The 56,091-nt window shown below is 75.1% G+C and carries 49 protein-coding genes, 2 pseudogenes and 1 riboswitch (1 of these 52 running past the window's edge); of the genes and pseudogenes, 23 read left to right on the forward strand and 28 right to left on the reverse strand.

Annotated elements, in window-relative coordinates; translation table 11 throughout:
• The first annotated feature begins 433 nt into the window (after positions 1-433).
• Together ACIGG8_RS05380 and ACIGG8_RS05385 are read left to right on the forward strand one after the other, a co-directional pair.
• Positions 434-2,098 carry an ATP-binding cassette domain-containing protein gene (locus ACIGG8_RS05380; protein ID WP_396545938.1) on the forward strand — a complete coding sequence of 555 codons (1,665 nt, stop codon included), beginning with the start codon at positions 434-436 and terminating at the stop codon, positions 2,096-2,098.
• 250 nt (positions 2,099-2,348) lie between these two features.
• On the forward strand, positions 2,349-4,088 hold the full coding sequence (locus tag ACIGG8_RS05385; protein WP_396545939.1) for an ATP-binding cassette domain-containing protein: 1,740 nt from the start codon (positions 2,349-2,351) through the stop codon (positions 4,086-4,088).
• A 52-nt stretch (positions 4,089-4,140) separates the two neighbouring features.
• Here the strand turns inward: ACIGG8_RS05385 and ACIGG8_RS05390 are convergent, their stop codons facing one another.
• From ACIGG8_RS05390 to ACIGG8_RS05400, 3 genes are all read right to left on the reverse strand, one after another.
• Entirely contained in the window at positions 4,141-4,830 is a 690-nt protein-coding gene (locus tag ACIGG8_RS05390; protein WP_396545940.1) for an SDR family oxidoreductase, read from the reverse strand.
• Positions 4,831-4,952: 122 nt separating this feature from the next.
• Positions 4,953-5,600, reverse strand: a complete 648-nt coding sequence (locus ACIGG8_RS05395; RefSeq protein WP_396545941.1) for a cytochrome b/b6 domain-containing protein — start codon at positions 5,598-5,600, stop codon at positions 4,953-4,955.
• Entirely contained in the window at positions 5,584-6,330 is a 747-nt protein-coding gene (locus tag ACIGG8_RS05400) for a molybdopterin-dependent oxidoreductase (RefSeq protein ID WP_396545942.1), read from the reverse strand. Before ACIGG8_RS05400 ends, ACIGG8_RS05395 begins: the two co-directional genes overlap by 17 nt.
• On the opposite strand from ACIGG8_RS05400, the gene ACIGG8_RS05405 reads away from it, so the two are divergent.
• Positions 6,302-6,538 carry a hypothetical protein gene (locus ACIGG8_RS05405; RefSeq protein WP_396545943.1) on the forward strand — a complete coding sequence of 79 codons (237 nt, stop codon included), beginning with the start codon at positions 6,302-6,304 and terminating at the stop codon, positions 6,536-6,538. The two genes, ACIGG8_RS05400 and ACIGG8_RS05405, sit on opposite strands and share 29 nt — an antisense overlap.
• A 78-nt stretch (positions 6,539-6,616) precedes the next feature.
• On the opposite strand, the gene ACIGG8_RS05410 is transcribed toward ACIGG8_RS05405, so the two are convergent.
• Positions 6,617-7,306 (reverse strand): hypothetical protein, encoded by a 690-nt coding sequence (locus ACIGG8_RS05410; RefSeq protein ID WP_396545944.1) that lies wholly within the window; start codon positions 7,304-7,306, stop codon positions 6,617-6,619.
• 122 nt (positions 7,307-7,428) lie between these two features.
• On the reverse strand, positions 7,429-8,625 hold the full coding sequence (locus ACIGG8_RS05415) for a TIGR03364 family FAD-dependent oxidoreductase (protein ID WP_396545945.1): 1,197 nt from the start codon (positions 8,623-8,625) through the stop codon (positions 7,429-7,431).
• 162 nt (positions 8,626-8,787) lie between these two features.
• On the opposite strand from ACIGG8_RS05415, the gene ACIGG8_RS05420 reads away from it, so the two are divergent.
• Positions 8,788-9,549 carry a GntR family transcriptional regulator gene (locus ACIGG8_RS05420; RefSeq protein ID WP_396545946.1) on the forward strand — a complete coding sequence of 254 codons (762 nt, stop codon included), beginning with the start codon at positions 8,788-8,790 and terminating at the stop codon, positions 9,547-9,549.
• Positions 9,550-9,553: 4 nt separating this feature from the next.
• Positions 9,554-10,243 (forward strand): phosphonatase-like hydrolase, encoded by a 690-nt coding sequence (locus ACIGG8_RS05425; RefSeq protein ID WP_396545947.1) that lies wholly within the window; start codon positions 9,554-9,556, stop codon positions 10,241-10,243.
• A 188-nt stretch (positions 10,244-10,431) separates the two neighbouring features.
• Here ACIGG8_RS05425 and ACIGG8_RS05430 read toward each other — a convergent pair whose 3' ends face one another.
• The gene (locus ACIGG8_RS05430; RefSeq protein WP_396545948.1) at positions 10,432-11,157 is read right to left on the reverse strand and encodes a DUF4232 domain-containing protein; all 726 of its coding nucleotides are present in this window, start codon (positions 11,155-11,157) and stop codon (positions 10,432-10,434) included.
• Positions 11,158-11,552: 395 nt separating this feature from the next.
• Positions 11,553-11,731, forward strand: a riboswitch (M-box (ykoK) riboswitch).
• A gap of 311 nt (positions 11,732-12,042) precedes the next feature.
• Here ACIGG8_RS05430 and ACIGG8_RS05435 point away from each other — a divergent pair.
• From ACIGG8_RS05435 to ACIGG8_RS05445, 3 genes are all read left to right on the forward strand, one after another.
• Positions 12,043-13,410 carry a magnesium transporter MgtE N-terminal domain-containing protein gene (locus tag ACIGG8_RS05435; RefSeq protein ID WP_396545949.1) on the forward strand — a complete coding sequence of 456 codons (1,368 nt, stop codon included), beginning with the start codon at positions 12,043-12,045 and terminating at the stop codon, positions 13,408-13,410.
• On the forward strand, positions 13,407-14,765 hold the full coding sequence (locus ACIGG8_RS05440) for an NRAMP family divalent metal transporter (protein WP_396545950.1): 1,359 nt from the start codon (positions 13,407-13,409) through the stop codon (positions 14,763-14,765). The genes ACIGG8_RS05435 and ACIGG8_RS05440 overlap by 4 nt, the downstream gene beginning before the upstream one ends.
• 552 nt (positions 14,766-15,317) lie before the next feature.
• Positions 15,318-15,917: a hypothetical protein gene (locus ACIGG8_RS05445; protein WP_350522855.1), complete on the forward strand. Its 600-nt coding sequence runs from the start codon at positions 15,318-15,320 to the stop codon at positions 15,915-15,917.
• A gap of 83 nt (positions 15,918-16,000) precedes the next feature.
• Here ACIGG8_RS05445 and ACIGG8_RS05450 read toward each other — a convergent pair whose 3' ends face one another.
• Positions 16,001-16,558, reverse strand: coding sequence for a TetR/AcrR family transcriptional regulator (locus ACIGG8_RS05450; protein WP_396545951.1), 558 nt, complete (start codon positions 16,556-16,558; stop codon positions 16,001-16,003).
• Between the two features lie 95 nt (positions 16,559-16,653).
• On the opposite strand from ACIGG8_RS05450, the gene ACIGG8_RS05455 reads away from it, so the two are divergent.
• Positions 16,654-17,250, forward strand: a complete 597-nt coding sequence (locus ACIGG8_RS05455; protein WP_396545952.1) for a DUF2867 domain-containing protein — start codon at positions 16,654-16,656, stop codon at positions 17,248-17,250.
• A 65-nt stretch (positions 17,251-17,315) separates the two neighbouring features.
• On the opposite strand, the gene ACIGG8_RS05460 is transcribed toward ACIGG8_RS05455, so the two are convergent.
• Positions 17,316-18,395, reverse strand: a complete 1,080-nt coding sequence (locus ACIGG8_RS05460; RefSeq protein ID WP_396545953.1) for an inosamine-phosphate amidinotransferase 1 — start codon at positions 18,393-18,395, stop codon at positions 17,316-17,318.
• A 353-nt stretch (positions 18,396-18,748) separates the two neighbouring features.
• Positions 18,749-20,614, reverse strand: a complete 1,866-nt coding sequence (locus ACIGG8_RS05465) for a hypothetical protein (RefSeq protein ID WP_396545954.1) — start codon at positions 20,612-20,614, stop codon at positions 18,749-18,751.
• Between the two features lie 239 nt (positions 20,615-20,853).
• Between ACIGG8_RS05465 and ACIGG8_RS05470 the strand changes: the two genes are divergently transcribed.
• The 3 genes from ACIGG8_RS05470 to ACIGG8_RS05480 are packed head-to-tail and all read left to right on the forward strand — an operon-like array spanning position 20,854 to position 23,648.
• Entirely contained in the window at positions 20,854-21,861 is a 1,008-nt protein-coding gene (locus ACIGG8_RS05470; RefSeq protein ID WP_396545955.1) for an HpcH/HpaI aldolase/citrate lyase family protein, read from the forward strand.
• 2 nt (positions 21,862-21,863) lie between these two features.
• Positions 21,864-23,099, forward strand: coding sequence for an aminotransferase class I/II-fold pyridoxal phosphate-dependent enzyme (locus tag ACIGG8_RS05475; protein ID WP_396545956.1), 1,236 nt, complete (start codon positions 21,864-21,866; stop codon positions 23,097-23,099).
• Between the two features lie 18 nt (positions 23,100-23,117).
• Positions 23,118-23,648 carry a MaoC family dehydratase gene (locus ACIGG8_RS05480; RefSeq protein WP_350522862.1) on the forward strand — a complete coding sequence of 177 codons (531 nt, stop codon included), beginning with the start codon at positions 23,118-23,120 and terminating at the stop codon, positions 23,646-23,648.
• A gap of 104 nt (positions 23,649-23,752) precedes the next feature.
• Here ACIGG8_RS05480 and ACIGG8_RS05485 read toward each other — a convergent pair whose 3' ends face one another.
• The 5 genes and pseudogenes from ACIGG8_RS05485 to ACIGG8_RS05505 form a co-directional block, all read right to left on the reverse strand.
• Positions 23,753-24,703 carry a zinc-binding alcohol dehydrogenase family protein gene (locus ACIGG8_RS05485; protein ID WP_396545996.1) on the reverse strand — a complete coding sequence of 317 codons (951 nt, stop codon included), beginning with the start codon at positions 24,701-24,703 and terminating at the stop codon, positions 23,753-23,755.
• Between the two features lie 38 nt (positions 24,704-24,741).
• Positions 24,742-26,070, reverse strand: a complete 1,329-nt coding sequence (locus ACIGG8_RS05490) for a peptide ligase PGM1-related protein (protein WP_396545957.1) — start codon at positions 26,068-26,070, stop codon at positions 24,742-24,744.
• A 223-nt stretch (positions 26,071-26,293) separates the two neighbouring features.
• Positions 26,294-27,259: pseudogene (locus ACIGG8_RS05495) on the reverse strand (chitinase); the annotation flags it as partial.
• 198 nt (positions 27,260-27,457) lie between these two features.
• A pseudogene (locus tag ACIGG8_RS05500) lies at positions 27,458-28,075 on the reverse strand (carbohydrate binding domain-containing protein); the annotation flags it as partial.
• Positions 28,076-28,387: 312 nt separating this feature from the next.
• Positions 28,388-29,077 carry a GPP34 family phosphoprotein gene (locus ACIGG8_RS05505; RefSeq protein ID WP_396545958.1) on the reverse strand — a complete coding sequence of 230 codons (690 nt, stop codon included), beginning with the start codon at positions 29,075-29,077 and terminating at the stop codon, positions 28,388-28,390.
• A 454-nt stretch (positions 29,078-29,531) separates the two neighbouring features.
• Between ACIGG8_RS05505 and ACIGG8_RS05510 the strand changes: the two genes are divergently transcribed.
• Complete coding sequence (locus ACIGG8_RS05510; RefSeq protein WP_396545959.1) at positions 29,532-31,370, forward strand: glycoside hydrolase family 15 protein; 1,839 nt, start codon at positions 29,532-29,534, stop codon at positions 31,368-31,370.
• Positions 31,371-31,578: 208 nt separating this feature from the next.
• Positions 31,579-32,223 (forward strand): hypothetical protein, encoded by a 645-nt coding sequence (locus ACIGG8_RS05515; protein WP_396545960.1) that lies wholly within the window; start codon positions 31,579-31,581, stop codon positions 32,221-32,223.
• Positions 32,224-32,267: 44 nt separating this feature from the next.
• Here the strand turns inward: ACIGG8_RS05515 and ACIGG8_RS05520 are convergent, their stop codons facing one another.
• Both ACIGG8_RS05520 and ACIGG8_RS05525 read right to left on the reverse strand, forming a co-directional pair.
• A complete protein-coding gene (locus ACIGG8_RS05520) occupies positions 32,268-33,614 on the reverse strand; it encodes a DUF2254 domain-containing protein (protein ID WP_396545961.1) in 1,347 nt (448 codons plus the stop codon).
• Positions 33,615-33,796: 182 nt separating this feature from the next.
• A complete protein-coding gene (locus ACIGG8_RS05525; protein ID WP_350522869.1) occupies positions 33,797-34,582 on the reverse strand; it encodes a class I SAM-dependent methyltransferase in 786 nt (261 codons plus the stop codon).
• A gap of 227 nt (positions 34,583-34,809) precedes the next feature.
• Here ACIGG8_RS05525 and ACIGG8_RS05530 point away from each other — a divergent pair, with 227 nt between their 5' ends.
• Positions 34,810-36,612, forward strand: a complete 1,803-nt coding sequence (locus ACIGG8_RS05530) for an RNA ligase family protein (RefSeq protein WP_396545962.1) — start codon at positions 34,810-34,812, stop codon at positions 36,610-36,612.
• A 6-nt stretch (positions 36,613-36,618) separates the two neighbouring features.
• Positions 36,619-39,573: an RNA repair domain-containing protein gene (locus ACIGG8_RS05535; protein WP_396545963.1), complete on the forward strand. Its 2,955-nt coding sequence runs from the start codon at positions 36,619-36,621 to the stop codon at positions 39,571-39,573.
• A 65-nt stretch (positions 39,574-39,638) separates the two neighbouring features.
• Here the strand turns inward: ACIGG8_RS05535 and ACIGG8_RS05540 are convergent, their stop codons facing one another.
• Positions 39,639-39,815, reverse strand: coding sequence for a hypothetical protein (locus tag ACIGG8_RS05540; RefSeq protein WP_396545964.1), 177 nt, complete (start codon positions 39,813-39,815; stop codon positions 39,639-39,641).
• On the opposite strand from ACIGG8_RS05540, the gene ACIGG8_RS05545 reads away from it, so the two are divergent.
• Complete coding sequence (locus ACIGG8_RS05545; RefSeq protein ID WP_396545965.1) at positions 39,814-41,031, forward strand: MFS transporter; 1,218 nt, start codon at positions 39,814-39,816, stop codon at positions 41,029-41,031. The two genes, ACIGG8_RS05540 and ACIGG8_RS05545, sit on opposite strands and share 2 nt — an antisense overlap.
• Before the next feature lie 174 nt (positions 41,032-41,205).
• Positions 41,206-43,272 carry a HEAT repeat domain-containing protein gene (locus ACIGG8_RS05550; protein ID WP_396545966.1) on the forward strand — a complete coding sequence of 689 codons (2,067 nt, stop codon included), beginning with the start codon at positions 41,206-41,208 and terminating at the stop codon, positions 43,270-43,272.
• Here ACIGG8_RS05550 and ACIGG8_RS05555 read toward each other — a convergent pair.
• Both ACIGG8_RS05555 and ACIGG8_RS05560 read right to left on the reverse strand, forming a co-directional pair.
• Complete coding sequence (locus ACIGG8_RS05555) at positions 43,220-43,558, reverse strand: hypothetical protein (protein ID WP_396545967.1); 339 nt, start codon at positions 43,556-43,558, stop codon at positions 43,220-43,222. The two genes, ACIGG8_RS05550 and ACIGG8_RS05555, sit on opposite strands and share 53 nt — an antisense overlap.
• Positions 43,559-43,617: 59 nt before the next feature.
• On the reverse strand, positions 43,618-43,860 hold the full coding sequence (locus tag ACIGG8_RS05560; protein WP_396545968.1) for a hypothetical protein: 243 nt from the start codon (positions 43,858-43,860) through the stop codon (positions 43,618-43,620).
• Positions 43,861-44,068: 208 nt separating this feature from the next.
• Here ACIGG8_RS05560 and ACIGG8_RS05565 point away from each other — a divergent pair, with 208 nt between their 5' ends.
• Positions 44,069-45,481, forward strand: coding sequence for a pyridoxal phosphate-dependent decarboxylase family protein (locus ACIGG8_RS05565; RefSeq protein WP_396545969.1), 1,413 nt, complete (start codon positions 44,069-44,071; stop codon positions 45,479-45,481).
• A gap of 81 nt (positions 45,482-45,562) precedes the next feature.
• Here ACIGG8_RS05565 and ACIGG8_RS05570 read toward each other — a convergent pair whose 3' ends face one another.
• The gene (locus ACIGG8_RS05570; RefSeq protein ID WP_396545970.1) at positions 45,563-46,066 is read right to left on the reverse strand and encodes a DinB family protein; all 504 of its coding nucleotides are present in this window, start codon (positions 46,064-46,066) and stop codon (positions 45,563-45,565) included.
• A gap of 90 nt (positions 46,067-46,156) precedes the next feature.
• Entirely contained in the window at positions 46,157-46,603 is a 447-nt protein-coding gene (locus ACIGG8_RS05575; protein WP_350522877.1) for a hypothetical protein, read from the reverse strand.
• Between the two features lie 229 nt (positions 46,604-46,832).
• On the opposite strand from ACIGG8_RS05575, the gene ACIGG8_RS05580 reads away from it, so the two are divergent.
• The gene (locus tag ACIGG8_RS05580) at positions 46,833-47,261 is read left to right on the forward strand and encodes a PPOX class F420-dependent oxidoreductase (RefSeq protein ID WP_350522878.1); all 429 of its coding nucleotides are present in this window, start codon (positions 46,833-46,835) and stop codon (positions 47,259-47,261) included.
• 58 nt (positions 47,262-47,319) lie between these two features.
• Here ACIGG8_RS05580 and ACIGG8_RS05585 read toward each other — a convergent pair whose 3' ends face one another.
• The 4 genes from ACIGG8_RS05585 to ACIGG8_RS05600 form a co-directional block, all read right to left on the reverse strand.
• Positions 47,320-48,123, reverse strand: a complete 804-nt coding sequence (locus tag ACIGG8_RS05585; RefSeq protein WP_396545971.1) for a putative protein N(5)-glutamine methyltransferase — start codon at positions 48,121-48,123, stop codon at positions 47,320-47,322.
• Positions 48,124-48,587: 464 nt separating this feature from the next.
• Entirely contained in the window at positions 48,588-49,391 is an 804-nt protein-coding gene (locus ACIGG8_RS05590) for a TetR family transcriptional regulator (RefSeq protein WP_396545972.1), read from the reverse strand.
• 89 nt (positions 49,392-49,480) lie between these two features.
• Positions 49,481-50,386, reverse strand: coding sequence for a BTAD domain-containing putative transcriptional regulator (locus tag ACIGG8_RS05595; RefSeq protein WP_396545973.1), 906 nt, complete (start codon positions 50,384-50,386; stop codon positions 49,481-49,483).
• A gap of 301 nt (positions 50,387-50,687) precedes the next feature.
• Positions 50,688-51,413, reverse strand: a complete 726-nt coding sequence (locus tag ACIGG8_RS05600) for a ScbR family autoregulator-binding transcription factor (RefSeq protein WP_396545974.1) — start codon at positions 51,411-51,413, stop codon at positions 50,688-50,690.
• Between the two features lie 280 nt (positions 51,414-51,693).
• Here ACIGG8_RS05600 and ACIGG8_RS05605 point away from each other — a divergent pair, with 280 nt between their 5' ends.
• Positions 51,694-51,951, forward strand: coding sequence for a hypothetical protein (locus tag ACIGG8_RS05605; RefSeq protein WP_396545975.1), 258 nt, complete (start codon positions 51,694-51,696; stop codon positions 51,949-51,951).
• A 165-nt stretch (positions 51,952-52,116) separates the two neighbouring features.
• Here the strand turns inward: ACIGG8_RS05605 and ACIGG8_RS05610 are convergent, their stop codons facing one another.
• Together ACIGG8_RS05610 and ACIGG8_RS05615 are read right to left on the reverse strand one after the other, a co-directional pair.
• Positions 52,117-53,556, reverse strand: coding sequence for a cell filamentation protein Fic (locus ACIGG8_RS05610; RefSeq protein ID WP_396545976.1), 1,440 nt, complete (start codon positions 53,554-53,556; stop codon positions 52,117-52,119).
• Between the two features lie 60 nt (positions 53,557-53,616).
• Positions 53,617-54,429: a hypothetical protein gene (locus tag ACIGG8_RS05615; RefSeq protein WP_396545977.1), complete on the reverse strand. Its 813-nt coding sequence runs from the start codon at positions 54,427-54,429 to the stop codon at positions 53,617-53,619.
• Positions 54,430-54,631: 202 nt separating this feature from the next.
• Between ACIGG8_RS05615 and ACIGG8_RS05620 the strand changes: the two genes are divergently transcribed.
• Together ACIGG8_RS05620 and ACIGG8_RS05625 are read left to right on the forward strand one after the other, a co-directional pair.
• Complete coding sequence (locus ACIGG8_RS05620; protein WP_396545978.1) at positions 54,632-55,078, forward strand: ArsR/SmtB family transcription factor; 447 nt, start codon at positions 54,632-54,634, stop codon at positions 55,076-55,078.
• Positions 55,075-55,575 (forward strand): SRPBCC family protein, encoded by a 501-nt coding sequence (locus tag ACIGG8_RS05625; RefSeq protein ID WP_396545979.1) that lies wholly within the window; start codon positions 55,075-55,077, stop codon positions 55,573-55,575. Before ACIGG8_RS05620 ends, ACIGG8_RS05625 begins: the two co-directional genes overlap by 4 nt.
• Before the next feature lie 116 nt (positions 55,576-55,691).
• Here ACIGG8_RS05625 and ACIGG8_RS05630 read toward each other — a convergent pair whose 3' ends face one another.
• Positions 55,692-56,091 carry the 3' portion of a RidA family protein gene (locus ACIGG8_RS05630; protein WP_396545980.1) on the reverse strand. Its footprint extends 5 nt past the window's final position, so only the last 400 of its 405 coding nucleotides appear in the window; its start codon lies off the right edge, out of view; it ends in the stop codon at positions 55,692-55,694.

Here is a 56,091-nt window from a genome sequence, read left to right on the forward strand (position 1 = left end):
GCCCCTGGTCGACCCCCGCGCCCGGGGGTTGCCCGGGGGGGGGCGGGGGGGGGGGGCGGGGGCCGGGGGGGGGGGGGGCCCGCCCCCCCGCGCACGCCACCGGGCCCCGGTCACGCGACCGGGGCCCGGTTCCCGTTACGGCCCCTTCCCGCCCTTCCCGGCCCTCCCCGGCCCGGTCCCGGTTCCCGGGCCGGGCGAGGCACCCGTCCGGAGGTCACCCGTGCCGACCGAACCCACCCCGCCCGCGGCGCTCCGCACGGATCCCGCCCGTACGGATCCTGACCACACGGATCCTGACCACACGAATCCGGTCCGTACGGCACCCGCGCCGGCCGGCCCGGCACCGCGCGGCGGCCCTCCCCGGGCCGATCCCCCCGGCCCGGACCCCGCGCGGCCCGGAAGCGGGAAGGGGCGGACCACGGGCCTGCGCCAGGTGCTCGCCCTCACCCACCGCCGGTCGGCCGTCATGGCCCTCGCCGTCGCCACCAGCACGGGCGCGACCCTGGCCCTCCCCGCCGTCCTCGCCCATGCCGTCGACGCGGCGCTGGCCGGCGCGGGCGCCCGGGGCGTCCTGCCGCTGGCCGGGACGCTCGTCCTGCTCGCGGGCTCCGAGGCCGTCGGCCAGTACGCCGGCCCCGCGATCTCCACCGACGCCACCGCACGCCTGCGCGAGCACGCGGTGCGCCGGGTGCTCGCCGGCAGCCCGCTCGGGGCGCACCGGCTCCCGGTCGGCGACGTCGCGGCGCGGCTGACCGCCAGCGCCCCGCAGGCCGCCCTCGCCGCCCCGGCCGTGGTCTACTCCGTGGCCCAACTCGCCATGGCCGTAGCGGCCCTGGTGGCCCTGGCGGTGCTCGCGCCGACCGCCGCGCTCGCCTTCCTCGGCACCGCCCCGCTCGGGTACGCGGCGATCCGCCGCCAGCTGCGCCGGACCACCCGGCTCGGCGAGGGGTACCAGCAGGCGCAGGCCGACATCGCGGTCCGGCTGCTCGACGCCGTCTCCGGCAGCCGCAGCATCGCCGCCGCGCACGCGGTGGACCGCGAGATCGCGCGCGTCCTGCGCCCCGTCCCCGCGCTGTCCCGGCACGGGCGGGAGCTCTGGGACAGCCAGCGCCGGATCGCCTGGTGCTCCGCCCTGCTCGCCCCGGCGACCCAACTCGCCGTGCTGGCGGCCGCCGGAACCGCGGTGGGCGCCCACGCGCTGTCCGTCGGCGGGCTGCTGGCCGCGCTCGGCTACACCGGCATCGGGCTCGGCGGGTTCGGCGCCGCCCAGAGCCTGCTCGACGTCTCCCGGGCCCGCGCCGGGACCGCCCGGCTCACCGAGCTGCTGGACGCCCCGGTCCGCGCCCCGGGCACCCGTCCGCTGCCGGCCGCCGCGGGCGGCGGCGGACGCCTGGAGCTGCGCGGGGTGGTCGTCCACGGGCCCGGCGGCCCCGTCCTCGACCGGCTCGACCTGACCGTCCCCGGCGGGAGTTGGATCGCCGCGGTCGGTGCCGACGACGCCGCCACCGCCGCGCTCGCCGCCGTCGCCGCCGGCCTGCTCGACCCGGACGACGGGACCGTCCTGCTGGACGGCGTCCCGCTGCCCGCCGTCCACCCCGACGAGCTGCGCACGGCCGTCGCCTGCGCCTTCGCCGATCCCGCCCTGCCCGGCCGGACGGTCGCGGACGCCATCGGCCTGGGCCTGCCGCCCGGCCCGGCGGAACGCCTGCACCGGGCCGCCCGGGCGGCCGCGGCCGACGTGTTCGTCCGCCGCCTCCCGGAGGGCTACCGCACCTCGCTGAGCCGGGCCCCGTTCTCCGGCGGGGAGCGCCAACGACTGGGAATCGCACGGGCGTTGGCCCGCGACGCCCGGCTGCTCGTGCTGGACGACGCGACCTCCTCCCTGGACGCGGCCACCGAGAACCGGGTGCTGCAGGCCCTGCGGGACGAGGCCGGCGACCGCACCCGGCTGGTGGTCACCCGGCGGGCCGCGGTGGCCGCCCACGCCGACGCGGTGGTCTGGCTCCGCGCGGGCCGGGTCCACGCGCAGTCCACGCACGAAGCGCTCTCCGGCGTGCCCGCCTACCGGGCCCTGTTCGGCGGCGGCCCGCAGGACTGACGCGGTCCGGCCTCCCGGGCCTCCGCGCGCCCGCCGCCCTTCGCCGGCCCGTCACCTGCTGCCCCGTCACCCGCTGCCACCCCCGCCACGTCACCCACGGCCCGTCGCCCGGGAAGGTGCCCCGATGCCCCCGTCCACCGCTCGCCGCCCGGAACGACCGCACCCGCCGGAACGGCCCCACCCGCGGGATCGACCGCACCGACCGGCCCTGCACCTGCTGCGTTCCGCACTGGCCCGGAGCCGGCCGGCGGTGCTCCGGCTCCTCGCCTGGTCACTGCTCTCGGCGGCGCCGGCGCTGGTGTCGGGCAAGGCGCTGGCGCTGGCGGTCGACCGCGGCTTCATCGCCGGCCGGCCGGCCCAGGCGGCGGGCTGGCTCGCCCTGTTCGCCGTGGTCTCGCTGGCCGGCGCGTGGGCGTCACGGCAGGCGTACCCGTGGCTGGCCGAGGTCGTCGAGCCGATGCGCGACCGGCTGCTGGGCGGGGTGGTGTCCGGCATGCTCCACGACGCCGCGGCCGCGCCCGGGCGACCGGACGGTTCGGGGGCGGTCGCGGTCGCCCGGCTCACCCGCCAGGTCGAGGTGGTCCGGGACACCGTCGCGGGACAACTGCTGGTGGTGTCCCACTTCGCGCTGACGGCGGTCGCCGTGGTGGCCGGCAGCGCCGCCCTCGCCCCGGCCGCCGCCGCGCTGATCGCGGGCCCGCTGCTGCTGTCGCTGCTCGCCTTCGCGGCCCTCGCCCCGGCCACCGCCCGGCGCCAGCGGGAGGCCTTCGCGGCGGAGGAGGAGCTGGCGCGGTCCTGCGCCGACGTCCTGCGGGCACTGCGCGACCTGGTCGCGTGCGGCGCCCGCGACGGGGCCGAGCGCGAGGTGCTGGCCACCGTCGCGGCGAACGAGGCGGCCAGCCTGGCCCTGGCCCGGCTCGCGGGCGCGCGCCGGCTGATCGTGTCCCTGGGCGCGCACCTGCCGCTGCTGCTGGTCGTCCTGGCGGCGCCGGGCCTGGTCGGCCGGGGGCTGACCCCGGGCGCGGTGGTCGGCGTGCTGGCGTACCTGACGGGCACGCTGGAACCGGCCCTGCGGCTGCTGGTGCAGGGCGCCGGCACCTCCTGGCTCCGGCTGGCGGTGGCCGCCGACCGCCTCGCCGGGGCGAGCCGTCCGGAGCCCTCCGCGAACGGAACGCCCGGCGACGGAACGCCCGGCGACGGTACGCCCGGAGACGCAGCGGCGGCACCCACCGGCCCCCTCCCCGTGGACGGTTCGGTCGTGCTCTCCGGCGTCTGCTTCGCCTACGGCGCCGACGCGGACCCGGTCCTCGACCGGCTCGACCTCGCCCTGCGCGACGGCGAACACCTCGCCGTCGTCGGCCCGTCGGGCATCGGCAAGTCCACGCTCGCCGACGTCCTGGCGGGCGTCGTGACCCCGGACGACGGCCGGGTGCTGCTCGGCGGGGTCGCGCCCGCCCGGCTGACCGGCCCGGACCTCGCCCGGGCCCGGGTCCTGCTCCCCCAGGATCCGTACGTCTTCACCGGGACGGTCGCGGAGAACCTCCGGTGGCTGTCACCGCACGCCGCGACGGCGGCCGTGCTCGACGCGGTCGACGCCGTCGGCGCGCGGTCCCTGGTGGAACGGCTGGGCGGACCGGACGGGCACCTCGCCCCGGCCGCGCTGTCGCCCGGCGAACGCCAGCTGATCGCGCTGGCCCGTGCGCACCTCTGCGAGGCGCGCCTCGTCATCCTCGACGAGGCGACCCGTCACCTCGACGCGACCGCGGAACGGCGGGTCGAGCAGGCCTTCCGCTCCCGGCCCGGCACGGTCGTGACCATCACCCACCGGACCGGCCCGGCCGCCCGCGCGGACCGGGTTCTGTTCCTGGACGGGTCGCGGCCCCGGCTGGGCGCGCACCGCAGCCTGCTGGCCGAGGTGCCTGCCTACCGCCGGCTGACCGGCGAACCGGAACCCGACGGGCTCACGGCGCCGCCCTCCCGCGGGAGCTGACGGAGCGGGCCGGGGTCAGCCGGGGCCCGCCGGCCCCGGCCGCGCCCGCCGTTCAGCAGCCCGGCCGGATCGTCAGCTCGCTCAGCGTGCCGTCCGCGGGGAAGTCCAGCACCCCGACCAGGGCCGCGGCCACGGACTCCGCGGCGAGGCAGATGTCCGGGTCGTACGGCAGGCCGAGCGCGCCGTGCAGCCGGGCCTGCATGGGGGTGTCGACCTCCCCCGGGAAGACCGTGGTGACCCGCACGCCGTTGCGGTACTCCTCCGCCCGCAGCGACTCGGCCAGCGCCCGCAACGCGAACTTCGAGGCCGCGTAGCCTCCCAGACCGGGCGGCGCGTGCAGCCCTGCGCCGGAGTTCACGAACACCACCCGGCCCGCAGCCGCCCGCAGCGCGGGCAGCACCACGCGCGTCAGCTCGGCCGGGGCCACGCAGTTGACCGCCAGCATGCCCTGCCACACCGCCGGGTCGAGGTCCGCGACCGTGCCGGGCTCCAGCGTCCCGGCGACGTGCATCAGCGAGTCCAGCCGTTCCGGCAGCTCCTGCTTCCCGAGCGCGGCCGCCAGCGTCGTCGGCTCCGCGAGGTCCGCCGCCAGGGTGCGGCTCCCCGGGAACCGCGACCGCAGCTCCTCCGCCCGGGCCTCGTCCCTGGCCAGCAGCCAGAGGTCCTCGCCCCGCTCCGTGAGCACCCCGGCGACCGCCGCGCCGATTCCCGAGCCCGCACCGGTGATGAGATGAACGCCCATGCCGGCCCCCTTACCCACCGTGACCGCGTCGGAACGGCGATTTCCCGCCGTCCTGGCAGCCGGGTCCGGAAGGCCGGAGCCGTCACCCGGTCACTCCGTCATCCCGTCACCCCGTCGATTCGTCACGGGTGTTCGGAGGAAGCGGCGGGCTCCCGCTGCGGGCGCTCCGACGGCCGGTACTCCCACTGCGGGTGCTCCCGCGCCGCCCACGCGCGCTCCACCAGGCCGGTCCGCATCCCCAGCCGTGACTCCCGGTCCGCCACCGCCATCCGCACGTGCCCGGCGACCACGGTGGCGATGGCCAGGGCGAACCAGTCGTGGACGAAGGTCGCCCCGGTCCGCCAGGCCGGCGGCGACAGGTGCGTGAGCCACATCAGCAGACCGGTGCCCAGGATCACCAGCATCGATCCGAGCGTCCACTGCGCGTACAGCTTCTGTCCGGCGTTGAACTTGCCCGCCGGGCGGTGCGGTTCGCGCCTGCGCACGGCGCGCAGCCAGGCCCGGTCCGCCGGGGTGAAGCGGCTCAGCCGGGTCGCGTCCGCGCGCAGCGCCCGGGAGGTGAGCCCGAGCAGCAGCGGGACCGGCAGCGCCAGGCCGCACCAGACGTGCACGGTCACCACCAGGTGGCGGCGGCCCACCAGTTCGGCCAGCGGCGCCAGGTAGAGGCAGGCCGCGCTCGCCAGGCAGACCAGCATCAGGGCGGCGGTCGTGCGGTGCACCCAGCGCTCGGCGCGGGTGAAACGGAGGACCAGCTCAGCTCGTCGGCGCATCGTCCCGCCCGTTCGACCGGCCGACCCAGGCGTCGACGTCGTAGCCGTTGCCCTCCCAGTAGCCCGGGCGCACCGCGTCGGTGACGGTGATGCCCGAGAGCCACTTGGCGGACTTGTAGAAGTACATCGGTGCGACGTAGAGCCGCACCGGGCCGCCGTGGGCGTGCGTGATCGGGGCGTCCTGCAGCTTGAGCGCGACCAGCACGTCGTCCCGGCGGGCCTGTTCCAGGGTGAGGCTCTCGGTGTACGTGCCGTCGAAGCAGCTGAACGACACCGCCCTCGCGCCGGGCCGCACCCCGGCCGCGTCCAGCAGGTGCGCGAGCGACACCCCCTCGAAGGGCGTGTCCGGGACGCGCCAGCCGGTCACGCACTGGACGTCGCGGACGAGCCGCTGCTGCGGCATCGCCTGCAGATCGGCGAGCCGGTGGCTCGTCGGGCGCTCCACCAGGCCGTCCACCGTCAGCGTGTAGGTCTCCGCGGTGCGGGTCGGCACCGAGGAGGCCACAGAGTAGTACCGGAAGACGCCGCCGCCCGGCAGCAGCCCGGTCACCCCGGTCGGGTCCGAGGCGGTGACGGCGTCCTGGGCGCGCTGGAGGTACGGGCCGGCCGCCACACCGGCCGCGCCCAGCCCCAGCAGGCCCAGCACGACCCGGCGGCCCACGGGTGTGCCCTCGGGGCGCTCGGTTCTCTTCACGGCCCGATTGGACCAGGTCGAAGCGGGTGGGCTCAACCCGCCCGACGCCTCCGGCTGCGCCGGGCCCGCGGACCTCTCCGGTGCCCAGGGCAGCGCGCTGCGCGAACTCCAGCGGCAGGCCGCCGTCCTGAGGGCGCAGGGGCCGCTGCCCTCCGGCTGGGCGGCCGCGGCGGTCCGGCGCGCCTGCGCCTCGATCGCGGCCGCCGCGGCCACGGCGGGTGCACGGCCGACCGGTTGGCCCTGACCCCGGACCACGCCGGGGCTCCACCGGTGCCCCGGCCCGAACCTGAACTCCCCCGGTAGACCCGGCCCGCTGCGGGGATCAGCCCGCCGCGGGCCGCTCGGCCACCGGGGCGGCACCGGAGCCGGAGCCCGCCAGGGTGACGGGCAGACCGGACTCGATGCGGCTGAGCAGCCGGCCGCCGTGGACGCCGGGCGCGTCGAAGCCGCGCAGGTCGTCGGGGTCGTCGTCGGCGCCGGCCAGGACCTCGGGCACCAGCACCGTTTCGGCGGGGCGGGGCGGTTCGGCGGCGGAGTCGGCGAGGTAGGCCGGTGCGAGGACGGGGCCGTGCAGGGTGCCCGCGACGAGGTCGGGGGCGAACTCGGCGGACAGCACCGTGACCCGGGCGTGCAGGTCCCCGTGGAGCATCACCAGCTTGTCGGTCATGTGGCCGACGAAGGCCTCGACGTGGACATCGCCGCGGACGAGGAGTTTGGCGTCGCCCTCCAGGTAGACGGCGGCCGCCCGGAGGTCGCCGAGGACGATCAGCGCGGGGCAGCCGTCGTCGGTGTTGAGCACGGCGCCGGTGACGTCGAGGTCACCGTCGACGATGTAGCCGGTGCCGTCCGGCTCGGCGGCGTCGAGGTCGAGGTGGCCCTCGATCGCCAGCGCACCGGCGTGGACGTCGTACTGCTCCTCGTAGAGGTTCTCGTAGGAGGAGCGGGGCAGGCCGCGGCGCTCGAAGAGGGCGACGGCCTGGTCCCAACTGTGCGGTGCGGTCGTGAGGTTCATGGGACGAACTGTGCCATGCGGCACTGTCAGCGGAGGGCGCCGAGGAACGGCTCCGCCCGGTGGCGGGTGCCACCGGGCGGGTCGATCGGACGGCGCGACCAGCCGGCGTGACCGGCCGGCGATCAGGCCGTCGGGGCGAGGGTGCCGTCGAAGGTGGCGGCCGCGAGGCCGAAGGACAGCGTCATGCCGATGCCCGAGGTGACGGAGATGGCGCGCACCCCCGGGGCCAGGTCGCGCACCAGCAGGGGCCCGCGGGGGCTGCTGGCGTAGACGCCCTGCCAGCGTTCGAGGACCCGCAGGCGCTCCACGCCCAGCACCCGGGCGACCGCGTCGGTCAGCAGCTCGTGGGTGCGCTCGTCGACGAACGGCGTGGTGGTGGCGTCGTAGTGGTGCGAGTCGCCGACCAGGACCGTGCCGTCCGGGAGTCGGGTGAACATCACGTTGGCGCCGATGTCCAGCAGTTCGCGGCTGTGGCCCAGGACCTCCTCCCGCAGCAGGGCGGCCGAGGGGCGGGAGGTGAAGGCGTCGTAGCGGAGCATCGAGGTGGCCGTCAGCACCGCGGAGGAGGTGCGGAAGCCGGCCGGGGCGGCGGCCCGTGCCATGGTGAGGCGGCAGCGCTGGATCCCGTGGCCCTCGGCGATGTCGGGGAACAGGTAGTCCAGGTCGTGGCCGACGCAGATCAGGATGCGGTCGCCGTGGACCGGCCCGCGCGTGGTGTGGACCGTCCCGGGCTCGACGCCGGTGACGGCGGTGCCCCACAGGACCCGGCCCTGCGGCTGCTCGGCCACCCAGCGGGCCAGGCCGGGCGCCGCCTCGCGCGGGTTGACGCGCAGGTCGGCGGGCAGGAACGCGCCGCCCACCAGGTCGCCGGCGGCATCGTCCGCGCGGCCGAGCAGCGCGGCCGTCCGGGCGGCGGTGCGCAGCTCGACGGCGTCGCCGCCGCGCTCGTCGCGCAGCTCCTCCAGGACGGCCGCCTCGGTCGCGGACCGGGCCACCACCAGGGTGCCGGCCTGCTCGGCCCAGATGCCGACGGTTTCGGCGGCGCGCAGCCAGCCGGGCCGGGAGCGCTGGGCGAGGGCGAGCAGGCCGCCGTCCTGGGCGCTGATGCAGCAGTGGCCGAAGTTGCGGACCGAGGCGCCGACGGGCTGCCTGTCGCGGTCGACGACGGTGACGGACAGCCCGTTGCTCAGTGCCTCGAAGGCGTGGGCGAGGCCGATGATGCCGGCGCCGACGATCACCACGTCGCTGCGGCCGGGCGTGCCCGGTGCGCGCGTACGGGAGGAGGCGGGGGCGGTCGTGGGTGTGGTGCTGCTGCTCATGGCTCCAGGTTCCGGGGTCGTCGGCATCGCCGTCAAGACATGTATGTACAAGTTACCGTCTGTTCACCCGCGCGACGACCTCGGGCGAGAACCCTCCACCAGGAGAAACGACCAGGTGGGCCCGCCTTGAGAACTTCCGCCGTCGGGTGTCATAGTCGACTTATGAAGACAAGTGACGAGCTTCCGCTCCACCAACGGCTCGGCGCCGAGTTCCAACGCCGCATCGAGTCCGGCCAGTGGCCCGAGGGCCTGCCGGTGCCCAGCGAGTCGCAGCTCTGCGCCGAGTTCGGCACCTCCCGCGGCCCGGTCCGCCAGGCCCTGGCCATGCTGCGCCACGAGGGCAGTCTGGTCGGCGGCCGCGGGAAGCCGCCCGTCGCCCGCCGCACGGCGCCCTCCCAGCCGTTCGGCACCTTCCTGTCCTTCACCCAGTGGGCCCGCACCATCGGCCGCGAGCCCGGGCAGACCACCGTCGAGGTGGCCCGCCGCCGGGCGACCCCGGAGGCGGCCGCCCGGCTCGGCCTCGCCGAGGGCGCACCCGTCGTCGAACTGGTCCGGCTGCGACTGCTGGACGACGTCCCGGCCATGCTGGAACGCTCCACCTTCGTCCACGAGGTCGGGCGCATCCTGTTCGACTTCGACCCGGACAGCGGATCCGTCTACGAGGAACTGCTGCGCCGCGAGGTCGACCTGCACCGCGCCCGGCACACCATCGACGCCGTCGCCGCCGAGCCGCAGGACGCCGAACTCCTCCGGATCGCCGTCGGCGCCCCGCTGCTGCGCGTCCGCCGGCTCACCACGTCGAGCCGGGGCGTGCCGCTGGAGGACGCGGACGACCGCTACCTGCCCGCCATGGCCACCTTCACCATCGAGAACACCATCGAAGGCCGAACCGTCATCGGCCGCTACCGCACCGAAGAGGACTGACACCGTGATCGAGCTCGCCGTCCTGGACATGGCCGGAACGACCATCAACGAGGCGGGTGCCGTCTACCGGGCGCTGCGCACCGCCGTCGAGCGCAGCGGAGTGGCCGTCACCGAGGCCGACCTCCAGACCTGGATGGGCACCGACAAGCGCGAGGCCATCGCCGCCCTGGTCCGCATAGGCGGGGGCACCCCGACCCCGGAGCTCGTCGAGGACGGCTACGCCGCCTTCGCGGAGTTCCTGCGCGAGGCCTACCGGGCCGCTCCCCCGCAGGCCATCGCCGGTGTCGAGGACGCCCTGGCCGAGCTGCGCCGACGCGGCATCAAGGTGGCCCTGACCACCGGCTTCAGCGACGACGTCGCGTACCCGCTGCTGGAGTCGCTGGGCTGGTCCACCGGCGAGGGCGGCAACCTCGACGCCGTGGTCACCTCGGACGAGGTCCCGCGCGGGCGCCCGGCGCCGCACATGATCCACCGGGCGATGGAGAAGACCGGGGTGATCGACACCCGCCGGGTGCTGGCCGCCGGCGACACCGTCGTCGACGTCGAGGCCGGCGCCAACGCCGGGGCCGGCGTGGTCATCGGCGTCCTGACCGGGGAGCTCGGCCGCGACGACTTCGAGGGGCGCCCGCACACCTACGTGCTGGACAGCGTCGCCGACATCCCGGCGCTCCCCGAGGCCCGGCCGACGGCCTGACCGCACCGCCCGACCCGGCCGCCGTGACCCCGCCGCCGTGATCCCGCCGCCGTCATCCCACTGACCGACCTCACCGCCGGGTGAGCCGCTGAAGCCGTGAGCCGCCGGGGCGTACGCCCGGGCGGCTCATGCGTCGGTCGGTGGGGCTGCGGCGGCGGCCGGCCGGGACCGCCGCGGCGGACGTCCCGTCAGGACGGGCTGGTGGCCAGCAGCGCGGTGGTGGTCACCTTGTTGTCGCACTCGGCGAAGAGGCCGTCGTCCAGGGCCACCTGGTGCGCTCCCGCGCCGCCCGGCAGGCCCACCACGAGGGTGGGGTAGGCGACCGGCGTGGCCCCGGAGTCGCAGCCGCCGTCGCCCTCGCCCTGTACCTGGACGAAGGTGAGCTTCACCCAGGCCTTCCCGCCCGGGGCCACGCGGACCGGGGTGGCGGTACCGCTGTGGGTCACCGCGAGCGGGGCGTTGTGGTCCGGGGAGCCGTTGGCCGCCCCGGCGACGGTCGGGAAGCCCTGCAGCGTGCACGGGTGCGCCGAGGTGTTGGTGAACGCGACGATCGCCGCTCCCACCCCGGTTCCGTCGGGGCGCTGCTTCGCCTGGTGGGCCTCCACCGTCAGGTCGGTGGCCGCGCAGGCCGCGGCCGTTCCGGCGGACGGGGATGCGGTGGCCGGCGCGGTCCCGGTGGCCGGCGCCCCGGACGCCGTGGCGCCCTTGCCGGGGGCCGGGTGCGTGGTGCTCGGCGCGGTCGGGGCGGGGGCCGGCGCCGTCTGCGTCACGGTGGCCGCCGCGGCCGGCGCCGCGGCCGGCCCGGATCCGTCGTTCCCCGGCCCGCAGGCCGTGACGAGCAGGGCGGCGGTGGCGGCCGAGACGACGGCGACCGCGGCTCTTCGGGTCTGCTTCCGGTACTGCGTGTCCTGCATGGTTCCCCCGAGGGACGAAGATGGAGCGGTGCCGGCCCTTGCGGGCACCTGCCCCGTACACACCGCCGTTCCGGTGCCGGTTCCCGGAGCGCGCGGGTGTGACAGGACGGTGACGGAATCGGGAGACCCCCGTCGCACGGTGACGACCGGTCGGGCCCGTCCGCTCCGTCCGTCCCGTCCCGTCCCGTCCCGTTCTGTTCCATTCCGTTCCGTTCCGTTCCGTTCCGTTCGGATGATGAGACCCCGTCACCGGCCGGTGCGCCCGCGCACGGAACCGTCCGGCACCGGGCCCCGGGCTGCGCCCGGCGGCTCCCCCGCAGGTCAGCGCGGGGTCAAGGTCCGGTCAAGGGTTTCGCCGGGCGCGCGGCGGGGGCCTAACCTGGGGCCGCTTCATACAGACACCTCGTTCGGTGAGGCGTCTTCACGGACACAGGCCACTGATCCCACCCGTCGAGAGACGCTCCGGATCAGGACAGGTCTCCCCGGCCCAAGGGGTGACCCCAAGTGGCTTCCCGTCGCTCGCGACCAGGGACACGCCGTGGAGTGCCAAAGCTCTGACGAGTGGGGGTGCACCCGGCGGTGACGCCGGTCTCCCCCTGCCGTGCCGCCGCGACGCCGATGCGCGGCCGAGATCGGGAGGGAGGCGTGATGGACGGAAGTCCTGGCCATAGTCGGCCCATTCCCGTGCTGTCCTCGCCGTCCTTCCGCCGTCCGAGGCGCCCCCTCCTGCCCTGACCGAACCGGTCCGGCCCCGCCCTGCCGTCCCGTCCCGCGCGGGACGCCTCGGCGTGCGCCCGGAACCGCCCGCGCGGTCGGGGCACGCGGTGGCGTGCCGTCGGGCGGCCCGCATGCCCCGAACCGTCCGGGGCGAGGGGGTCTTTCCTCGTGGCTGCCACCACCCTGTTCACGTCCGCCACGGCCCGGCTGCGCGACCGCACGGTCGACGCCGAGCACCGCACCACGGTGTCCCGGGCCGTGCGTTCCTCCCTGGTCTCGCTCGCCGGGCTGATCGGCGGCACGGTCGCCAACCAGGCCGGCGAGGAGATGGGCCGGGTCGTCGACGTGGTCGCCCGGCTCTACGGGCCGGAGCCGTACCCGCCCGTCACCGGCCTGATCATCCGGATAGGCCGCCGCCGCGCCTTCATCGCCGCCGACGCCGTCGACCGGATCCTGACCGGCCGGGTACGGCTGCGCACCGCCCGGGTGGACCTCCGGGAGTTCAACCGCAGGCCCGGCGAGGTGCTGCTCGCCCGCGACGTGCTGGACCATCAACTCGTCGACGTCGACGGCGTGCAGGTCACCCGCGCCGCCGACCTCTACCTGGCCCCGCTGGCGGCCCGCACCGTCCTGGTCGGCGTCGACGTCTCCCTGCCCACCCTGCTGCGCCGCCTCGGCCCGCGCCGCTGGCAGATCCGCCCGACCCCGGAGCGCGTCCTGGACTGGCAGTCCGTCGCACCGTTCGGCGAGCAGGCCACCCACGGGCCCGCCGAGGTGCGGCTGCGCGCCTCCCGTTCCGCGCTGCACCGGCTGCGCCCGGCCGACCTCGCCGACATCCTGGAGGACCTCGGCCGCCACGAACGCCAGCAGCTGCTCGGCTGGTTGGAGCCCGAGCAGGCCGCGGACGCCCTGGAGGAGATGGAGCCCGCCGAGCTGGAGAACCTGCTCCGCGAAGCCCCGCCCGAGCACGCCGCCCGGCTGGTCGACGAGATGGAGCCCGACGAGGCCGCCGACGCCCTGCGCGACCTCGACCCCGGCGAGCGCGAGAACCTGCTCGCCCGGATGACCGCGCCCGGGGCCGCCGAGCTGCGCGCCCTGCTCACCCACCGCGAGGGCACCGCGGGCGGAGCGATGACCACCCTGCTGGTCACCGCCCGCCCCGCGCACACCATCGCCCGGGTACGGGCGGAGCTCGCCGCGCAGGCCGACCACCGCACCGACATCGACGCGGTGGCCGTGCTGGACGACGACGGCCGGCTGCTCGGCGACCTCCCCCTGTTCGACCTGGCCGTCGCGGAGGACACCGCGGTGGTCGCCGATCTGGTGGCCTGGCTGGCCCAGTTCGGCCCGCCGGTGACCGTCCCGCCCGACACCCGGCTCGCCGAGGCCGCCGATCGCCTGATCGCGGCCCGGGCCACCTCGCTGCTGGTGGTCGACCACACCGGCCGCCCGCTCGGCCGCGTCCTGGCCGACGACATCCTCGACACGCTGCTGCCCGAGCGCGGGCGCCTGCACTTCCGGAGGCTCCTCAAGTGACCCGCGACCTCGACACCCGCCCGGACGGCGGCAACCGCGCCGAGTCCGGCACCCGCCCGGACAGCGACACCCGACCGGACGGCGCGCACCCGGCCCCGGCGCCGTCCGCCCCGGCCCGCCGCCGGGGCATCCGCCGGCTGGCCGCCGTCGCGATGATCGCCGGCCCCGGCCTGGTCGCCGCCAACGCGGGCAACGACGCCGCCGGCATCGCGACGTACGCCAGCGCCGGCTCCCAGTTCACGTACGGCACGCTGTTCTTCATGGTGCTGGTCACCGTCGCGCTGGTGATGGTGCAGGAGATGGCGGTACGCCTGGGCGCCCACACCGGCAAGGGGCTGGGCGCGCTGATCCGCGAGCAGTTCAGCCTGCGCCTGACCGCCCTGGCGGTGTTCTGCCTGCTGCTGGCCAACACCGGCCTGGTGGTCAGCGAGTTCGCCGGGATCGGCGCGGCGTTCGAGCTGCTCGGCGTGCCCAAGTGGGCGGTCGTCCCGCCGGCCGCCGTGCTGCTCTGGTCGCTGGTGCTGTTCGGCTCCTACAAGTGGGCCGAGCGCATCTTCCTGATCATGTCGCTGGCGTTCTTCGCCTACCCCGTCGCCATGGTGCTCGGCAGCCCCGACTGGGGGCGGCTGGGCGAGCACCTGGTCGTCCCGCACCTGGAGCCCGGCAAGGACTTCATCCTGCTGGCCGTCGCGCTGATCGGCACCACCGTCAGCCCCTACATGCAGTTCTACGCCGCCGCCGGGGTCGTCGACCGCGGTGCCAAGCCCGCCGACTACAAGCTGATCCGGGCCGACGCCGTGCTCGGCGCCGTGTTCGCCTGCGTGATCAGCCTGACCATCATCATCGCCACCGCCTCGGCGATCGGCGGCAGCGGCCCCCTGGAGTCCGCCGCGCAGGCCGCCGAGGCCCTGAAGCCGGTCGCCGGGCACGGCGCCGAGCTGCTGTTCGCCTTCGGTCTGATCGGGGCCTCCGCCCTGGCCGGCGCCGTGGTGCCGCTCTCGGCCAGCTACGCCGTCGGCGAGGCGGCCGGCGTCGAGCGCTCGGTCTCCCGCAGCTTCCGCGACGCGCCGCTGTTCCTCGGGGTGTTCACCGCCCAGATCGCCCTGGGCGCCGTGGTCGCGCTGACCCCGGTGGACGTCATCCAACTGCTGATCGGCACCCAGGTCCTGCAGGGGCTGATCAGCCCGATCGTCCTGGTCTACCTGCTCGTGCTGACCAACCGCCGGGCCGTCCTCGGCGAGGCCGCCAACGGTCCGCGCTACCGCATCGCGGCCACCGCCGTGGTCGTCGGCGTGGCCGCCATGTCGACGATCCTGCTCGTCCAGACCGTCCTCGGCTGGTTCGGCCTCGGCTGAGCCGGCCCGCGCGGGCCCCGGTCGTCAGCGGCCGGCGGCGGGCCGCCGGACCCCGCCGCGAAGACTCCGACGGATTGTCATGACTGAAACACCGTCCGGCCGGGCATAACGAGGACAGCCCACCGACGGGCCCAGCCGACGCTCCCCCACGAGCGACGGCCGGGCCCTTGGCCGGCGCCCGGGCCTGGATGCGACTCCCCCCACGGAGTGGCAACCAGGCCCGCATGGTGTTCAACCAGCGATACGCAGCGTACATGCCATGTCCACTCAACGCTACCGCGCTGCACACCTTGGCATCCGGTGACCTCGCCGACGCGTCCGGTCGAGCCGACGGGCGGCGCGAGCCGCGGACCGGATCGGCCCCCGCCGGATCACGAAGCGGGCACGACCCGGGCACGATGCAGGCACGACGCGGGCACGAGGACGGCACGACGTCGGCGCGACACCACCGTGCTAGAACCGACGCCGGGCCGCAACTCCCGTTGCCCGCCCGGCACTCCGCGTACCGCGCCCCCGTCCCACGCCCCTTCCGGCCACCATCCTGGGAGAGCCATGTCGACTGCCGCACGCATCCGCCCCGCACGCCTCCTGTCCGGCGCACTGGCCGCCGCCCTCGCCCTGCTGCTCCCCGGCACGGCCGGGACCACCCCCGCGAGCGCCGCCACCACCGGGCTGGACGGCGCCTGGGCCTGCACCGTCCCGTCCGGGTACGTCTACGACCAGGTGTCGATGAACCGCTCCTGCAGCGGCGGCGGGAGCTGGAACTCGCCGCAGTTCCACCTGCGCACCCCCGTCGACGGCCTGACGGCCTGTGTCAGCGCGCCCGGCTTCGTCTACGACCAGATCACCTGGGGGCTCGCCTGCAGCCAGCAGAGCGGCGTCCAGTCCAACCAGTACCACCTGCGCACGCCGGTCGACGGTCTCACGGCCTGCGTCGGCACCCCGGCGTTCACCTACGACCGGATCACCTGGGGCCTGTCCTGCAGCCTCCAGCAGGGCGTGCAGTCCAACGCCTTCCACCTCCGCACGCCGGTGAACGGCCTCTGGGCCTGTGACGTCCCCAAGGGCTTCACGTACAGCACGACCACCCAGAACACCGACTGCAGCTTCTACCAGGGCGTCCCGTCCACCAAGTTCCTCCTGCTGGGCTGAGCGGGACCGCGGCGCAGCGCGGGAGCGGGGCCGGCCGGGCCGGCGTCCCGCTCCCGTCGCCGCGCGGTCCGTCCGGCGGCGGGCTACTCCAGCAGCCGCCGCAGGATCCGCGCCGTCACGTCCGCCCGGGCGTACGGGCCGTCGTCGGCGGCGTGGAGGTGGCTGCCGATGCGCAGGGTCACGGTCATCAGGCAGCGGGCCTCGACCTCCTCCTCGTCGGTGCAGAAGGAGGAGTAGAGCGAACGGAGGTACGCCATGCGGCGGTTGTCCACCCGCCGCAGGCGCTCGGCGACGGCCGCGTCCCGGCGGGCCCACTCGCGGACCGCCAGGTCGGCGGTGGCGCCCCGGACCGGCCCCTCGGAGGCGGCGACGACCGCGAACAGCCGGTGGAGCCGCGCCCTGGCGTCGCCCCCGCCGCGCTCGACCTCCTCGATCACACCCTCGGCGACTTCGTACTCCCAGGTGTCGAGCATCTCGGAGAGGAGCGCGTCCCGGTTGCGGAAGTACCCGTAGAAGCCGCCCTTGGTGACGCCGAGGGACTGCGCGAGGACCTCCACCCGGACGGCTTCGGGGCCGCCCGCGACGAGCGCCCGCAGGCCCTCCTCGATCCACTTCTCCCGCGGCGTGCGGATCGCGCCCATGCCGTGCTCCTCCTCGCGTCGAGGGCGAGTATACGGCAGCGTATAAATGACCCTATGCTGGATCTATACGTCACCGTATAGATTGGGGTCCGGCCGTGAGACTTCCCCGAACCGCGCACACCGACCTGCCCTGGCGGATCCACGGGATCGCCCACGACTTCGCGGTCGAGGACGTCTGGGACCTGCCCACCCCCGGCGGACCGGACGACTTCGACCGGCTGGTGCGCCAGTTCGCCGAGGGAATGACCGGCGGGATGCTCGGCGACAGCGCGGCCTCGCGGGCGCTCTTCGCCGTCCGCCACCGGCTCGGCGCCCTGTTCCACTGGGACGAGCCGCGCCCCGGCACCCGGCCGCCGACCCTGCGCGACCGCCTCCCGGCGGACCTCCGGGACGGCCGGCGCGGCCCGGACCTCGGCACGTCCGGGTTCGCCTCCCTCTACCGACTGGACGACGAGTGGGCCGCCGAACTGGCCAACCGGACCGTGCATGCGGTGCTGCACCTCGGCTGGGTGCCGGACGGACCGGTCGGCCACCGCGGCCGGATGGCCGTCCTGGTGAAGCCGAACGGGGCGCTCGGCACGCTCTACATGGCCGCCATCAAGCCCTTCCGGCACCTCCTGGTGTACCCCGCCCTGCTGCGCTCGGTCGGCCGCACCTGGCAGGCGAACACACCGGGAAAGAACGCGAACTGACGGTGCCACGGCGGGCCCGGCCGGCGGCGCACGGCCGCCGGTCGGGCACCGCTCCCCGAACGGGGTCAGGACAGGTAGTCCTCCAGCCCGCCGTCGCGCCGGATGTCCAGGGTGACGCAGTGGAAGCCGCCGCCGAGCACCCGGGAGTGCCGCAGCCGGTGCGGCAGGACGGTGATCCCGGAGTGCTCCAGCAGCTTGATCAGGCTCTCCTGGCCGGACTCGACGATCGCCGTGTCCGGGGAGACCATCAGCAGGTTCATGCTGATCCAGCTCTCGCTGAGCGCGTGCTCGGGCGTGTCCCCGGTGGGCTCGGCCGGCGGGCACCACAGGACGTCCCAGCCGCGCAGCGGCTCCGGGACGGTCTCCGGGCTGATCCGCTCCGGGTTGAGCAGCACCAGCCCCGGCCGCAGCAGCGCGATGGTGCTGTCGATGTGGGTGTAGCCGTAGATGTCGCGCAGCGGGTGCAGCCGCAGGCCGCCGTCGCCGAGCAGGCCGAGGGTGGATTCGAGCCACTGCAGGCCGAGTTCGTTGCCGCTGCGGGAGACCTGGTAGAACACGTCCCGGCCGAGCCGCAGCACGTTCGCGGCGTCGAAGACCGGCTCGGCCTCGCCCAGCAGCGGGAGCCCGTCCTCGTCGTACTCGAAGAGCTCGTCGCTCAACTGCGGCCGGGGGGCGGCCAGCCAGCGGGCGCCGCGGCGCAGGTAGTCCTGGAAGAGTCCGCGCAGCCCGAAGACCTCGAAGTAGCGCTGCCGCATCGGGCTCGCCACCTCGATCACCGTCTCGCCGACCACCAGGGTCAGGTCCCGCGGGCAGTAGGAGTGAAAACCGCCGTCGGCCTTCCAGAGCGGCGAGGCGAACTCGGCCGCGTGGTCGACCGCCTCGGGCTGGTGGACGGTGACGCCGAGGCCGCGCAGGGTGGCCACCAGCGCGTCCAGGTCCTCCTCGGTCTCCTCCACGACCTGCTGCGAGTAGGGCCCGACCTCGATCGAGGCGAGGTCGGCGGCGCTGGTCTTCGGGAAGCAGGACAGCCACGAGGACGGCTCGGTCTGCTCGGGCAGCCGGGCGCCGACGGCGCTGCCGACCACGACCTCCCGCAGTGTGGTGAACTCGTCCCAGCTGTGGACCGGACGGGCCGAATTGGACATGACTCCCCCTTGACACGGGTTTTAGGGACGGGCACCGCGAAGCGAGGCCCCCGGGCTGCGCGGAACCGGCCATGGACATCGGTACGGATGGACCGCCGGACTGTCTCCGGTCGAGCACGGCCTACGGGAAATCACCGGCCGGGCAGCCGAATTCGCCTTTCGACGGGCCGGGATCGACGGTCAAGCTACCCGGCCGGAAGACGGCGGCGCAAGGACCGTGATCGGCACCGCACACGCCGCTCCGACGAACCTCCGACCGATCCGTCCGTTGTTCAACTCCCGTGCCCCGGCGCCGATCAACGCTCGGCTTGCGGCCAGGACCCACCCGACCGTTCCCTCCCGCCGCCCGGCCCTCACCACCGCCACGCCCGGCGGATCCGGCTCCCGCCGGCCAGGGCCAGCAGCGCCCCGCCCGCCGCGGCGACCGACGCCACCGCCAGGTTCTGCCGCTGCGCCCGGCGCCGTTCGGCGGCGGCCGCCCGCTCCGAGGCCGCCAGGAAGGCCCGCTCGACCCCGGCCGCGGCCAGCTCGCCGGCCGCCACCCGCCGTCTGAGCTCCTCCAACCGGACGCCCCGGTAGAGCAGTTCCGGATCCCGGTCGGCAGCCGCCCAGCCGCGCGCGGCCGCGGTCAGCCGACGCTGCTCCCCCAGCGCCTCCTGTCCCTCCGCCAGCCACCCGCGCAGTCTCGGCCAGGCCTGCGGGAGGGCGTGGTGGGAAAGCTCGACGATGTCCCGGTCCACCACCACCAGCCGTGCCCGGACCAGCCGTTCCAGCACCTCCGGCACACCGGGATCGTCGAACTCGGCCCGCCGGACCGGCTTGCGGGTGCCCTCGTCACCGCCCGGCACCAGCTCGCCGCAGGACGCCAGCCCGTCGTCCAGCGCCATCGCGCCCGCGCCCGCTCCGGACCCGGGCAACTCCCCGCCGAGCAGTTCCCCGCCGAGCCGCAGGAACACCGCCCGCGCCCGCGCCCGGTCGGCCGCCTCCAGCCCGTTGTACAGCGACTCCGCCGTCCGGGCCAGCGCGCCCTCGAAGCCTCCCGTGGCCTGGAACCCGGCCAGGGTGAGCGCGTTGCCGCTGCGCCGCCGCCAGGTCTCCAGCAGCGCCGCGGACAACAGCGGGAGCGCGCCCGGCTGTTGGGCGGCGGTCGAGATGAGGACGGCCAGCAGCGCGCCCTCGACGGTGCAGCCGGAGCGCAGCGCCGGTTCGGTGATCGCCCGCCGCAGGTCGTCCGGCGCCGGGCGCCCCACCGCCAGCACGCCGAGGCGCCCGGCGTCGGCCAGCCCGGGGTGCCCGGCGAGCAGCGGCCCGCTCTGGTCCGAGCGGACCACCAGCACCACCCGGCAGCGGGCCGGGGCCGGCACCGGCAGCCCGGCCCAGGCCTCGACCGGACCGCCCGCGGCCGTCGCCACCAGGGCGTCCAGGAAGCGCGCCCGCTCGGCGGAGTCCCGGCAGCGGGTCAGCAGTTGCTCGCCCTGGTCCACCACGAGCACCGGGTCGCCGGCCGTCGGTCCGGACGCGTCGCGCCTCGCCTCCCCGGCTCGCTGCCCGAGCCGGGCGAGCGCGAGCGCGTACGCCTCCATGGGTCGTTCGCCGGGCGTCAGCAGCGCCACCGGGACACCGCCGCCGGAGGCCGGAGACCGCCCCGGGCCGCCCCGGGCCCCGGACCGCCCGCCGGCCCCGCCCCGCCCGGCCGCCGCACCGACTGCCGCGCCGACCGCGGGCGAGCCGCCGAGCCGGGCCAGCAGACCGGCCCTGACCAGCGAGGACTTCCCCGCCCCGGACGGCCCGGCCACGATCACCAGACGCCGATCGGCCAGCAGGGCAACCAGCCGGTCCAGCAGCGCCTCGCGGCCGAAGAACCGCTCGGCGTCGACCGCCTCGAACGCCGCCGCGCCGGGGTAGGGGGCGCGCCCGGCGTCCTGGGCGCGCCGCCGGGAGGCGGCCTCGGCGGCCAGCTCGGCGGCCAGTAACTGCCACCGGTGCCGCCACTCCCGCACGTCCCCGTCGCAGGCCTGCACATAGGCGAGGGTGACGGCGAGGCTGGGCAGCCGCCGGCCTCCCGCAGCCACCGACAGACTGGCCGCCGAACAGTGCGCCCGTACGGCGAGTTGACGGTACGGCGGACTTCCGGCGCGTTCCCGCAGGGCCCGCAGATCGCCTGCGAACCGCAGCAGCGGCGCGTCCCCGGGGTCCAGAGGACTTTCCCGACGCGGCACGACGCCCCCCTTCTTCGGTGAAGTGGTGTCCTGAACCTGTGCTCACGTGTCCACGCGCGTCGCACGCGGCTCGTGTCCATCCCCCGGTGATTCATCATGCACAGGACGGTTGGCGTCAAACAATGGTGCGTGCGGGTCGGTTGTTCCGAGTTGATGTTCAATGTCCAGCCGCACGGCGCCGAACAAAGCCGGTGGGATAGAACCGGGACCCGCAGCCTTCGCTGACTTCGGAGACATCCATGAAGTTCACGCGGTACTGCCGTTCCCTACTGTCCACACCCGCGATGGCGGTGGAGCGGTACACCAAGAGCCACCAGTCCGGGGCCGATATCGCCATGGTCGATCTGGAGGATTCGGTCCCACCCGCCCGGAAGGAGGAGGCCCGCCGGCTCGCCGAGGAGTTCTTCGCGCTGCCGTCGACCAAGCTCGCGCGCAGCGCGGTGCGCATCAACACGCTGTCCGGCCCGGACGGTCTGCGCGACCTGATCGCCATCACCCGGTACCGCGTCAAGCCGGACCTCGTACTGGTCCCGATGGCGGAGTCGCCCCGCGACATCGAGATCGCCGCCGGGGCGCTCGGCCGGGACTGCCCGGAGACGGAGTTCCTGGCCGTCGTGGAGACGCCGCTGGGCATCGAGCACGCGCCCGCCATCGCGGCCGCCGGGCACCGGCTGCGCGGGCTGGTCTTCGGCTCGGCCGACTACGCCTTCGCGGTCGGGGCCAGGCTCTCCTGGGACGCGCTGGCCCACGCCCGCGCCCGGGTGGTCAACAGCGCCCGGGCCGCGGGGGTGGAGGCGATGGACGCGCCGTTCTTCGAGGTCACCGACCTCGCCGGGCTGCGCCGCGAGGCCGGGCTCGCCCGGGACTTCGGCTTCAGCGGCAAGATCGCCGTCCACCCGCGCCAACTCGCGCTGATCAACGAGACGTTCAGCCCGGACGAGGAGCTGCTGGCGCGCGCCCGCCGGGTGGTAGCGGCGGGTCTGGAGAACGGCCGCTCGGTCACCGTGGTGGACGGGGTGATGGTCGGCATGCCGTTCTTCGAGGCCTCGCAGCGCCTGATCGAGCAGTTCGACCCGCCGAGGCCCGACGGCCCGCCGGAACCGACCGGATCGCCCCGGCCCCCGGATTCGCCCCGGTCGGCCGGATCGCCCCGGTCGGCCGGACCGCAGCACCCCCAGGGCGACCGGCAGGGCCCGCCCCCGGGCCACGCGCCCACCGACACCCCGAACCACGCGACGGAGAAGTGACGATGACCGAAGAACCCATCCTCGGCCCGCGCCGGTACCGCAACGCCGAGGCCATGCTGGCCAGCGCCGACCCGGTCTGGCAGGCGGCCGCCGCCAACGGCCTGATCGGCATCACGGTGGACTCGGAGTCCAACAACCGGCTGATCGTCCGTGAGACCGGTCACGAGTTCGCCAACATGGTCTCCTGCGCGTACCTGGGCCTGAACAACCACCCCTCGGTCGCGGCCGCCGCGGTGGACGCGCTGGCCGAGTCCCGCAGCACCTGGCTGGTCACCTCCACCACCCGGATCCGGCACAACCTGCTGGTGCGCCTGGAGGAGGAGCTGGGCGAGCTGTTCGGCGCGCACATCCTGCCCGGCGCGTCCTGCACCGCGCTCACCGCCGGCATCCTGCCGCTGATCGCCTCCGGCCACCTGGACGGCGACTGTCGGACCGGCGGCGGGCCCCGGGTGATGGTCTTCGACCGCTTCTGCCACTTCTGCATGGCGTACGTGAAGCCGATCTGCGCCGACGAGTCGCTGGTGCTGACCTGCCCGCACAACGACCTGAACTACCTGGAGGACATCTGCCGCAAGTACCCGCGGGTCGCCTACGTGGCCGACGGCGCGTACTCGATGGGCGGCGCGACGGCCCTCGACGGCCTGCTCGAACTCCAGGACCGCTACGGGCTGTTCCTCTACATCGACGACTCCCACTCGCTGTCCATCATGGGCGAGCGCGGCGAGGGCTTCGTCCGCTCCCGGCTGCAGATGAACCCGCTGACCGTCATCGTCGCCAGCCTCGGCAAGGGCTTCGGCACCGGCGGCGGCGTCGCGATGCTCGGCAACCGCGAGCAGTTCGAGTTCCTGCACCGGCACGCCGGCCCGGTCGGCTGGTCGCAGAACGTCGCACTGCCGCTGGTCGGCGCCTCGCTGGGCAGCGCCGCCATTCACCGGTCACCCGAACTGGCCGATCTCCAGGCGAAGTTGAACCGCAACATCGACCTCTTCGACGAGCTGCTGCCGACCACCTTCGCGGGCAACGGCCTGCCGGTGCGCCGGGTCGACGTCGGCGACGCCGAGCGGGCGGTCAAGCTGTCCGCCCAGCTCTTCGAGCGCGGCTTCTACAGCTCCGCGGTGTTCTTCCCGATCGTGCCCAAGGGCGAGGCCGGCCTCCGGCTGATGATGCGCGCCGACATGGACGAGCGGCTGATCCGCGAGTTCGCCGGCCACGTCAAGGAACTCACCGCCGATCTCTAGGACTTGGGGGCAGTCGCCATGGACGCAACCGAGCCCGCCGGCTACCGGCGGATCGGCGAGCGCCGCTACCGCGAGGTGGTCGGGCGCTACTACGAGGAGTTCGAGGTCGGCGAGGTGGTCGAGCACCGCCCCGGGCGGACCGTCACCGAGCTCGACAACGTGCTGATGAGCATGCTGAGCATGAACGACGCCCCGCTGCACATCGACGCCGCCTACAGCGCGCACACCCCCTGGGGGCGGCCGATCGTCTCCAGCCTGGTGACGCTCAGCATCGTCGGCGGGATGACCGCCCGCTCGACGAGCGGGCGCACCATCGCCAACCTGGGCTGGGAGAACATCCGGATGACCCACCCGGTGTTCACCGGCGACACCCTCTACGCGGAGACCGAGACCCTCGCCAAGCGGCTGTCCAAGAGCCGCGAGGGGCAGGGCATCGTGAGCTGCCGGACCACCGGGACGAAGTCCACCGGCGAGGTCGTGGTGGTCTTCGAACGCAGCTTCCTCGTCCCGCTGCGCGGCCACGGCCTGGACGAGGTCGCCGGGTACTGACCGTCCCCGCGGGGAACCGGCCGCCTGCGGGTACCGGCCGCCCCGGGGAGCCGACCGCGCCCCGGGCCCGACAGTGCGCTGTCGGGCCCGGCGCGCGCCGCGGCTCAGTCCTCGTGGCGGACGTCCACCAGCACCTTGCCCATGGTCTCGCGCGCGGCGAGCGCCCGGTGCGCCGCGGCGATCCCGGACAGCGGTACGGTCCGGTCGATCCGCGCCACCAGCCGCCGCTCGGCGGCGAGCCGGAACAGCTGCTCGGCGATGCCGGTGAACAGCACCCGGTCGGCCAGGACGTGCTGGAGCCAGAAGGCCGCCAGCCCCGCCGAGCGGTCGGCCAGCTCGTCCACCGAGAAGCTCTCCTCCGGCCCGCCCCGGGCCCCGACCGACAGCAGCCGCCCGAACGGCGCCAGTGCGGCCAGCCCGGCGCGCAGCACCGGGCCGCCGACCAGGTCCACGAACAGGTCCACCCCGCCCGACCGCGCCAGCCGCTCGGCCAGGTCGGGCTCCGCCGGGTCGACGGCCGCGTCGGCACCCAGCGAGCGGGCGAACTCCCGCTTCTCCGGCGTGGAGGCCAGCGCGGTCACCCGCCCCGCGCCCAACTCCCGGGCCAGCTGCACCGCCAGGTGCCCGACCCCGCCGGCGGCGGAGGTCACCGCGACGTTCTCGCCCGGCCGCAGCCGCCCGGCCAGGGTCAGCGCGCCGTACGCCGTCGCGCCCTGTTCCAGCAGTGCGAGCGCCTGCTCGTCGCCGACGCCGTCCGGCACCTCCACCGTGTGCGCCGCCTCGGCGCGGGCCACCCCGGCGTACCCGCCCCCGGCACGCAGCAGCGCGGCGACCCGCCGCCCGTCCCCGCGCCGCCGCCCGACCACGTCGGCGCCGAGCACCGCCGGCAGCGGGTAGCGCGCGTACTCGCCGGTGCGGCAGTGCAGGTCGGCGTAGTTGAGCCCGGCCAGGGTGACGTCGATCAGCACCTGGCCCGGCCCGGCCACCGGTTCCGGCACCGTCTCGGTGCGGAACTCCTCCGGCCCGCCGTAGCGGTGGATCACCGTCGCACGCATCCCGCCCACGGCCGCCTCCGGTCTCATCCCTTCCGGTCTCATCCGGCGAAGAGCGCGAGCAGCCGGGCCTCCAGGGCACGGGTGGCTTCCGGGGTCTCGGCGAGCACGCAGTACATCACCGAGCCGTCGGCGGGCGCGAAGTCGCAGCTGTAGACCACGCCGGTGCCGGTCCGCGGGTCGAAGGCCAGCCCGGCGTCGGCGATCGCCGTCACGGCCGCCGCGAAGGAGGGCACCTTGAGGCCGGCGAGCTCCAGGATGTAGCGCGAGCCGCGGTGCTCCTCGCGCAGCAGGCGGCCGAAGAAGGCGTCGTGCAGGTGGCTGGAGCCGGTGAGCCGCCCGTTGGTCTCGTGGAAGTAGATCTCGCCCTTGGGGGTCAGCACGGCGTCCGCGCTGACCGTGCCGCGGTAGCCGATCACCCTCAGCGCCTCGCACAACCGGGCGCCCTGCGCGACGAGTTCGGCCCGGACGTCGGCGTCCGGGGTGACCGGCGGGGTGATCTCCCCGATCACCACCGGCTGCATGACCATCTCGCCGCAGCCGGAGAGCACCACGGCCGCGTCGTCGACCAGGAACTGGGCGTACAGCGCCGCGGAGTCGGTGAAGTACCGCTCCACCACGACCCGTTGGCCGCGGCCGCCGGTCAGCCAGGTCCACCGCTCGGCCACGTACGCGGCCACCGCCGCCCGGTCCGGCAGCGGGACGACCCGTTCGGCACCGGCCGCCACCTCCACCCGCTCGTCCCGGGAGAGGACCTCGTTGCCGAACCCGCCCGCCTGGAACTCGACCTTCACCATCACGCTGTGCCCCTGCGCCAGCAGGTCCTCGACGGCCGCCTCGACCTCCGCGGGCGAGCCGGCCACCCGCCCGGGCGGGATCGGCACCCCGGTGCCGGCGGCCACCGCCCGGAACCCGGCCTTGCTGTTGACCAGCGCGTTGCCGCCCTGGGCCGCGAAGGGCTGACCGGGCATGGCGTGCGCGAGGCCGAGCGCGGCCGCCAGGTCGGCCACCGCACCGTTCGGCGAGATCGCCAGCACCTCCTCGACGGTGCGGCCGTCCAGGACGCGGCGCAGCTCCGCCCGGAAGCCCGGGTCCGCCAGGCGGTCGGTGGTGAGCATCTGGTCGCCCTCGACGCCCGGCGGCGGCACCACGAAGGTCAGGCTGTCGGCCCGTACGCCGGTCAGCCCGGTGACGTACGCCAGGTACTCCGGGTCCGGGCCCCAGGGCAGCACCAGGACGTCGCCGTCCTCGGCCCACCAGAGCATCCGCTGCGCCCCGCACCCGGCGAACCGCTGCTCCAGCGGCGTCATCCCGGTGAGGTCCCCGACCATCTCCTCGGTGCGGTTGTTCGCGATGCAGAGCGTCGTCATCTGGTGGACTCTCCCGGCGTTCGGCGCTGTTGCGGCCCTGGTCCCACGCACGGCACGGGTGTGGCGTGCGCTACTGGTGTAGCGCACCGGGGTTGTTCTGGTTCGGCCCTCGGTCATTGAACAAAACGCCGAACAACCGGCGGCGCCGGGCCGGGGCGGGCTGCCCCGGCCACCTCGGAGCACCGGTGGCCGGGGCAGACCGTCCCGTTCTGTCAGCGGGTGCTCAACGACGTTGCAGGGAGCGGACGTTGTCGCCGAAGGTCCAGCCCTTGGAGCCGTCCCAGTTGACCGACCAGGTCATCAGCCCCTTCAGTGAACCGCCGAAGGCGTTCCACGCCTGCCCGACCAGGCCGGGGTCCAGGTAGCCGCCGCCCGCGCCGGGCTGGGCCGGCAGGCCGGGCACCTGCTTGTCGTAGGGCACCCTGACGGTGGTGCCCTGGATGGTCAGGCCGTTGTTCAGGCACGTGGTCTGCACGGTGAAGCCCTGGACGGTGCCGGCCTGGTAGGAGTCGCCGGAGCAGCCGTACATGCTGCCGTTGTAGTACTGCATGTTCAGCCACCACAGCTGCCCGTTGTCGGCGTACTTCTTGATGATCGGCAGGTAGGCTCCCCAGATCGAGCCGTAGGTGACGCTGCCGCCGGTGACGTACGCGGTCTCGGGGGCCATCGTCAGGCCGAAGCCCGCGGGCATCCGGGCCAGCACGCCGTCGATGATGCGCACCAGGTTGGCCTGGGACGCGGACAGCGTGCCGATGCTGCCGCTGCCGGACAGGCCGGTCTCGATGTCGATGTCGATCCCGTCGAAGTTGTACTTCTGGAGGATCGGGACGACGGTCGCCACGAACCGGTCGGCGACGGCGCCGGAGCTCAGGTCGATGCCGGCGGCGGCACCGCCGATCGACATCAGGACGGTCGCCCCGGCGGCCTTGGCCCGGCACATCTCGGCGGGGGTCGAGACCTTGACGCCGGCGTCCATGCCGTCCTGCCACAGGACGGTGCCGTCCGAGAGGATCACCGGGAAGGCGGCGTTGATGACGTTGTAGCCGTGCGCGGCGATCCGGCTGTCCGTGATGGGCACCCAGCCCATGCCGGGGTGGACGCCGTTCGCGGCGCCGTCCCAGTTCTCCCAGTAGCCCTGCAGGACCTTGCCGGACGGCCGGGGCTTCGTGGGGCAGGTGTCAGCGCCCGGCGGGGTGGTGGTGGGCGGCGGCGTCGTCGGCGGGGTCGACGTGGGCGGCGGCGTGGTGGGCGGGGTGGTGGTGGGCGGCGGCGTGGTGGGCGGGGTCGTCGTGGGCGTGGTCGCGGTGGGCGTGGGGCTGCTGCCGCCGGGGCCGGTGAGCGAGACGTCGTCCGCGTAGTACGCGGGCTGGCCGTACCAGCCGTGCAGGTAGACGGTCACCGAGGTGGTGTTCGGCCCGGTGGTGAAGCCGACGCTGAGCAGGCCGTACGAGGCGTTGTTCGGCGTCCAGGTGGACGGCGTGCCGGTGATGCCGGTGCCGGTGGCGCCGAGGTAGACGTAACTGCCCTGGACGTAGGCGCTCAGCGTGTACTGGGAGTCGGGCTGCACGCTGACGGTCTGGGTGCACTGGGCGTCGTCCGAGCCGGCCGGCGTGGCCTTGAGCGCGGCGGCGCCGGAGTGGACCGGACTGCCGACGGCCGCACCGGAGCCGCCGGAGCAGGTCCAGCCGGAGAGCCCGTTCTCGAATCCGGGGTTCGCCACCAGGTTGGTGGTGGCGGCCCCGGCCGTGACGGTGCCGACCACGGCGATGCCGGCACCGATCAGGGCGGCGGCGCTCGCCCCGGCGAGCGAGCGCCGCAGCACGGTCGGCCCGTGCCCGGTGCGGCCCGCCCGGTTCACCCGCGGTGCGCGCTGCACGGACGCCCGCTGCGGGCGCGGCGCGCGGTGCGGTTCGGCCCCGGCCCGGGCGCCGTCGACGCGGCCGGGATCCGGGCAGGGGCGGGACCCGCCCGACGGGCGTGGCGTACGCGACTTCCGACGGAACATGCTGTGCTCCCTTCCCGCCGAGCGCCATGGGCATGACCAGCGCGTGGGGGCGTGACGCCCGGCTCCGGGTGAGGTGGGGACATGTGGGGCTGTGCCGGACGGGATCGTAGGAGGGGCGACCGGGCCCGTCAATAGGTCTGGACCAATTGCAGTAGGTCTGGACCACTTGAGGCTCCCGCCGGAGGGCGACGGCCGGAGCACCCCGGGCGGCGGGCCGCCCCGGGAACAGGACCGGGCCCGCCCCGACGCGGGGGCGGGCCCGGGGGCCGTCGGACCGTCAGCCGGCAGCCGGCAGCCGGCAGCCGGCGACCGTCAGCCGGCGGCCACGGTGGCGGCCGTGGCCGCCGTGGCGACGGTCACGGCGGTGATGGCCGCAATGGCGACCTGCATGTTCCGGATCGCCTGGCCGACGGACTCGCCCGCCCAGTCACCCGCGGCGATCTCCCCGAAGCGCAGCTCGACCCGCGCACGCGGGAGGTCGGGGAACGCCAGACCGTGCAGCCGGGCGGCGTGCAGCAGGGCTATCAGGGTCGCGGTGCGGACGTCCGGGGTCGCGTGGTGCCGGATCACGCCGGCCAGCCGCGCGCGGAGTTCGCGCTCGACGGAGCCGTCCGCCTCCGGGTAGCGGCGGACCGGGAAGAGGCCGAGGACCCGGCGGCGCTCCTCGACGACCAGACCGCGTTCGCACAGCCGCTGCACCGCGGAGCGGACCGCCACGGGGTGGTCCTTGGTGAGCCAGTCCGCCGCCTTCGCCTTGCCGGGGGCCTTGCGCTCGACCCACGCGGCGAGCCGCTCCAGGCAGTCGTCGAGCAGCGGCTCACCGGTCGGGGTCCGGTCGGTGACGGCGAGCCTGCCCTCGTCGACCGCGATCCGCCCGGCCAGTGCGAGGTCGGCGAGCAGGCCTCCCGCCGCCGCCCACCCGGCGCTCGAACCGTCCTTCGCCACGCCGGACTCGTCGTCCAGCGAGAGCAGCATCAGCTCCTCGGCGAGGGTGACGTGCATGTGCATTCCTTTCCCTGTGCGAACCGGCCACCCGGCAGCGGCTCGACGGCCGCCGCACCCGGGTGTCCTCAGCCGGGAACGCGTGCACCGGAAGCCCGGTTCCCACCCGCCCGGCCCGAGCCCCGCAGCCTACGTCGCGCAGGCGCCCGGCGTTCGAGCGGGGCAGGGTCGACGCCACGGTGCCGATGAGTGAGCACCAGGTTCTGACGTCGTCACAGACGGCGGCCCGATCCTCCCGGACCAGCAGATCGTCCTTCCCGGGAGCAGCGGATCCCGTGAAACCGGGCCCCACCGTGCAGCCGGGACCTCCTGCACACACCCCGTGCCGACCGTTCGCTCTGCGCCACCGGGAGCCGGTTCGCTTCGGCGTCCCGACGCCCGGCGATCTAGCATGAAACGAGACATTCGGCTCGATACCCGGCGCCACCCCGCGCCAACGGGTGAGGAGGCCGCCATGGCTCAGAACGGCAACGGCGGATTCGGCGAGCTGAGCCGTTCCCGGTACCTGCCGATCTCCGAACACGGCCTGATCGGTGATCTCCGTACCGCCGCGCTCGTCGCCACCGACGGCACCATCGACTGGTACTGCTGCCCGCGCTTCGACGCGCCCAGCATCTTCGCGTCCGTCCTCGACGCCGACCGGGGCGGCAGCTTCGAACTGTCCGCGGACGTGCCGTCCCGCACCCGGCAGTTCTACTTCCCCGACACCAACGTCCTGATCACGCGGTTCTTCGCCGCGGACGGCGTGGCGGAGATCCAGGACGTCATGCCCGTCGTCGACGAGTCCCGCGAGGCGGACCGCCACCGGCTGATCCGGCGGGTGATCTGCGTCCGCGGGGTGCTCCCGTTCCGGGCGAAGGTCGCCCCGCGGTTCGGCTACGGGGCGGAGCCGCACACGGTCGAACTCCGGGACGGCCACGCGGTGTTCCACTCCGCCGGCCTGTCGGTGGCACTGACCGCCACCGTGCCGGTCGAGACCGACGGCGTCGACGTGTCCGCGCGGTTCAAACTGCTGGAGGGCGAGTCCGCGGTGTTCGCCCTCGACCGGGTGAGCGCCGACGTGGGCCCGCGGGCGTGCCCCGCCTGGGAGGCGCAGCAACAGTTCGAGGCCACCGTCCGGTTCTGGCGCCGCTGGCTGCACCAGTCGCAGTACCACGGGCGGTGGCGGGAGATGGTGCACCGCTCGGCCCTGGTGCTGAAGCTGCTCACCTACGCGCCCACCGGCGCGATCGTCGCCGCGCCGACCACCAGCCTGCCCGAGCAGGTCGGCGGCGAGCGCAACTGGGACTACCGCTACGTCTGGGTGCGCGACGCGGCCTTCTGCATCTACGCCATGCTCCGCCTGGGCTTCACCTCGGAGGCCGAGGCGTTCATGGGCTTCATCTCCGAGCACGGGATCATGCGGGGCACCAGGGACACCGGTCCGCTGCAGATCATGTACGGCATCGACGGGCGCCGCGAGCTGCCCGAGCGGGAGCTGTCCCATCTGGAGGGCCACCTCGGTTCCGCGCCGGTGCGGGTGGGGAACGCCGCCACCGGGCAGCTCCAACTGGACATCTACGGCGCCCTGATCGACTCGGTCTACCTCTACGACAAGTGGGGGCAGCCGATCAGCAGCGGCCACTGGGACGAGGTCGGTGGCGTGGTGGACTGGCTCTGCGACCACTGGGACCAGCCCGACGAGGGGATCTGGGAGACCAGGGCCGGGCGGCGCGACTTCGTGTACTCGCGGCTGATGTGCTGGGTCGCGCTGGAGCGGGCGATCCGGATCGCGAACCGGCGCGGCCTCCCCGCCGACCTGCTGCGCTGGCGCCGGGCCCGCGACACGATCTACCGGCAGATCATGGACCGCGGCTGGTCGACCGAGCGCGGCGCGTTCGTCCAGGGGCTGGACGACGAGGTGCTCGACGCGTCCCTGCTGATGATGCCGATGGCCAAGTTCGTCTCGCCCACCGACCCCAAGTGGCTCTCCACCCTGGACGTGCTCACCTCGGACCTGGTCTCCGACTCCCTGGTGTACCGCTACGACCCGGCGGCCAGTCCGGACGGCCTGCAGGGCTCCGAGGGCACGTTCTCGATCTGCTCCTTCTGGTACGTCGAGGCGCTGGCCCGGGCGGGCCGGCTGGAGGAGGCCCGGCTGGCCTTCGAGAAGATGCTCACCTACGCCAACCACGTGGGCCTGTTCGCGGAGGAGATCGGCCGGACCGGCGAACAACTCGGCAACTTCCCCCAGGCGTTCACCCACCTGTCGCTGATCAGCGCCGCCTTCAACCTGGACCGCGCCCTGGGCTGACGGCCGCCCCGCGGAAACCGGCACGGGCGTCACACGCGTCATCCACCGTCACACGAACCACACCCGACCCGCGCAGAAGCCTCGCGCCGCGCGGGTGTCGCGGACCGGCTTGATCTGCGTACGCTCGCATCCGATCCGGCCCGGCCTGCGGGGGGCGTGGCAGTCGCCGTCGGGATCCAGGTCATGCCGCACCTACCGAAGAGATCCCATGAGTTACTGCACGCCCTGCCGACGCCACCTCAACGGCGCGCTCTCCTGCCCCGGCTGCGGCCGGGCCGCCGAACCCACGACCGGGGAGGCGGCGGGCCCGCGGCCCACGCCACCGGGCGAGGGCTCCGCCGACGCGTCCGCACCGCCACGCCGGTCGGCACGCCAGTCCGGACGGCGCTCGGCCCGGCGGCGGCAGGGCCGGCCGCGGGGCACGGTGCTGGCCGTGTCGGCCGCCGGGGTGGTGGTCTGCGGACTGGCCGCCGTCGTGCTGTCCGGCGGCAACTCGGACGGTGCGGTGGCCCCGGCCTCCGCGGGCGCCGAATCGCCCTCGCAGCACACCGCGGCCACCCCCGGCGTCCCGGCCGCACCGGCGCCGGCCACCACGACGGCCACCGCCACGGCCCGCCCGCAGCCGTCGGCCACCACCACCCGACCCAGGCCGTCCGGCACCGCCCCGACCGCGTCGTCCCCCTCGGGCCCGGCCGTGTCCGCCGCCCCGGTTCCGGCGGACCCGCCCGCGAAGCCCGCCCCGAGCACGCCCCCGCCGAACACCGGCCCCGTCCCGCCGACCTCCCCCACCCAGCACCCGACCGGCCCGACGGCCACACCGAGCTGCACCCGGCTGCTGTTCTGGTGCACCTGAACCCCCTTGGACGCCGCCGCCCGCCCAGCCGCCTCGGGCGCCGTTCAGCCCCGCCCGGTGAGGTCGGCGTGGACGGCGAGGACGGCCAGGTAGCGGCGGTGCACGTCGTCGCGGTCGGCCGGTTCGGTCACCGACTCGCGGCCGAGGCGTTCGATCATCCCGGCCTGGGCGAGGAGCACCTCGCGCTGCTGCTCGGTCGTCGTCTCCGACATGATCTCCGCGAGGACGTCGAGCTGGCGGATCAGCACGGCGGGCATGCCGACGGCGGCCTGGCGGATCTTCTCGAAGGCGCGCTGGACCAGCCGCTCGTAGCTCACGGGGGCGGTCATCACCCGGATGTGCCCGCTCGCGTCCCGGTGGACCGGGTTCGGGTGCCAGCCCGCGGCGACCCGGCACAGGCCCTCGCCGAGCCAGTCGACGCAGGTCAGGGCGGTGAAGGTGTCGTTCACCGCGGTGGACAGCGCCCGGATGGCGATCTCCACCAGCTGGTCGACGGCGAAGGCGATGTCCTGGGCGAGCGTCCGGGTCGAGCCGGTGACGTGGGCGCGGGCGAAGCTCCGGGCCACCTCGGGCGCCGCCTCGGCGGGCCAGACCGTGGCGAGCGGGTGCCCCTGCACCAGGAAGTGTCCGGGCCGGTGGTCCAACCGGATGACGGCATCGAGCTCCGCCGCCATCCGCACCAGCGTGCGGTGCCGGACGAACTGCAGGTAGCCGCTGGCCGGCGCCGGGACGGCCGCGCCCGAGCGGTCGAGCCGGGCGTGCAGTTCGGCCGCCGAGGGCCCGGCGGTGGCCACTGCGGCCCGCTCCGGTTCGCCCGCCCCCGCCTCGATCGCCTCGGAGAGCTCCGCCGCGATGCCGGCGATGACCCTGGGCAGCTGGATGGACGTGGCGATGTGGTGGATGAAGTAGATCAGCACGGCCACGTCGGCCATCACCAGTGCCATGCAGACGGTGATGGACAGGTGCGGCACGAGGTCACCGTGCGAGGCCGGTCCGATGACGACCAGCGAGAGCATCGCGTACACGAACGTGCCGACGAGGGTGCCCAGGGTCAGCTGGGTGGTGCGGTCCCGGATGAAGGTCCGCAGCATGCGCGGGCCGAACTGGGTGGAGGCCAGGGTCAGCGTCACGATCATGATCGAGAACACCACGCCCACGACGGTGATCAGGGCCGCCGCGATGGCGGCGAGGATCTGCCGGGCGGCGTCGGCGGTGCCGCTGACGACCCAGGACGGCAGGTCCACGTCCCCCCGGTAGGCGGCCCGGTCAAGGGACCAGGTGACGGCGAACAGCAGCGCGGCGAGCACGACCTCCAGGACCGGCACGACCCACAGGTTCGTCCGCAGCGCCTCCCGGCGCCACTGCGCCTCCAGGTGGACCCCGCGGATCACGCCACCACCTCCGTCGCTCCGCTCCGGCGCCGACCGGACGAATCCACCCTAAACACTCGGACCTGCGGGTGACGGGAGGGTGGGGCGGACGGTTGGCCGGCCGGCCGAGCCGACGCGGCGCCGGGGCGCAGCGTGCGGGGTGCAGCGTCAGGGGTACGGGATGCGGGGGCGGGCCCGGGCGGTCAGGCGGCGGGGGTGCGGCGGGCGATCAGCATGTCCTGGGTGTGGCCGATGGCGTAGGTGCCGTCGGGGCGGGCGAAGTGGTCCCGGACGTAGGCGGTCAGGGCGGCGCGGGAGGGGCGGGGGTCGAGGGTGGCGAGGTCGGCGACGTTGACCATGAACTCGGCGACGTCCACGGCCTCGGCGAGGTGGGGCGTGCGGTAGTGGAGGTCGAGGGTTTCCAGGGTGACGTCGTCCGCCGGGTGCCGTTCGCGCAGGAGGTCGACGAGGGGGCCCAGGTCGTAGCGAACGCCGGTGAAGTGGGCGGCCATCCGCATGCACGGGCTCTCCGGGTTCTGCAGGACGACCAGCAGGGTGCCGCCGGGGGCCGTCCAGTCGAGGGCGCGGGTGACGGTGGCGGGCCAGTCCGGCTCGGGCACGTAGTAGAGCACGTGCGAGAGGTGGACGAGGTCGGCGGGCTCGGGCGGCCGGACCCGGTCGAGCCGGTCCGGGAGGACGAGGGCGTCGGGGCAGGTGGTGCGGAGCTTCTCGCGCATCGCGGCGCTGGGCTCGACCGCCACCGTCCGGTCGAAGGACCGGGCCAGGTGGGCGGTGGTGCGGCCGTCGCCCGCCCCGAGGTCCAGCAGGACCCGGCGGTGCGGCAGGGCGGCGACGAGTTCGCTCAGCCGGGCGTGGGTGAGGGGCTTCTCGTCCGTCCCGGCGAGGAACAGCTCGAACACCCGTCGGTAGTCGGCGCTCGCCACGTCCAGTACGCGGACCGGGTCCGCGTCCCTCGTCCTCGTCTCCACCGGGCGGCCTCCCTCTGACGGCGTGTGGGGCGCGCCCATTGCACCCCGGCCGACGGCCGCGCACCTGCAGGGACGTTCCTGCCCGCGTGTCGCCGCGGCGGCGCACAGGCGACGGCGCCGGGCGACGACGCCGGGCGGCCCGCGCCCCGCGCTAATTCGCTGGCCCGCGCGCGACGGCCACTCCTACAGTGTCCGCCGGATCAACCACCCTCACAGGAGCCCCGGCCATGCGCGTGCACTACCCCCGGACTCCGCATCTTCCCTGGTCACCCGGGGCGGCGGCGGACGACGTACGGACCGGGGACCTCACCGCGCTGACCGGTGCCGAGGTCGTCGTCACCGAGAAGCTCGACGGCGAGAACACCACCCTCTACTCCGACGGCCTGCACGCCCGCTCGCTGGACTCGGCCCACCACCCCTCCCGCGCCTGGGTGAAGGGCCTGCAGGGCCGGATCGGCGGGCGGATCCCGGACGGCTGGCGGATCTGCGGCGAGAACCTGTTCGCCCGGCACTCGATCCCGTACACCGACCTGGAGAGCTGGTTCTACGGCTTCTCGGTCTGGACGGACCGCGACCGCTGCCTGGACTGGGACGACACCGTCCGCTTCCTGCGCCGCCTCGGCGTCCCGGCGCCCCGGGTGCTGTGGCGCGGCCGCTACGACGAACGCGCCCTGCGCGCCCTGAAGTTGGACCTGGACCGGCAGGAGGGCTACGTCGTCCGGACCGTCCGGGGCTTCGACCGGGCGGAGTTCGGCGAGCGGGTCGCCAAGTGGGTCCGCCCGCACCACGTGCGCACCGACACCCACTGGATGCACGCCGCCGTGGTGGAGAACGGGCTCGGCCCGGCTTCCGCGCTGTGGTCCGTACGGTCCGGTGCGCTGCCCGAACTGTCCGCCCTGGCGGCCGCGTTGGGGATCCCCGAACTGACCTGCCGGCCGGAGGAGCCGGCGGAGGTGTCGGCCCGGCTGGACGAGCTCGGCCGCGGCGGGGACGCCCGGCTGGCCGGGGTGCTCGCCACCGTGCTGCGCGCCGGGCCCCGGCAGTACCCGGCGGCGCGGCTGGCCGGGCCGCTCGGTCTGCCGCTGGCCCGGAGGGTCGCCGACCTGGTCGCGCTGCACCCCGGCCTGCACCGGCCGTACCCGGACGAGGACCGCCGCGCCGGGCTGGTCCGGCTGTCCTGCGCCGCCGACCTCGACGTGCTGCACGCCGTCGCCGCGGCCGCCGCCCCGGGGACGGCGGAGCGCGAGCAGGTCGCCTGGTCGGCCCTGCACGCCGAGGACGCCGGGCTGCTCGACGACGACGGCGGGCCGCTCGCCCGGCTGCGCAGCGGCCTGCGCGAGGCCCTGGCCGGCCTCGACCGGGACGCCGCCGACCGCTGCTGGGCGCAGGCCCGCGAGGCGTACGCACGGGGCAGGATCTCCACCGCGGAGGAGGCCGTCGCGGCCACCTGGCGCCTGCGGGACGGCCGCTTCCCCCGGCTGCTGCACCTGTGCGGCCCGTCCGGCAGCGGCAAGAGCACCTTCGCCGCCGGGCTGACCGGTGTCGCCACCCGGATCAGCCTGGACGACCTGCGCGCCGCCCGGGGCTCGCGCGCCGACCAGCGCGACAACGCCGTGGTGCTGCGCGAGGGCCTGGCCCGGCTGGACGCCGCCCTCGCCGCCCCGAGCGCACCTGGTGCACCCGGTGAGCCCGGTGCCTTTGGTGCCTCTAGTGCCTCTAGTGCCTTTGGTGCCTTTGGTGCCACCGTCGTCTGGGACGCCACCTCCCTCAACCGGCAGCAGCGCTCCCACGTCCACGCCGTCGCGCAGCGCCGCGACGCCCTGGTCACCCAGGTGGTGCTGGTGGTCGACGAGGACGAACTGCTGCGCCGCAACGCCGTCCGGCCGCACCCGGTGCCGGCCGACGTGCTGACCGCACAGCTGCACCGCTTCAGCCCGCCGCACGCCGGCCAGGCGCACCGCACCTGGTACGTCGGCGCCGGTGGCACCGTGGAAGACACGGCGGGCACGCTCGACGCCGAGGAGGACTGAGGACCGATGCGTCCCATCGAACAGATCTGCCAGCGCATCCGCTGGGACGCCCGGTTCGACCCGGCCCGGTTCACCCTGGGCGTGCGCCAGCGCGACGACCGCACCGAGCGCATCCCGCTGGAGGCGTTCGCCGCCTCCGGGGACATCCCCTGGCACCGGGTGCAGCGGGTCGAGGCCGACGGCGTGGTGGTCTGGGACCGCCCGTCCGGCGTGGACGTGCTCGACACCACCGAGGCCGGACGCCGCACCGCTCCGCGCCGCCTGCGCCCGCCATTCTTCGCGGCCACGACCCCGTACGCCTGGCGGCCGGACGACGGCTGGCTGGCCGCCCACGCGGAGGCCGCCCACACCCCCGCCCCGGGCGCCGACCGCACCGCGGCCCCGGCGGTCACCGGCCTGCGCGTGGTCACCTGGAACACCCTGTGGGACCGCTACGACGCCGACCGGATCGCCACCGCCCGCCGCCGCCCGCTGCTGCTCGCCGCGCTCGAAGCCGCCGACGCCGACGTCATCGCCCTGCAGGAGGTCGAACCGGCCCTGGTCGCCCTGCTGCTGGCGGCGCCCTGGGTCCGCGCCGGGTACACCCTGAACACCGACCCGCTCGGGCGGGACGCCGACGAGCACGGCCTGCTGCTGCTCAGCCGGCTGCCCGTCCTGGAGGCCGGGCGGCACGCCCTGGGCCCGCACAAGGCCGTCACCGCGATCACCGTACGGACCGCCGGCGAACCGCTGACGGTCGCCGCCGTCCACCTCAGCAGCGACCACTCGTCGGACGGCGCGACCCGCCGCGAGGCCGAACTCACCGAGCTGGCCGAGGGCTTGGGCGGCATCGAGGGCGAACTGCTGCTGCTCGGGGACTTCAACGACGCCCGCTCCGGCTCCTCGGGCCCGGCCGCCGCCCTGGGCCTGCGGGACGCCTGGACCCAGGTGCACGGGCCGTCCGACGACACCCCCACCTTCGACCCGACGGTCAACCCGCTCGCCGCCGTCTCCTCGCTGACCGGCCGCCCCGGCCGGATCGACCGCGTCCTGCACCGCTCCGACAGCACCCGCGTCACCGCCGCCGGGCTGCTCGGCGACCGCCCGACCACCGACGGACTGCACCCCTCCGACCACTACGGCGTCGCCGTGGACCTCACCCTCGGCGGAGCGGGCGGGGCCGACGCCGGAACGGGCGGGTCCGAGGCCGGGGCTCCGGACTTCCTCGCAGCCGCGCCCACCGCCCGCACCGCCGTCGCCTGGCTGCCGCCCGAGGAGCTGTGGCCGCCGATCCAGCGGCTGCGCACCGCGCACGACCCGCAGGTGCACCGCTGGCCGCCGCACGTCAACCTGCTGTTCGGCTTCGTCCCGGAGGCCGAGTTCGACCGCGCCCTGCCGCTGCTGGGCGCGGCCGCCGCCGAGGTGGACCCGTTCACGGCGCGGCTGGAGGGCGTGCACACCTTCGGTCACCGCGAGGACGCCACCGTCTGGCTCGACCCGGCCGCCGCCTCCGCCGAGCCGTGGGCGGCGCTGCGGCACGCGCTGGAACGCCGCTTCCCCCGCTGCCGAGGCCGGGCGGAGGGGTTCACGCCGCACCTGACCCTCGGGCGCAGCACCGATCCGCAGCGGGTGGCCGCCGACTGCGCGGCCGGGCTCGACGCGGTCCCGGTCCGGGTCGGCGAGCTGGTGGTGCTCTCCCGCCGGGGCGCCGAGCCGATGCGGCCGCGCGCGGTGATCGCGCTGGGGACGGGCGAGGTGCGTCCGGTGCGCGACGAGGCGACCGTCTCGCCGCGGCCGGAGTCACCCCGACGGACGTCCGCCGCAACGGAGTTGGCCCGGCGCATCGCGGCGGCGCTGCCCGACGGCGCGGTCCACGTCGTCGGCTCGCGGCGGCTGGGCTGTCAGCTGGACGGAGCCGACCTGGACCTGGTGGCGGCCCTGCCCGGCCCGGCCGACCTGTCCGGCGTCCGCGCCCGGATCGCGGCCGCGCTGCCGGACGCCCGGCAGCTGCGCGAGGTGCGCGGCGCCCGGGTACCGGGGCTGCGGCTGGCCGCGGACGGGCTGTCCGTCGATCTCGTCGTCGTCTTCACCGGCTCGCTCGACCCGGCCCGAGCCGTCGACCGGCGGGCCGAGTTGGGCGAGGCGGAGGCCGTCGCACTGAGCGCCGTCACCGACGCCGAGGCGATCCTGACGGCACTCGGCGAACGGCACGACCGCTTCGTCCGGCTGGCCCGCCAGGTCAAGGCGTGGGCCCGGGCCCGCGGCCTGGACTCGGCACCGTTCGGCCAACTCCCGTCGCTCGCCTGGTCGGTGCTCGCCGCACGCACCGTCCTGGACGACGCAGGCACCGCGAGCGAGTCCACCGAGGACACGGACGGCCGGGACACGGACGGCCCGGACACGGACGGCGGCCTCTTCCGGCAGTTCGCCGAGACCTGGGCGGGCTGGGACTGGCGCCGGCCCGTCTCCCTCGACTCCGCCGACTCCCTCGCCGACGGCCTGACCGACCGCCGGCCGGAACCGCTGACCGTCCTCACCCCCTCCTCCCCCGTCCGCAGCTGCACCACCCAGGTCGGCGCGGACACCCGCGACCTGCTCGCCGAGGAGCTGTACCGCGCCTGGGAGCTCGTCACGGAGAGCACCGACCCCTGGCCCGCCCTGCTCGCCCCGCCCCCGCTCCACCGCCGGCACGCCGCCTGGGCCGTGGTCACCGCCGCGGAGGAGTCCGTCGGGCTGGTCCGCGGCCGCCTCCGTACGCTCCTGGCCGCGCTGGAGGAGGCCGGCGGCACCCACCTGCACGCCTGGCCGCAGCCCTACCGGACGTCCGACGGCCGTACCCACTTCCCCATCGGCCTCGGCCCCGCCGGTACCCCGCTCACCGCGGACCGCCTCGCCCCGCTCACCGCCGCCTGGTGCCGCCACCTCCCCGGCGTCCGCATCGAGCACGTCGACGGCGGCGCGGTCCCCACCCTCACCCGCTGAACGCCGCTTCCCGCCGGACGTCCTCGCCCGCCGGACGCCGTCCCGGGCGGGGACCCGAACCGTCGTCAGCCCGCCTCCAGGGCCTCGGCCCGCTCGACCAGGCCGGCCGCGAGGCCGTCCCAGTCCAGTCCGAAGGGTGCCCGCGGGGGCGCTGTTAGCCTGTTCTCCATGATCGGGAACGGCAGCAGGTCACAGGTGTCCGGCTTATCGACGGCGAGCGGTCCGCAGCGCGCCCTCATCATGGCGAGCTTCGTCAGCCGGGTCGGCAACGGGCTGTTCAACACCGCGTCGGTGCTCTACTTCACGCTGGTGGTGCACCTGCCCGCCGCCCGGGTCGGCGTCGGCCTCACGATCGCCGGGCTGGTCGGGCTGCTGGCCGGGGTCCCGGCCGGGAACCTGGCCGACCGGTACGGGCCGCGCACGGTCTGGCTGACGGCCCTCACCCTGCAGGCCGCGACGATGGCCGCCTTCGTCCTCATCCACGACTGGGCCACCTTCACGGTCGTCGCCACCCTGGACCGGCTCGCGGCGACGGCGGCCGGCGCCGCGGGCGGCGCGCTCATCGCCCGCGCCGGCGGCGAGCGCCCGGCCGCCTTCCGGGCGAGACTCCGCACCTTCGTCAACCTCGGCGTGGTCCTGGGCACCCTCGGCGCCGCCTTCGCCGTCTCGGTCGGCACCCGCACGGCGTACACCGCGCTCATCCTCGCCAATGCCGCCAGCTTCGCCTGCGCCGCCCTGATCGCCGTGCGCGGCCTCCCGGACTACCGGCCGCTGCCCCGGCCCGAGGAGCACCACCGCGCCGCCGTCCTGTCCGACCGGCCGTTCGTGTCCTTCGTCGCGCTCTACGGCGCGATGGGCCTGCAGTACCAGACCGTCTCGCTGCTGCTGCCGATCTGGCTCTCCGCCCACACCGACGCGCCCCGCTGGACGGTGGCGGCGGTCTACGCGGTCAACAGCGCGGTGTGCGTGCTGCTCCAGAGCCGGATCGGCTCCCGGGTGGAGACTCCGCACCAGGGCGGTCGGGCGCTCCGCCTCGCGGGGCTGTGCTTCCTGGTCAGCTGCCCCTTGATGGCCCTGACCGCGGACGTCCCGGTCTGGGTCGCGCCGGCGCTCGTCGTCCTCGCCGTCGGCGTGCACAGCCTCGGGGAGGTGTGGGAGTCCTCGGGCGGCTACGCGCTCGGCTTCGGCCTCGCCCCCGACCACGCCCAGGGGCAGTACCAGGGACTCCTCGGCGTCGGCTTCAACACCGGTCAGGCCCTGGCCCCGGCGGTCCTCACGACGGTCGTCCTCGGCTTCGGACATTCGGGCTGGCTGCTGCTCGGCGTGTTCTTCGCAGCCCTCGGCGCGGCCGGCCCGCCGCTGGCCGCCTGGGCGGAACGCACCCGCCGCCCGAACGACGACCCGGCCCCCACGGCATCGGTCCACCCCGACGAGACCCCGCTCCCCGACACCGTCTGAGGCGTATCGCTGTGATGGGCTGAGCACTTGATCGGATGTGTCCGTCCGGTTGGTGATCAGTGCTGCGATGTGAGACCGGATCGCGACTGGCCATGCGCACCGACAGGCGTGCCGAGCTGCCCGGGCGTCCGCAGTCCGCAGTCCGACGTTCGGACCACGCGATAGGGTCCGCCCATGTGGGAGGGACTGGAGAGCATCGACTGGGCCGGGCTGCAGCACAACTACGGCTCCGCGGCGGACGTGCCCGGGTTGCTGCGGCGCTGCGCCGGCCCCGACCGGGAGGACGCCTGGGAGGCCGCGGGCGATCTGGACAACCTCCTGTTCCACCAGGGTGGTTGGGTCTGCTCCGCCGCCTCGGCCGCCCTGCCGTACCTGGTCCGGCTGGCCGCCCGGCCGGACGTCGTGGCCCGGCGTGAGCGGCTGGAGCTGCTGGACCTGCTGACGAGGCTGAGCGGTGAGGCCGCGCTCGTCGCCGAGACGCAGGTCGATCCGGCGTGGGGGGCGGCCTGGGAGCGGGCGCTGCCCGAGGTGCTGGGTCAGCTGTCCGATCCCGACCCCGCGATCCGCCGGACCGTCGCCGATCTGCTGGGAGGCTGCGGCAGCTCCGGGGCGCGGACGCTGCCCGCCCTCCTGACGCGGTGGGAGGCGGAGGAGGATCCCGCCACCCGCCTCGACCTGGTGATCGCCCTCGGCCACGCCGCCCGCCGGGAGCCGACCGCAGGCCTGTCCACCCGGACCACCGCCCTGCTGCGCGGGCTGCTGGACGCGCCCGAACCGCAACTGCGGCTGGCGGCCGTGCACGCGCTGGCCCCGGACGATCCGGGCCTCGCCGGCCGGCACCTCGGCCTCGTCCTGGACGCGGTCCGCGACCCGGGGGTGGAGCTCTGGCGGCAGACCAGCACGGCGGACTGCGGTGTCCAGGGCGTCCAGGGCTGGACGGCCGGCCTGTTCCCCGGCGCCTCGCCCGCGTACGTCCTCGGCCTGCTCGCCGAGCACCCCGACCCGGAACAGCGCACCGGTGCACTGGGCCAGGCGGGCGGGCTGCTCTCCCGGTGGCGCTCGGCGGTGCCGGCCGTGCTGCCCGCCGTCGCGGCGCGCCTGGACGATCCGGACACCGAGGTCCGCTACCGCTCGGTCGAGTTGCTCGCCTGTCTCGGCAGCGCCGCGGCCGACCACGCCGACGCGGTGGCCGCACTGCTCGACGACACCGCCACCCGGAGCACCCGGGCGGGCGAAGCCGTCCGCGAGGCGGCGGCGTGGGCCCTGGCGCGGATCGGCGACCCGCGCTGCGTCCCCGCCGTCGTCGACCTGGTCACCGCGGGCGGTCGCGCCACCGCCTTCGGCGCCGCCGGGGTGCACCACGCCCGGTTCGGCACCCACCACGACCCGCAACTCCCCGGCATCCATGAACTGCTGGCCCCGCTCCGGGAGCACGCGGACGCCCTCCTGCCGTCGATCCGCGCCCACCTGCGCGGCTCCGCCCCCACGCTGGCCCGCCCGCTCTGCGAGGTGCTGGCCGGCTGGGGGCCGGCTGCCGCGCCCGCCGTGCCGGAGCTGCTCGGCCTGCTCGCGGACGACGCGACCTGGGCCCCGGCGGCGACCGCGCTGGCCGGGATCCGGCAGCCGGCCGGCGAGGAGGCCCTCACCCTCCTGCGCGCCCGCACCACTGCCGCCGCGCGCTCCAACGCCGCGGGCGCCACCGCCACCGGAGCGGACGCGGAACTCGCCGCCTGGGCCTGCTGGCGGCTCGGCGGCGAGCCCGGACCCGCACTCGCCGTGCTGGGCCCGGCCGCAACCGACGGCCGCTTCGTGGGGCCCGCGCTGCGCAAACTCGCCGACCTCGGCCCGCACGCCGCCCCGTACCGGGACCGCCTCCGCGCGCTGGTCGCCGACCCGTACGACTGGGTCAGCGTCGAGGCCGCCCACGCCCTGTGGGCCGCCACCGGCGACACCGACACCGCCGTGCCGGCCCTGCTCGACGCCTGCCGCCGCCTCCCCGCCGGCACTTACTACCCGGCCATGCTGCAGGCCGTCCGCCACCTGACCCGCATCGGCCCGGCCGCCCGCCCCGCCGCCGCCGTCCTGGCCGAGGCCCTGACCCGCGACGAACGCCTCAGCACGTCCGGCGCCTGGCGCGCCTTCGTGGACGACGAGGCGATCCGCGCCGCCGTCACCGAGCTGTGCCGGGTCACAGCCGCAACGCCCCCGCCGGCGGCCGCATCCGACGCCCGTACGGGGTGAGTGCCAGCACGCCGGTGCCGCGGACCGGCGTGCCCGGCCCGAGCGACAGCGGGTCGAGGCTCAGCTCGCCCGCCAGGCGGGGCGCCAGCTCCAGGAGTTCCCACATCCACTCGTCCTCCTCGTCCCCCTCCGCCGGCAGCCGGCCCGCCACGAGCGGGAGCAAGCCGAGCTCGGCCCGGCGCCGCTGCTCGTACCCGAGCGGCGCGCCGAGCTCCAGGTGCCCGGTGTCCTCGCCCGGTATGTAGGCGAACCGCCGCACGGCCGCGCCGCGTTCGGCGACCAGCACGGCCGAGCCGTCGTTCTGCGCACTCCACCAGTACGCCTGGGCCCGGCCGTAGCGGGCGCTCAGCCGCCGCCGGGACCGTCCCGGCGCACCCGCTGCAGCAGCGGCACGACGCCCTCGCCCCACGAGCAGAACAGCCGCACCGCAGCCTGCCGCACCTCGGCGTCCGGATCCCCCAGCAGCGGCAGCACGCTCGCCGCCTGCGAGCTGCCCGCGTCCCCGCACGCGTGCAGGGCCCGCACCGCCGCGCGACGCACCGCCGCGTCCGCGGAGGCGAGGTCCGGTACCGCCTGTCGAGCGTCCATGGTCCGCCACGCTAGCCCGCCGCACCCACAACTCCCCGTCCGGACCGGGCCACCCGTACCGGATTGGCCCGGGACGGCGGCCCGGCCGGCCACTACTCTCGGCCGCACACCCATCAGCCACACAGCCGATCAACCACGCAGTCGATCAACCACGCAGTCGATCAACCGCACAGCCGGTCAACCGCACAGCCGATCAACGGAGAACCCGATGCACCCCGAACTCGCCGCCGACCTCGCGCGGTTGCCCGAACTCCTGGAGGAGACCCGGCAGCACGCCCTCGCCTTCCTCGACGGCCTCGACGTGCGGTCCGTGATCCCGCGGGCGGGCGGTGACGGGTTGCCGACGGCCGGCGGCAGCGGGTTGCCGACGGCCGGCGGTGGCCTGCCCGCGGCGCTGGCGGAGTTCGCCGAGCGGTGGGAGCCGTGGCTGTCGGCGAGCGCCGGGCCGCGGTACTTCGGATTCGTGACCGGTGGTGCGACCCCTGCGGCGCTGGCGGGCGACTGGCTGACCGCCACCACCGACCAGAACTCCAACTCCTCACTGGACCCGGCCGGTCAGCAGCTGGAGCGCGAGACGGTCGGCTGGCTGCGCGAGCTGTTCGGGCTGTCCCCGGCGCACCACGGCACCTTCGTGAGCGGCGCGACCATGTCGAACACGGTCGGGCTGGCCATCGCCCGTGAGTGGCTGGGCGAGCGGCTCGGCGTGGACGTCGCCGAGGACGGGGTCGGCGCGCTGGGCCCGGTCCGGGTGCTGTCTGGCGGCGCGCACTCCTCCGTCCCCAAGGCGCTGTCGGTGCTGGGCCTGGGCCGGACGGCGCTGCACGACGTGCCCCTGCTGCCCGGCCGGGAGGCGGTGGACGTGGCCGCGCTGGAGCGGGCGCTGGCCGAGGCCGACGGGCCGTGCGTCGTGGTGGCCAACGCGGGCACGGTCAACACCGTCGACTTCGACGACCTGCCGGCGATCGCGGCCCTCCGCGAGCGGTACGGGTTCTGGCTGCACGTGGACGCCGCGTTCGGCGCCTTCGCCGCGCTGTCGCCGCAGCACGCGCACCTGGTGGCCGGCCTGGACCTCGCCGACTCGGTCTGCGTCGACCTGCACAAGTGGCTCAACGTGCCGTACGACAGCGCCGTCCAGTTCACCCGCCGCCCCGACCTGCAGGCCCGGGTGTTCCGGAACGCCGCCGCCTACCTCGGCCCTCTCGGCGACCACCCCGACCTGGTCCACCTCACCCCGGAGAACTCGCACCGCCTGCGCGCCCTGGCGGCCTGGTTCACGCTGCGCGCGTACGGGCGCTCCGGCCACCGGGAGATCGTGGAGCGCAACGTCGCGGGCGCCCGCGCACTCGGCGAGGCGGTCGAGCGGATCGACGGCCTGCGCCTGCTCGCCCCGGTCCGGCTGAACGTCGTCTGCTTCACCCTGGCGACGGATCCCACGCCCGAGCGCCTCGCCGACCTCGCCGCCGAGGTGGCCGGCGAGGCCTTCCTCACCCCGACCCGCTACGCCGACCGGCCCGCCCTGCGCGCGGCGTTCAGCAACTGGCGCACCACCGAGGCGGACGTCCGGCAAACGGCGGAGGCGCTGGCCCGGGCCGTCGGGAAGCCGGCCCCGACCGGAACCTGAGGGCCTGACCGGACACAGGCCTGACCGGATGGACCCGACTGGAGCAGCGCCCGACCGGAGCAGGGCCCGACCGGCCCCGGCTCAGCGCCGGTTGTGGTCCCCCGTGCCGCCGTCGATCAGCTCCCGCAGGATGTCCACGTGCCCGGCGTGCCGCGCGACCTCCGTCGTCATGTGGATCAGCACCCAGCGCAGCGAGACGGTGTTGCCCGACCACGACGTCCCGAGGTCGTCCAGCGCGAGCTCCCGGATGGTCTCGTCCGCACCGGCCCGCGCCCGCGCGTAGAACTCCAGGATGTCCGCCGTCGACTCGTGCGGTTCCACCCGCATGTCGGACATCTCGTCGGCGTCGAGGTCGAACGGCAACGGCCCCGTCTCCCGGCCGAACGTCTCCCGGAACCACCCGAGTTCGGCACCACCGAGGTGCTTCACCAGCCCCAGCAGGTTCGTCCCGGACGGCGTCATCGGCCGGCGCAACTGCTCGTCGTCCAAGCCCTCCAGTTTCCACAGCACCGCATCGCGGTGCCGGTCCAGTGCGACGTGAAGGCTTTCCTTCTCCTCACCCGTGAAGGGCACTCGCTTCTCCATGACCGGACCGTACCAGCCGGCACCGACAACCCGGCTCCCCGATCACCGCCCCGGACCGGCCCGCCCCGACCCGTCCCTGCCCGGCGGGGATCACGGGTGCGCCCCGTCCCCGTACACGCCGCCCGCCCGGTCGGTCAGGCCCGCCATGAACTCCGCGTGCGCGAGGTTCATGAACGGAAGCGGCCGCCACCGGCTGCGGTGGTCGGGGTGGTCGCGGAACCGCTCCGCCGTCCTGCACAGCCGCGCCCACCACAGGACGCCGTCCTGCCGCATCCGCTGCGTCCACCCGGGCTCGTCCCCGCGGCCCTCCATCAGCACGTCCTCCCAGGCGCCCAGGACGTCCGACAGGAAGATGCAGTCGGACTTCGTGACGTCCGCCAGGCGCTCGGCGGCGAACCGGGCGTCGGTGCCCTCGGGTTGGGCCTCGACCACTTCGCGTAGCCGGGCGTCGAGGAAGGCCCGCAGCGGCGTGACGTCCTCGTAGTGGAGGTCGTCCGAGAACTCCAGCAGTTCCACGGGCCTGCGTTCGCGTGCCATCGTGCGGTGTCCCCTCGGTCTCGGGCGGCGCGGTCGTCGACGGTCCGTCACGGAAATCCGACGGAACGTCATGTTCTCGCCCCGACCATAGCCCCGCCCCGACGGACGTCGCACCGGATTGCCGAACCTCCCCACCCGGCCCGCGACGCGTGCCATCATGGGCGCCGCCCGCGCAACACGCCCGGCCCGCCTTGACCTTCACACCGGTGTGAAGGCCGATGATGCTCCCATGACCGCCACACCGTTCGACCCGTACGCGCTCCTCGCGCAGAGCCGCCTCGGCATCCTCGCCACCATCAAGGCGGACGGCCGGCCCCAACTCTCCCCCGTCCTGCCGTTCTACGACCGGGAGGCGAACGCCATCCTGGTCTCCACCCGGGACGGGCTGGCCAAGACCGCCAACCTGCGCCGCGACCCCCGGGTGAGCCTGGAGGTGACCGGGCCGGACGGGCGCTCCTGGGCCACCGCCGAGGGCGTCGCCGCCCTCACCGGCCCGGGAACCGACCCCGACGGACCCGAGGTCGAGGCCCTGGTCGACTACTACCGCCGCGCCGCCGGCGAGCACCCCGACTGGAAGGAGTACCGCGAGGTGATGGTCGCCGACCGCCGGGTGCTGCTCACCATCCCGGTCGACCACGTGTACGGCACCCACCTCTGAGCGGGCCGGACCGGCCACCGGCCCGGGGCGGCGACCACCGCGCGCCCCGGGCCACGGCTCACCCCAGCGTCGCGGTGACCACCGTGGCGTCCAGGTCCTCGTGCCGGCTCTCCGCCGCCGTCAGCCCGGCCTCCCGCGCCACCGCGAGGGCCGCCGCCACCTGACGCTCACTGGTCTCGAACAGCAGCGCGCCGTCCGCCGCCAGCCACCGCGGCACCTGCGCGACCACCCTGCGCAGCACGTCCAGGCCGTCCGCTCCCCCGTCGAGCGCCGGCCGGGCCTCGTGCAGCCGCGCCTCGGGCGGCAGCAGCGCGAGGTCGCCCGTCGGGACGTACGGGACGTTGGCGATCAGCACGTCCACCCGGCCGTGCAGCTCCGGGGGCAGGGCGGCGAACAGGTCGCCCCGGTGGACCAGCCCGCCCATTCCCGCCAGGTTGCGGCGGGCGCAGCGGACGGCGTCCGGGTCGATGTCCGCCGCGTGCAGCTCGACCGGGTGCGCGGCCCCGGCCGCCACGGCGGCGCCCAGCGCGCCGCTGCCGCAGCACAGGTCGAGCACCACCGCGCCCGGGCCCCGGGGCGGGCCGGTCAGCGCGGTCGCGGCGGCGGCCAGGAACTCGCTGCGCCGGCGCGGGACGAAGACACCCGGGTCGACGGCGATCCGCAGACCGGCGAACTCGGCCCAGCCGACGACGTGTTCGAGCGGACGGCCTTCGGCGCGGGAACGGACCATGGCGGCGAGGTCGGCGGGCGAGGCGGCGGCGGAGAGCAGGACACGTGCCTCGTCCTCGGCGAACACGCAACCGGCTGCGCGCAGTCGGGAGACCACCGAGGATCGGAGAGCGGCGGAGGAGAAGACCGGCAAGAGAACCCCTTAGGGGAAGACGGGAAGAGGAGGAACGGAGGAGAAGGACTCCGTCAGGGCTCCCGCCAGGGCCGACACCGTCGGCACGCCGCCTACGCTACGCGCGCGCGGCGACCGCACGGCCGCACTCAGGGAGCACCCGCTCGGACATTCCGGTAATGGGTCTCACCTCCCTGGGTCGCGGTCACACTCGGCGTCAACCACCTTACCGCACGGCCCGCCGAGGATGATCAACCGTGCTGCGGCCCCCGGCCCTTGCCGCTCGGTCGGGCGAGCGCGTGCGCTCCGTCGGGCGCCCACCGGGCAGTCGGCCCGGGGGCCGACCCGCGGGCCGCCCCAGGGCGCGGTGGAGGGCGCCCACTCCCCGCTTCCGCTTCGCCCGCCGGGCGGGATCGCCCTCCGCTCCTGCGGATCCGCGCGCCGGTCCGACGGTTACGCCGCCGGCCGGACGGTCACGCCGCCGGTCAGACGGGCTGCGGCGCCGGTGAGGTCGGCTGGGGCGCCGGCGGCCTGGTGCGGTATCCGTCGGCCCTGCCGGGAGGCACCAGGCAGGGCAGCAACCAGTCCCAGAGGGCGCCGACCCGACGGGCACGCTCCTCGGCGGGGCAGCCGTCGGCGAACACCACCTCCAGACCACAGGCGGCGGTCACGACCAGCGTCTCCGGGCCGAGACCGTCCGAGCGGTCGCGCAGTTCACCGGCGCGGTCGGCTCCGGCCAGCAGGTCCCGGACGACGCCGGCCCAGACGCCGTGGAAGCCGCGCACACCCGCGAAGACCCGCCGGGGATCCACCGCCCCGGCTGCGCCCGACCCGAACCCGCCCGACCCGAGCCTTCCCGCCCCGAGCCCGCCCGCAGAGGGCCCGCCCGCGGTCGGTCCACCTGCGGAAGGGCCACCCGCCCCGGACCCACCCGTCGCGTGGTCCGTCTGCCAGCCGCCCGCGCGGCCGAGGCGGAACGCCGCCCGGACCACCGGGTCCGTCCCCAGGGCGTCGACCAGCCAGTACCCGGCGTCGATCAGCGCCTGGAGCGGCGAGTCGACGGCACGGTGGTCGCCGCAGGCCGACCGCAGCGAGCGCTCGGCCTGCTCGAAGACCGCTCTGGCCAGCTCCTCCTTGGAGGCGAAGTGGAAGTAGAGCGCCCCCTTCGTCACCCCTGCGGCTGCAGCGATCTCGCCGAGGGTGGCACCGGCGTAGCCGCAGCGGTCGAACAGCCCCGCCCCCGCCTCCACCAGCCGCCCGCGCGTCCGTTCCGACCTCTCCTGGACCACTCGTCCCACAACCCCTCACGACGACAAGCACGTTCCGACCAGACCCCGGCGAACTCGCGGGCGGGCGACGGGCCCTGCGACCGACCTGCTCAGCCGACCCGGCTGAGTCGGGCCGCCGCCTCCGGCAACCCGGCTCCGGCGGCGACGGGTTCGCGCCCGGTCCGCTCCGACGCGGCGGGTCGCTCCGGCACAGCGGTCCGGTCCGACGCGGCGGGTCGCTCCGGCGCGGCGAGCAGGATGGAGCGCTGCAGGCGGCGCAGTCCGACCGAGGGCTCCATGCCCAACTCCCGTACCAGGGTGTTCCGCAGGCGCTGGTAGGCCTCCAGGGCCTCGCCGCGCCGTCCGGAGCGGTGCAGGGCGATCATGTACTGGCCGTGCAGGCTCTCGTGGGTGCGGTAGCGGTCGACCAGGACGGTGAGTTCGGCGAGCAGCACGCGGTGCCGCCCGAGCCGCAGGTCGGCGTCGATCCGCTGGTCCAGCGCGCAGAGCCGGGTCTCCTCCAACCGCTTGGCCTCGACGGCGAGTTGGCCGCCGATCGGGACGTCCGCGAAGGCCGGTCCGCGCCACAGTGCGAGCGCCTCGCCGAGCATCCGGGCGGCCAGCGGATGGTCCTCGCCGTCCATCGCCCGGTAGCCCGTGCCGGCCAGCCGCTCGAACTCGCGGACGTCCGTCAGCCCGCCGCCGCTGTTCAGCATGTAGCCGCCGGGCGAGGTGACCAGGACGTCCTTGGCGCAGGACGCCCCCGGGCCGCCGTCCCCCTGGGCGAGCGCCCGGTCGATCAGGTCGCGCAGTTGGAGGACGTACGTCTGCACGGTGGTGCGCGCGCTGCGCGGCGGACGGCCGGACCACAGCTCGTCGGCCAGCACCCCCGCCGACACCACCTGGTCGGCACGAAGTGCCAACAGCCCCAGCACCTGGCGCGGCTTCGGCGCCGACGGCACCACCGACACCCCGCACACCCGGACGTCCAGCGCCCCGAGCACCCGAATTTCCACGATGACCACCCCAATCACACGGAACGCCGCAGGCTCTTCCGCCGCGGCCGGCACCCGGGTCGACAAGCCCAGGGGGCAACTGTCTCCAGTGAAAAACAGGACGCGCGGTTTGTCAATACAAAACCGAACGTGCTGTTTGTTTTCAGTTGAGGGCCGCCCGCTCACCCGCTGGATCCGCTCCGCCACCCTCCGTACCGGCCGCAGCGCAAAACAAAGGCGGCGCAGGACCCCCGCATCCCGCCACCGCCACCGCGCCTTCGCGCGCCCACCTCCCGCGGACGGGAGGCCGGTTGATCCGGCGTCAGCCCACGCCGACCCCTGCCTGCTGCTCGACCGGCACCGCACCGCCCTCGTCGCCGCCGTCCCCGTCCACGCCGTCGTCCGACGCACGGGCCGCGGCGATCTCGGCGACCACCTGGGCGCCCCGGTCCGGCCCCATCCGCAGCGAGCCGAGCACACCCGGCACGGCGATGCTCGGCATCAGGTGCTGGAACAGCCCGGACACCCGAAGCTCCAGGTCAGCGCGCCCGGAGAGCTTCTGGGACTGGATCTGGACCCCCGTCCAGGCGGCGATGACCAGCCACGCGGTGTCCGCCGGAACGACGTGCGGCAGCAGCTCACCGCGCTCGCCGGCGACGGTCAGCAGCGCCTCCATCCGGTCGATCCACCCGGGGATGGCTCCCCCGCCGAGGTCGTCGAACAGGTCCTGCCCGAGCGAGAGCCGGGCACCCGCGCTCAGCAGCGGGTCACGCGGCATCAGATGCGCCACGACCATCCCGGTGTCCACGAACTCCTGGAGCTTGCAGCTCCGTTCGGGAACCCCGTCCTGGGAGAACTGCTCCTCGACCACGCCCTGTGCGAGATCCCGCTTCGACGCGAAATGGAAATAGACCGCACCGCGCGTCACCCCGGCCCGGGTCACCACCTCCCCGATGGTCGCTCCCTCGTACCCGAACTCGTCGAAGACCGATGCCGCCGCCTCCAGGATCAGCCGACGCGTCCGGAGCGCCCGCTCCTGCCGTACCACCGCAACCACCCCGCCCTGAGATCCCGGAAAACAAAACCAAACACCCCGTATCTTAGCTACGCCCCACCCGCAACCGACAAGACGATGTCGGGCAATCCCCCAACCACTCGCCCTTCCCCGCAGTCCGCCGAGCCCCGTCCGACGGTCCGTCACCACGCGACCCGCCAGCCACTGCCGTTCGACTTACCCAGGGAAATCCTTTCGCTCACAAAAACCGAACGATTGGTTTCCTTTCGACGCGCAGTCGCCCTCCCCGTGGCCGTGCCGTCGCGGCCGGTGGGTGAGCTTCCTCTGCGCGGACCAGGAGGAGGTCCAGGACATCGTCTGCGGCGACCAGCACCTCGCCGTCCGGACCGTCGCCCGCTTCCCGGGCACCCGCGGCCCGCGCACGGTCTACGCCGTCAGCACCCCGTGGGCCGCACTGGGCGTCCTGCAAGCCCGCGTCCGCCGCCCGGACGGCACCGTCTTCCCCGACCGCGCCCGGTTCCCGGACGGGAAGGACTCGGCACACGTCCCCGGCGACCTCATCTGCGAGTGAGAAACCCGCCGGTCCGCACAAGAACCGCGCCCACCGGCGCCTCCGCGGGATCCGCCGCACCATCGGCCGCCTGCCGTCGCCCACATGCACCACTCGCCCGAACCGCGTGAACCAGCAGGCCGGGGCACACGTCGGGCTGCCTGCACCCGCCCCCCGCAACAGGCTTCAGGACTCCTTCACGGCAGCGGCGTTGCGGCGGGTCTCGTCGAGGTGGAAGCCGATGTGGCGGGCGAGGACCAGCGGGTCCTGCGGATTGTCGGCCTGGAAGGTGATGCGGCGCAGCAGGGTGACGCCGTCGAGCCCGACGCCCTCGCGGGCGAGCACGAAGAGGAGGGTGAGGAAGGCCGCGCGGGCGTTGCCGTCGTCGAAGGGGTGGAAGAAGCAGACGTCGAGGTAGGCGCGGGCGGCGCGTACGGTGAGCGGGAGCGACCCGCCACCGTCGGCATCACCGGCGGGACCGGCGCCCTCGGCGGCGCAGGCGCTCTCGGCGAGGCAGGCGTCGAAGTGGGCGCGGGTGTCGGGGGCGATGCCGTAGCGCTCCCCGCCGCCCTTGGCGAAGGCCGGCAGGGTGCGGAAGCGCGGCGGCTCCGGTGTGCCCAGCACGTGCTGCTGCCAGCCCCGGAGCAGTTCGAAGTCGAGGGCGGCGCCGCGTGCCGCGTCGGCGCGGAGTCGGTCGAGGGCGGCGAGCAGGCCGTCCGCCCGGGCGGGGTCGATGGAGCCGTCGAAGGCACGGATGTCCTCGGCGGCTCCGTCGCGGGTCGGGGTCACCGGCCCGGGCGTCGCCTCCGCCGAGGGTTCCGGCCAGGCCACGTCCGGGCGCACGGCGAGCCAGCGCTCCAGGTGGTCCGGTACGGCCGCGGCCGTGGCGGGCCGGTCGGCGGCCTCGACGGGCCGGTCGGCGGCCGCTGCCACCGGCGGCAGCGACTCCGCCAGCCGCTCGGCGACCTCGTGGACCAGGACGGTGTCGGGGCTGACCCAGCTCGTGAATCGCCCGCCGACCGCCTCCTCGACGAGTTCCCGGGCGGTGTCGGGCGCGACACCCCAGCGGGCGAGGAACCAGGTGAGCACCTGCTTGCAGTGCCCGTACCAGCCGCTGTCGCCGCAGGTGCGGTCGGCCACGTGCAGGATGAGGCTGCGGGCGGCGCTCTGCCACAGGGCCCGCTGTTCCCCGATGGCGGCCGGGTCCAGCGGGTACGCCTCGAACCGTTCGGCGAGGTCCTCCAGCCAGGCGCGCCACTCGCGCACCGCCGCGACGACCCGCCCCAGCGTCTCCTCCGGGGTGGTCACCGAGTGCGGCGGGCAGCACCAGCTGTCGATCGGCCCGCCGTCGTAGTCCCCCTCGCCGATGGCCCAGCGCCAGCCGACGATCCAACCGCCGTAGTGCTGCGCGAGGGCGTAGGACATGGCGCCGGCCCAGGGCGCGGCCACGTTCCGGCTCCACTCGCGCCGCTCGGCGTCGCCCGTGGGGGCGTCGGACGCGGAGGGCACGCGCAGGGCCGGCCCGAGCCCGCGGACCTCCCGCTCGACCGATGCCTCGTCGAAGGGGTGACGGGCCGGGTCCACGTCGTGCCAGCTCAGGCGGCCGGGGGCCAGGTTCGGAATCACCGCGTCAGCTTGGCACACCGGTGCGATGCCGGTTCAAGCGGTTTTCGGCCCGGCCCGGCGTCAGCTCGCCCAGGGCAGCCGCAGTGCCTCCAACTCGACGTCGCCCAGCAGGGCTTCGACGAGGGCCGGGGGCCCGGCGACCTTGGTGGCCCAGAGGTCGTAGTCGGTGCACAGCACCCAGGAGCGGTCGGCGGCCCAGAGGTTGGAGGGGCTGGAGTCCACGTCGTCGGTGTCGTAGAGGAGTTCGGCGTCGCCGAGGCGGCCCTCGCGCACGTGGTGCTTGTCGAGGTCGTCGGCCGCCATCATCAGCGGGTTGTAGTAGGCCAGGCAGCGGGTGTCCGGGCCGGCCGGGCTGTGCTCGGTGAGGACGGCGATCAGGCGGTTCCAGGTCTCCCGGTCGAGGCTCCCCTCGGTGGGCGGGACGATCCCGAGCGGCCAGCTGCCGCCCTTCCTCGCGGACGGGAAGCAGTGGTGGCAGGGCAGCTGCCCCTCGGGCACGACGGGGTCGCCGGTCCGTTCGGCGAGTTCGGCCCAGCGCAACCGCCGCCAGCCGGGTCCGGGGTGCTCGGCGCGGCCGAGGTCACCGCCCGTGGCCACGCCCACGGCGTCGAGGTCCACGCCCACGAGGACGAGGGGCTGCGCGCTCCCGTCCGCCAGCCGGGCCCGGCGGTACTCGTGGTGGGTGAGTTCGCCCGGCCCCTGCTCGTGCTCGTACATGGCGTTGAGCACCCAGGCGGCATCGGGCATCGCCGGCGGCATGAACCCGAGCACGCCGTCGCCGCACAGCTCGGTCAGCCAGTCGGCCGAACTGGAGGGCGCGAGGGGCCACCGCCCGCGCAGCGGGCCGGTCGACGATTCGGGGTCCTGAGGCATCCGATCATGATCCCACACCGGTGGCTCGGGGCCGCCGGGCTGGCGGCGCGGTCTGCACGGCCTGCACGGCCTGCACGGCCTGCACGGTCTGCACGGTCTGCACGGTCTGCACGGCGGATCATTCGCAACCAAACGGTTGAACAAGCACGCGAGGCGGCGTAGCGTTGTTCTCAACCAATCGGTTGAGGAAGAGCAGGAGTGCATGGTGGCTGTCGACCAGCTGTCCCGGGCGTTCGTGGCCCTGGCGGATCCGACGCGACGGGACATCGTCGCCCGGCTGTCACTGCGGGACGCGACCGTCGGCGAGTTGGCCGAGTCCTATGCGATGTCCATGCAGGCCGTCTCCAAGCACCTGAAGGTGCTGGAGGAGGCCGGACTGGTGAGTCGCAGCCGGGACGGGCAGCGACGGCCGTGCCACTTGGAGCCGCAGGTGTTCGACTTGATGACGAGCTGGATCGAGCGGTACCGGCGCCAGGCCGAGGAGCGCTTCGGCCGCCTGGACGCCCTCCTCGCGGAGCCGGCGGACGACGATGCCCACACCGGGCCCGCCACCACCTCCACCTCCACCGACAGCGACAGCGACAGCAGCGACGACAGCGACAGCCACGGCAAGGACCGACCCCAGCAGAGCGAAGGAGACCCGTCATGACCTCCACCACCGGCCCCGAGACCCACATCGAGGCGGACCCGCAGCTGCCCACCATCCGGATCGTCCGCGAGTTCGACGCCCCGCAGGAGCGGGTGTTCCGGGCCTGGATCGAGCCCGAGCTGGTCGCCCAGTGGCTCGGCCCGAAGGACCTGGAGATGAAGATCGACACCTGGGAGGCCCGGACGGGCGGGCACTACCGCTACACGATGCACCGCGAGGGCCAGGAGATCGCCGCCTTCTACGGCTCCTTCCACGAAGTCCGGCCGACCACCCGGCTCGTCCAGACCTTCACGTTCGAGGGTGTGCCGGACGGCGTCTCACTGGACACCGCCACCTTCGAGCCCGCCGGGGAGGGCCGCACCCGGGTCACCGTGCTGTCGGTGGTCGACAGCCTGGCGGCCCGGGACGCCATCCTGGCCAGCGGCATGGAGCACGGCGTCGTCGAGGGCTACCGGCAGTTGGACGCCCTGCTCGCCACGGGCCCCGCCGCGGGCTGACCGAGCGACGGGCGGGCTCACGTGCCGCCGTGATCGCCCGGGCCAACCGGCTCCGGACTCCTGGGCCCGCGGGCTCCCGGGTTCCCGGGTTCCCGGGTTCCCGGGAACCCGGGCGATCAGGGCAGCACGGCCACCGCCTCCACCTCCACCAGCTGGTCGTCGTACCCGAGCACCGAGACGCCGAGCAGAGTGCTGGGCGCGTCGTGCTCCCCCATGTACGCGCGGTACACGTTCCACACCTTCACCAGGTCCGCCTGGTCACCGGAGGCCACGTACACGGTCGTCCGGGCGATGTCCGTCAGCCCGGCGCCGGCGTCCTCCAGCACCGTCACCAGGTTGCGCATCACCTGGTGGGCCTGCGCCTCGAAGTCGCCGACGGCGACCGTCCGGCCCTCCTCGTCGAGCGGACAGGCCCCGGCCAACCACAGCGTGCGCGCCGGGGCGTCGACCACCGCGCCGTAGGCGTAGTCGACGGCCTGCGTCAGACGTGTGGTGCGGATCAACTTGACGGCGCTG

Source organism: Kitasatospora sp. NPDC085464 (assembly GCF_044541955.1).
Classification (GTDB): Bacteria; Actinomycetota; Actinomycetes; order Streptomycetales; family Streptomycetaceae; genus Kitasatospora.

Bases quoted from the DNA above. Each gene is read 5' to 3' on its own strand.
- ACIGG8_RS05390 (WP_396545940.1), bottom strand. From the start codon at position 4,830: ATGGGCGTTCATCTCATCACCGGTGCGGGCTCGGGAATCGGCGCGGCG.
- ACIGG8_RS05395 (WP_396545941.1), bottom strand. From the start codon at position 5,600: ATGCGCCGACGAGCTGAGCTGGTCCTCCGTTTCACCCGCGCCGAGCGC.
- ACIGG8_RS05410 (WP_396545944.1), bottom strand. From the start codon at position 7,306: ATGAACCTCACGACCGCACCGCACAGTTGGGACCAGGCCGTCGCCCTC.
- ACIGG8_RS05415 (WP_396545945.1), bottom strand. From the start codon at position 8,625: ATGAGCAGCAGCACCACACCCACGACCGCCCCCGCCTCCTCCCGTACG.
- ACIGG8_RS05420 (WP_396545946.1), top strand. From the start codon at position 8,788: ATGAAGACAAGTGACGAGCTTCCGCTCCACCAACGGCTCGGCGCCGAG.
- ACIGG8_RS05430 (WP_396545948.1), bottom strand. From the start codon at position 11,157: ATGCAGGACACGCAGTACCGGAAGCAGACCCGAAGAGCCGCGGTCGCC.
- ACIGG8_RS05445 (WP_350522855.1), top strand. From the start codon at position 15,318: ATGTCGACTGCCGCACGCATCCGCCCCGCACGCCTCCTGTCCGGCGCA.
- ACIGG8_RS05450 (WP_396545951.1), bottom strand. From the start codon at position 16,558: ATGGGCGCGATCCGCACGCCGCGGGAGAAGTGGATCGAGGAGGGCCTG.
- ACIGG8_RS05460 (WP_396545953.1), bottom strand. From the start codon at position 18,395: ATGTCCAATTCGGCCCGTCCGGTCCACAGCTGGGACGAGTTCACCACA.
- ACIGG8_RS05470 (WP_396545955.1), top strand. From the start codon at position 20,854: ATGAAGTTCACGCGGTACTGCCGTTCCCTACTGTCCACACCCGCGATG.
- ACIGG8_RS05475 (WP_396545956.1), top strand. From the start codon at position 21,864: ATGACCGAAGAACCCATCCTCGGCCCGCGCCGGTACCGCAACGCCGAG.
- ACIGG8_RS05480 (WP_350522862.1), top strand. From the start codon at position 23,118: ATGGACGCAACCGAGCCCGCCGGCTACCGGCGGATCGGCGAGCGCCGC.
- ACIGG8_RS05485 (WP_396545996.1), bottom strand. From the start codon at position 24,703: ATGCGTGCGACGGTGATCCACCGCTACGGCGGGCCGGAGGAGTTCCGC.
- ACIGG8_RS05490 (WP_396545957.1), bottom strand. From the start codon at position 26,070: ATGACGACGCTCTGCATCGCGAACAACCGCACCGAGGAGATGGTCGGG.
- ACIGG8_RS05505 (WP_396545958.1), bottom strand. From the start codon at position 29,077: ATGCACGTCACCCTCGCCGAGGAGCTGATGCTGCTCTCGCTGGACGAC.
- ACIGG8_RS05510 (WP_396545959.1), top strand. From the start codon at position 29,532: ATGGCTCAGAACGGCAACGGCGGATTCGGCGAGCTGAGCCGTTCCCGG.
- ACIGG8_RS05515 (WP_396545960.1), top strand. From the start codon at position 31,579: ATGAGTTACTGCACGCCCTGCCGACGCCACCTCAACGGCGCGCTCTCC.
- ACIGG8_RS05530 (WP_396545962.1), top strand. From the start codon at position 34,810: ATGCGCGTGCACTACCCCCGGACTCCGCATCTTCCCTGGTCACCCGGG.
- ACIGG8_RS05535 (WP_396545963.1), top strand. From the start codon at position 36,619: ATGCGTCCCATCGAACAGATCTGCCAGCGCATCCGCTGGGACGCCCGG.
- ACIGG8_RS05545 (WP_396545965.1), top strand. From the start codon at position 39,814: ATGGCGAGCTTCGTCAGCCGGGTCGGCAACGGGCTGTTCAACACCGCG.
- ACIGG8_RS05540 (WP_396545964.1), bottom strand. From the start codon at position 39,815: ATGATGAGGGCGCGCTGCGGACCGCTCGCCGTCGATAAGCCGGACACC.
- ACIGG8_RS05550 (WP_396545966.1), top strand. From the start codon at position 41,206: ATGTGGGAGGGACTGGAGAGCATCGACTGGGCCGGGCTGCAGCACAAC.
- ACIGG8_RS05560 (WP_396545968.1), bottom strand. From the start codon at position 43,860: ATGGACGCTCGACAGGCGGTACCGGACCTCGCCTCCGCGGACGCGGCG.
- ACIGG8_RS05565 (WP_396545969.1), top strand. From the start codon at position 44,069: ATGCACCCCGAACTCGCCGCCGACCTCGCGCGGTTGCCCGAACTCCTG.
- ACIGG8_RS05570 (WP_396545970.1), bottom strand. From the start codon at position 46,066: ATGGAGAAGCGAGTGCCCTTCACGGGTGAGGAGAAGGAAAGCCTTCAC.
- ACIGG8_RS05575 (WP_350522877.1), bottom strand. From the start codon at position 46,603: ATGGCACGCGAACGCAGGCCCGTGGAACTGCTGGAGTTCTCGGACGAC.
- ACIGG8_RS05580 (WP_350522878.1), top strand. From the start codon at position 46,833: ATGACCGCCACACCGTTCGACCCGTACGCGCTCCTCGCGCAGAGCCGC.
- ACIGG8_RS05615 (WP_396545977.1), bottom strand. From the start codon at position 54,429: ATGCCTCAGGACCCCGAATCGTCGACCGGCCCGCTGCGCGGGCGGTGG.
- ACIGG8_RS05620 (WP_396545978.1), top strand. From the start codon at position 54,632: ATGGTGGCTGTCGACCAGCTGTCCCGGGCGTTCGTGGCCCTGGCGGAT.
- ACIGG8_RS05625 (WP_396545979.1), top strand. From the start codon at position 55,075: ATGACCTCCACCACCGGCCCCGAGACCCACATCGAGGCGGACCCGCAG.